Raw genomic sequence first — 57,671 nt, 5'->3', positions numbered from 1 at the left:
AACAGCAAGGGAAACTCTTGATGGGTGCGCGACGCACCACGGGCGTGGTCGCCGGCGTGGTCTCGGCCGGGGCCGTGGTCGCCGCGATCACGGTCGTCACCCTGCCGGACGCCGCCAGCAGCCCCGTCCCGGCCACGACGACGCCGGCGACCACCACCGAGATCACCGAGCAGACGCTCACCGACCGGGAGAACCACGGCGGCACCCTCGGCCACGGCGACACCACGACGGTCTCCTCGCGCGAGGACGGCACCGTGACCGGGCTGCCGGCCGAAGGAGAGACCGTCACCCACGGCGCGGCGCTCTTCCGCCTCGACAACAAGCCGGTCACCCTGCTCTACGGCTCGCTTCCCGCCTATCGCCCGCTTTCGGCGGGTGTCAAGGGCGCCGACGTCAGGCAATTCGAGCAGAACCTCTGGGCACTGGGCTACCGGGGATTCACCGTCGACGAGAAGTACGACGCCTCGACCGCCTCCGCGGTCGAACACTGGCAGAAGGACCTCGGTCTCCCCAAGACCGGCTCGGTCGGCCCCGGCCAGATCGTCTACGCCACCGGCGACGTGCGCGTGGACTCGCTCAGCCTGCAGGTAGGAGCCGTGGTCGGGCCCGGCGCCGCGGTCGAGAAGGTCGCCGACACCACGCCACTGGTCACGGTCGAGCTGGACATGACCTCGGCGCGCCTGGCCAAGCAGGGCGCCCCGGTGCAGGTCACGACGTCTGACGGCAAACCCGTACCGGGCCGGATCACCAAGGTCGTCACGGTCGTGAGCCCCGGCGAGAACGGCGACGGGTACACCACCAAGATCCACGTGACGATCGGCTTCACCTCGCCGGTCCAGAGCCCCAACCCGGCCGCCGTCACCGTGGCGTTCACCGCCGGCGAACGGCCCGCTGTGCTCGCCGTTCCGGTGGTCGCGCTGCTCGCACTCGCCGAAGGCGGGTACGGGGTGCAGGTCGCCGACGGAGGCACGACGCGGATCGTGGCCGTCGAGACCGGACTCTTCGCCGACGGCAAGGTAGAGATCACCGGGGCCGGGTTGCGGGCCGGCCTGAAGGTGACGGTGCCGTCATGAACCCCGTCGCGACCGCCGTGCCTGCCGTCGTGGAGGCCGTCGCCCGCCCGGTGATCGAGCTCGCCGGCGTCACCAAGACCTATCCCGGTGGGGTCACCGCGCTTCGCTGCGTCGATCTCGTCGTCGGCTACGGCGAACTACTGGCGATCGTCGGGCCTTCGGGCTCGGGCAAGTCCACGATGCTGCACCTGATCGGCACCCTGGACCGGCCGTCGCAGGGCACCGTCCGGATCGACGGCCACGACGTCGCGGCCCTGTCCGACCGGCAGCTGTCCGCGCTGCGCGCCGGGCGCATCGGCTTCGTCTTCCAGCAGTTCCACCTCGCACCGGGAGTCGACGCACTCGGCAACGTCGCCGACGGCCTGCTCTACACCGGAGCCGGCAAACGGGCCCGCGAACGGCGCGCCGAGGCCGCGCTGGCGCGGGTCGGCCTGGCCGACCGGCTCACCCACCGTCCGCACCAGCTCTCCGGCGGCGAACGCCAGCGGGTCGCCATCGCCCGCGCCGTCGTCGGCGACCCGCCGCTGCTGCTCGCAGACGAGCCGACCGGAAACCTCGACTCCGCCTCCGGCGCCGGGGTGATGGGGCTGCTGCACGAGTTGCACGAGACCGGCACGACGGTCCTGGTCATCACGCACGACCGCGACATCGCGGACAGCCTGCCACGCCAGGTGTCCATGCGTGACGGGCAGGTGATCTGAGATGTCCCTCAAACCTGCCCGGCTACGCCCCTCGGACCTGGCCCGGCTCGGCGGTTACGGCCTGCGCTCGCGCCCCCTGCGCGCCGTGCTGTCGGCGCTGGGCATCGCGATCGGCATCGCGGCGATGACCGCCGTGGTCGGCATCTCCGCCTCCAGCCGCGCCGGCCTCGACCAGGAACTCGCCGCGCTCGGCACCAACCTGCTGACGGTGTCGCCCGGCACCACGATGTCCGGCGAACAAGCCACGTTGCCCGACGAGTCGATCGCCATGATCAACCGGATCGGGCCGGTGCGGTCGGCCACCGCGACCGGCGCGCTCAGCGGCACCTACGTCTACCGCAACGACCGGATCCCCGCGGCGCAGTCGGGCGGTCTGTCCGTGCAGGCGGCCCGGCTCGACCTGCTCGACGCGGTCGGCGGCGTGCTTGACCACGGCTCCTGGCTCAACGCGGCGACCGACCGGTACCCGGCGGTGGTGCTCGGTGCGACGGCGGCCGAGCGACTCGGGAACGTGCCGGCCGTCTACATCGGCGGCCGGTGGTGGGTCGTGGCCGGAGTGCTGCGGACGCTGCCCCTCGCGCCGGATCTCGACTCCGCGGTGCTCATGGGGTGGCCGGCGGCCACGACCTACCTGGGCTTCGACGGGCATCCGACGAAGGTCTACACGCGGTCGGTGGAGTCGCAGGTCGAGGCGGTACGCGCGGTGCTCGCCCCCACGGCCGACCCGCAGGCGCCGGGTGAGGTGCAGGTGTCGAAGCCGTCCGACGCGTTGGTGGCACGCCGTGCCACGAACGCGACGTTCACCGCGCTGCTGCTCGGACTGGGCGCGGTCGCACTGCTCGTGGGCGGGATCGGCGTCGCCAACACGATGGTGATCTCGGTACTGGAACGACGCCCGGAGATCGGCCTGCGCAGGTCGCTCGGCGCCACCCGAGGCCAGATCCGGACCCAGTTCGTCGCGGAGTCGCTGCTGCTGTCACTGATCGGTGGCGCGTCCGGCGCGCTGCTCGGCTACCTGGTGACCGGGGTGTACGCCAAGACGCAGGAGTGGCCGACCGTGGTGCCGGGGTGGGTCCTCGCGGGCGGCGTCGGCGCGACCGTGCTCATCGGCGCGACAGCGGGCCTCTACCCGGCGATCCGCGCCGCCCGCCTCGCCCCCACCGAGGCCTTGGCGACGACCTGACGGGCGTCGTTCCCGATGCACTTGGCCGTCATCGTGCAACATCCAGACCACCGAGTGGCTCACCGTTCGACATGACAGCGCCGGCTGGAGCCCAGCGATCAACGTCTCGACGTTCACGCCCTGCGTGTGACCGCCTGGTGGGCGCATCTCCGAGAATGGCGTTGCGCCCACCCGGGTTTGTCAAACGAGCGGTGTAACCCGGGCTGAAGGCGCCGTTGCGTGAGTTGCCCGTCCCGCGGCCAGCCGGGTCGCGCTTGTCACAGCCGAGATGGTCGGTGACCTCACCCTCGAGCGCGGACTCCACCAGCCGCTTGGTCAGCTGCGCCACGAGTTGCTCCTCCAGACCGGTCTCGGGCTTCGAATCCTCAGCGCTTTCACGCCGGACATCATGTGGGTCAAAGTCCAGCGCCCGTTGGGCGGCAAGCGGAGCGCTCTTTCCTTCCGGACCGAAGTGATCGAGTCCTTCGATGGTCTCGAGCGTGGCGTTCGGCAGAGTGTCGCGGAGAGGGCCGAATGACCCGGCCCCGATTGTGCGGCCGCCACGCAGCAGCAACACCAGGGGCGGAAACCGTTCCGAACGCGGCAAGGTGCCCGGCTTGGGCGGTTATCTGCTGGTGCTCGACCAGGTTGGTCTCGAGCAGCGGTTGCATCCGTTGCCAGCTCCGCCCTCTGAAAGCGATGCGCAGGTACCAATGCGGCAACTTCGTCAAGATGCGTGGTGCGCCGCCCGCGCCCCGGATGAAGTGGACGAACGCGCCGTAGTCGTCGCCGGCTGCCAGTCGTTGCCGGTAGGGCGCCATCCAGTCGGTGGGAACGGGGCCTATCGAGAGCGAAGAAACCTCGGCACTCGCCATCCGCTCCGAAGACCCGGCCCGCACAGTCGAAGCCGCGTTCGCCATCCTGGAACACGGCTGGCGCGCCTCACCGCGCTGAGCTGCTTCTCAGCTGGCCCCCGCCACTCGTCCCAGGCGGTATGGGTTGTCTTGACAGCATGCCGGGTGAACACCCTCTTCTGCTGCAATGAGGATGTGGGCGGCGGCGCTCGTGTGACCGCTGCGTGGTGTCCCGATGGGATCACCGCCGGGACACCAGCCGGCCGGCCGCGACGAGGAGCCGCCGGAGCTCACGCCGATCGTGTTCGTCCAGCTCTGCCAGAACCCGATCCTCGGCCTCGGCCACCTCGGGGTCGAGGCGCGCAAGCACGGTCACACCCTCGCGCGTCAACGTGGCAGGCAACGACCTCCCGGACGACACCGTGGCGGGTCGCGCCACCAGACCGCGATCCTGCAGCGCGAGAACCACCTTGTTCATCGCCTGCGGCGACACCTGAGCCTCGCGGGCCAACTGGGCGTTGGACTTCGGCGACTGCGACAGCATCCGCAGGCAGAGGTACTCGGGCGCCGCCAGCTCCGACGGCTCGAGCACGGTGGTGGCCACCTCGGCGCGCAAGGCCGCGGTGACCCGATGCAGCAGGTAACCGAGCGGCTCGTCCCGGACGTCTTCCATGTCAACCATGTTGACATATATCAACCTGGTTGACACTCTGGAGGCATGACCAGCTCATCCAGCGACGCGTTGTTCGAATCCGCCTATCGAGGTCAAGCGCCCGAGATGGGACAGGGCTTCCGGCCGCCGTGGAGTATCGGCGAACCGCAACCCGAGATCGCCGCGCTCATCGACACGGGCGCATTCCACGGTGAGGTCCTCGACGCCGGCTGCGGCGAGGGCGCAACGTCGCTCTACCTCGCCGAGCGGGGCTTCACGACCGTCGGCCTGGACCTGTCGCCGACCGCGATCGAGCTCGCACGTGCGGAAGCCGACCGGCGCGGCTTGACCAACGCCGGCTTCGCGCTCGCCGACATCAGCACCTTCACCGGCTACGACGGCCGTTTCGGCACCATTGTCGACAGCACCTTGTTCCACTCGATGCCGGTCGAGCTGCGTCAGGGATACCAGGAATCGATCGTGCGCGCCGCAGCACCCGGCGCATCCTATTTCGTGCTGGTGTTCGACAGCGCGACCGTGCCCTCCGGCAGGGTCAACCCCGTCTCCGCGGCGGAACTGCGGAAGGTCGTGGGCGCGTACTGGACGATCGACGAGATCCGGCCGGCCCGCATCCACGCCAACGTCCCCGAGAACTTTCCCGACTTCGCGGACTTCGCCGGCGGCGATGTCCGGAACGAGGGCAACGGCCGCAAGTCGACACCGGCCTGGCTGCTGTCGGCACACTTGTCCTGAGCACAACGTCGCACCGAGACACTGCCTTCGGTCGAGACCACCGTTGCCGGCGTCACCGTGGCGATGCGCCGGCAGCCGCACCTGACGGGCACCGGGGCGGCAAGAACATGTTCTCTCGGTGTTCAACCCACGAGTGCGCCCCCAAAGGGTGCTGTCGTACCGGGGTTCACGGCGTGTTGCTGTTGCTGAACTTGGACTAGGGCGTGTCTCCTAATTATGTGATCTCTCGGGCCGAGGATGGGCGAATAGTGCGCGCTGAGGTGTTTTCTGATGAGTTGTGGGCGTTGATCGAGCCGGTGCGGCCCAGTCCTGGTGTGCGGGCGGGTCGCCCGTGGAACGATCATCGTTTGACGCTCAAGGGGACCGTGTGGCGGTATCGGGTCGGTGCCCCGGGGGCGGGATGTACCGGACTTCGGGGCCTGGCAGTCCCCATGGATGCGTCCCCGATTAGGGCGTCAACGTGCTGTCAGCCCGATCATGGTGTGGGGTGACGTGGCACGACCGACAGCTCGGGTATTGACGTTGCTCGAGTTATTGCAGTCCGGCGGCACCCGTACCTCTGCTGAGCTGGCCGAGCGGCTGAACGTGGATGGACGCACGGTGCGCCGCTACGTGGAGCACCTGCGCGCCCTCGGCATTCCGGTGGATTCCGTGCGTGGTCGTTACGGCGGTTACCGACTGGCGCGCCACTACCGGATGCCTCCGTTGATGCTCACCGACGAGGAAGCACTGGCGGTCGTCTGGGGGCTTCTGCTGACGGGCCGGCCGGGGTCCGGGCCGGCCACGATCGGTGACGTGGAGGCCGCCACCTCGAAGGTGCGCCGGGTACTGCCCCCGGCCCTGGCACGACAGATCGACGCAGTGGTCGAAACCGTGAATTTCACCGACGGTCGGATCGGCGAGGCCGAGCGCACCGGGGGTGGCGAGGAAGCAAGCGCGAAAGTGCTTCTCGGACTGGCGCAGGCGGCGAGAGACCGGCGTCCGATCGCCTTCGACTACATGCCGCGGCACGGGCGTGCACGGTTACGCACCGTTCATCCGCACGGAATCGTTGCCATGCACGGGCTGCTCTACCTCACCGGCCACGACGTCGGGCGCCAGGCGGAGCGGACGTTCCGCCTGGACCGCATCGCCGGCCTGCGCCTGCTGGAGGGCACGTTCGAGGTGCCGGATGACCTGAACCCGGTGCAGCGGGTTGTGGGACCGCTCGCGGCGGGTCCCGGGCGACATGAGGTGTCAGTGCTCGTCGACGCTGACGCAATGCATGTGCGAGCGTTGTTCCCGGAGACGCTGGCGTCGGTCGAACCGGTAGCCGGCGTCGCCGGAAATGGCCACTGGCTGAGAATCTTCGTACGTGCGGAACGTCTGGAATGGGTCGCGGGAAGATTGGCCGCTCTCGATCGACCGTTCGTCATCGAGCAGCCGAAAGCTCTGCACGGGGTCGTTGCCGCGCTGGGACAGAAGCTGATCGCCGCGGCGACCGTCGATCCCAGCGGTGACTCGGGCTAGGACCGCGTGGCGCTCGCACGGACTCCAACGGCACGAGGAGCACCCGATCGCGAAGCAGGCCTGCGTCTGTGGTCAGTCCGCGTTGTTGGTGGGCGGTGGCATCTTGGGTGTCCGGTTCTGCTGCAGTTGCAGCGCCTGCGGCGTGACCGGCGTGTAGAGGTTGACGAGTGACCCTTCGGGGTCGCGGATCAGAACAGACATGTTGCCCCAGGGCATCATCGTCGGCGCCTGCACGATGTCGAGGTCGTCGCCGAGTTCGGTCTTCATGAGGGCAAGCAGGGATTCGACGTCCTCCACGACGAACTCGACGATGGCGGTGCGGTTGGCGGCCGCTCGCGGTGGGTTGTCCGCGATGAAAGCGACTCGCTCCGGCGTGCTGAGCGCGAATGTCGCGGACGGTGTCACCAGCTCAACGAAGTCGTCAGTCAGGTACTGCGGGGTGGCGCCGGTGAGGACCTCGTAGAAGCGGACGAGTTGCGGCAGGTCGTTGGTGATCACGCGGACGGAGGCCAGTTGGACGGTGTTCGTTGTCATGATCACGACGCTATCCTGAATACTGGACATAACCTGTCCGGATTAGGCGTGTCTGCACGACGTACGACGTCTTCCCCGGCTTGCCGCCCTTGCGCGGGCGCCCGATCTTCACGCGCATGTCCCGGATACAGACATCGAATGTCGTTTCCATCACGCAGTCACCTCCGCGCGCGAGGACAGCCGGCGGTCCAGCTCGGAACGCCGGAACCGCACCTTCCCGTTGGGCAGCTTCAAGCACGTCGGTGCGCACTTCTTCGCGCGCCAGTCGTTGAACGTTGATCGGTTTATTCGCAGTTCGGCGCACACTTCTTCGAGTGTCATCATTGCGCCGGAACCATCTCGCGTAACCATGGAAATGAGACCTGTCGAGTTGGATTTGCACAGAGAGTGCCATTGAGCGGCTTCGTTCGCCCGTGCCAAATTCGTGATTAGCGTGATGCCCGGCTGCAGACACCCATTCTCATCTGCGCCGAGCGTGGTTATGACCACCTAGTGGGGCCTCTACGTCCAGCCCCTCGACCTGGCGTGGGCCCGATCAAGCCTGTCAAGGGGGCCGGTCTCTGGGAGTGGTGAGTGTGCGCGCGGGCTACCCCCTTGACAGGCTTGATAGCCCTTTTGGAGGTCGGCGAGATGGACGACAGGCACGCACTCGGCAGCCAATGCCAGGCCCTTCGGGATGTGCTTCCACACCCGGATCTGCACCGTGCGAAGGACCGGCGGCTGATCCGGTCACACGGCGACCGGCACTGCCCAGTCAGGAACGAGTTGCCGGTCGACAGTCCGCCGACGTCGCGGCCCGGCATGCGTGGCCACCGAACCTGGGTAGCGGATCCGGCCAATGTGGGCAACGATCACCGATCCGGCTCCAGCCGGGACGAGGCATGATTTCCTGACCGGTGATCACTGTGGCCTGCCGGCCGCGAAGTCGCCGAAAACAGCCCGCGATTTCGACATCGTTCCAGGGGGAGAATCATGCGCAGAGCCAACGCGCCACACCGGGCGGAAAGATCATGACGACGATCGAATCGACCGATCGTGCGGTGAACTCGATTTCCGGCAGGCGAATGGTGGAACTGGTCCGCACGCGCTGTGGTGACGACCTGGCCCGCGATGTCGAGGTGGTCGGGCGGGTGTTGCCGTTCAAGGTCAGTGCGCACGTGGTCGAGAACCTGATCGACTGGCACGCCGCGCCGGAAGACCCGTTGTACCGCTTGCTGTTCCCGCATCGGGACATGCTCACCGCGGCGGATTTCGGGCTGGTCGAACGGGCGCTCGGCGAGCCGGCCCGGCTGCGGCAGGTCGTCGCCGACGTGCGGTCGCGGTTGAACCCGCATCCGGGCGGTCAGCTCACCCGCAACGTGCCGCAGGACCAGTCGGGTCTGCAGCACAAGTACGCGGAAACGGTCCTTGTCTTCCCCCGGCAGGGGCAGACCTGTCATTCGTATTGCGCTTACTGCTTTCGCTGGGCGCAATTCATCGGGGAGCCGGGGCTGAAGCTCGCGGTGGACGGCCCCGAGGAGATGTCCGCGTACCTTCGCGATCACCGCGAGGTCACGGACGTCCTGCTGACCGGCGGCGATCCGCTGATCATGAAGACCGATCGGCTCGCCCAGTACGTCAACGCGCTGCTGCGACCGGGACTCGAGCACATCAGGACGATCCGGATCGGCACGAAGGCGCTGTCCTTCCACCCGGCGAGGGTGGCTGGCGGTGCCGATGCCGCGGAACTGCTGCGGCTGGCGGAAAGCGTCGTCGACAGTGGTCGTCAGCTCGCGTTCATGCTGCACTTCTCGCACCCGAGGGAATTGGAGCCGGAGCTGACCCGCACCGCGCTGCGGCTGCTGAGGGACACCGGCGCACAGTTGCGTTCACAGGCTCCGGTCGTGCGGCACGTCAACGACGACGCCGCGATCTGGGCTCGCATGTGGACGAACCAGGTCAACGCCGGAATCCACCCGTACTACATGTTCGTCGAACGGGACACCGGCGCACAGCACTATTTCGGGCTTCCGCTGACCCGGGCCCACGAGATCTACCGGGACGCCATCAGCCAGGTGTCCGGCCTCGCGCGCACGGCCCGTGGGCCCGTCATGTCGGCCACCCCGGGCAAGGTGGTCATCAACGGTGTGGTCGACCTGCCGCACGGCAGGGCGTTCGCGTTGCACTTCCTGCAGGCGCGCGATCCGGCCCTGGTCGGCCGGCCGTTCCACGCGAAGTGGGATCCGGCCGCCCAGTGGTGGGACGAGCTGGTTCCCCTGGGAAGCAACGACAAGACCTTCATCGAAGAGAACTCCTGAACGTCGATGCTGCACACACTGGCACCACCGACAAGGCGGAAGGCCGTGGGCGGCGTGGTCCGGGCCGTGGCCTCCGCGTGCTGTTTCGGCAGCGGGGCGCCCGCCACCAAGGCACTGGCCACGACGGGTCTGTCCGCTCTGCAGATAGCCCAGGCGCGGATGAGCGTCGCCATGGTGCTGCTGCTGGCGTTCGCGGTGGTCACCGTCCCACGGCAACTGGTGGTCCGCGCCGGTGACTGGGCGGCGGTGGCCGCGTTCGGCATCCTCGCGTTCTGCGTGAACCAGACCTTCTACACGGTGGCCGTCGGCCGGTTGCCGGTCGGGATCGCGCTCGTCCTGCTGTACCTGGCACCGGTGATGATCGTGCTCTGGGTGCGGTTCGTGCGTCGCGTGACGATGGCGAGGCGGGCTTGGCTCGGGGTCGGCGCGGTGGTCGCCGGGCTGATGCTGGTCGTCGAGGTGTGGTCGGGCTTCCGGCTCGACGTCATGGGCGTGCTGGCCGGCGTCGGCGCGGCCGGGGCGCTGACCGCGCGGTTCCTGCTTTCCGAACGGGGGTTGCGATCGCGCGGCCCGGTCGCGCTGGCCGCGCTCGGGACCACGGTCGGTGCGGTCGCCCTGGACGTCCTCTCGCCGGTCACGTCCTTCCCGTTCGCCCTCGCGTGGCACGGCCACGCCGAAATCGGCCGGTTTCAGGTGCCGGCCTGGGTGCTGCTGGGCTGGATCGCGGTGGTCTGCACCGTGTTGGCGTACTTGGCCGGCGTGAGCGCCCAGCAGCACCTGGCTCCGGCGGTGGTGAGCCAGTTCGCGACGCTGGAGGTGGTGGTCGCGGCGGTGCTGGCCGCCCTGCTGCTCGGCGAGCGGCTGTCGCTTCCGCAGGTGTCCGGGACGGCGTTGCTCCTCGCCGGGCTGCTCGCAGCCCAGACCGGCATGGCGCGTACCCACCTGGTCGACGTGTCAGCCGCCTACCGCTCCGGTGATCAGCCAGGCCGTGCCGCGGGCGCGCCACACCAGCGTCGTCAGGCGGGCCAGGATCCACACCCCGATCGCGAGCCACAGGGCTACCAGCCCGCCGCCGAGCAGGAATACCAGCAGCGCGCAGGGTAGGAACACCACCGTGGTGAGCACGCCCGCCACCGCGAGGAACCGCATGTCGCCCGCACCGATCAGCACGCCGTCGAGCACGAACAACGGACCGGCGAGCGGTTGCAGCAGGGCCACCACGAGGAGGCTGCCGAGCAACTGCGCCCGCACGGCGGGGTCGGTGGTGAACAGGGCGGGCAGCAGTCCTCGGGTGGCGAGCAGGAGCAGGGCGAACACCACGCCGCAGGCCAGTCCCCACTGGGTCATCCGCCAGGTGGCCGTCCGCGCGCGCCCGACGTCCCCGGCGCCGAGGTAGCGGCCGGTGATCGCCTGCCCGGCCACCGCGATGGCGTCCAGCGCCAGTGCCAGCAGCCACCACACCTGGAAACCCACCTGGTACGCGGCGATCTCGGCGTCGCCCATCCTGGTGGCCACCACGGTGCTCACGACCAGCACGACCCGCAGCGACAAGGTGCGGATCACCAGGTTGAAGCCGGCTTTCGCGGCGAGGCGCAGCCCGGCGAGGTCCGGCCGCACGAGGACGTTCTGCCGTTGTGCCTTGCGCAGCACCGCGAGGCCGTACACCAGGCCGCCCACGGTCTGCGCGGTCACCGTGCCGAGCGCGGAGCCGCCGATCCCCCAGCCGAACCCGAACACGAAGGCGGCGTTGAGCGCCGCGTTGGCCGCGAACATGCCGACCGAGACCACCAGGGGCGTACGGGTGTCCTGGAGACCACGCAACACCCCCGTGCCCGCCAGGGTGACCAGCATGCCGGGCACGCCGAACAGGCTGATCCGCAGGTAGGTCACGGCCGCCGGGGCGACCGCGGACGACGCGCCGAACGCGTGCACGATCCACGGCGTCAGCGGCCAGCCGACCACGAGCACGGCCAGCCCGATGCCGACGGCCAGCCAGATGCCGTCCACGCCCTGGCGGATCGCGGCGGGCAGGTTGCCGGCGCCCACCTGCCGCGCCACGGCCGCGGTGGTGCCGTACGCCAGGAACACGCAGATGTTGAGCAGGGTGCCCAGCGCCTGACCGCCGACGCCGAGTCCGCCCAGCGCGGCGGTGCCCAGGTGCCCGACGATGGCGGAGTCGGTGAGCAGGAACAGCGGTTCGGCGACCAGGGCGCCGAACGCGGGCACCGCCAGCCGGAGGATCTCCCGGTCGTGGGCCCCGCGTGCGGGTTTTCCGTCGGCTTGCCGGCTCATCGTCACCCCTCGGTCGTGCGGTGCCGCCCGAGTTCGCCGGCGACCAGGCCGAGGAACCGCGAACGCGCGGTGTGGAGGAAGAAGTGGTCGCCCGGGATCTGGTGCGCGAGGAACCGGCCCTTCGTGCACTCCCGCCAGGCGAGCAGGGACGGCAGGCTCACAGCCGCGTCGCGGGCGCCGCCGAACGCGGTGATCGGGCAGTTCAGCAGCGGGCCGGGGCGGTAGTGGTAGCGGTCGGACATGCCGAAGTCGGCGCGCAGCACCGGCAGCATGATCTCCATCAGCTCGTCGCTCCGAAGGACTTCCGGGGCCGTCCCGTTCATCGCGGCGAGCCGGTCACGGAGCTCCCGCGTTCCCCGGACCGGACCGGGCGGCTGCCGGGGCGGGCGCACCGCGCCGCGCGCCGAGGCCGTGATCAGGTGCCGCACCGGGACGTCGTGGTCCTGCTCCAGGCTGAGTGCCGGCTCGAAGGCGAGGAAGGCGCCGAAGCTGTAGCCGAGCACGGCCACGGGTTCGCCGGCCTCCGCCAGGACGATCGCGGCGAGGTCCCGCACCAGCGCGGGCAGGTCGGTCGCGGGCGGTTCCCGGTGGCGCACGCCCCGGCCGGGCAGTTCCAGCGGCCGCAGCCGGATCGACGCCGGCAGCTCCTGCGGCCAATCGGCGAAGACGCGCGCGGACCCACCCGCGTAAGGGAGGCAGAACAGCTTCATCCCGGACGCTCACCGGTGCCGTCGCGCAGCCGCGCCGCCAGCCCCGGCAGCAGCGGTGCCGCCAGCTCCGCGATCGCCCGCAGCCCGTGCCCGGCCAGGGCCGGGTCGGTGCCGGCCCGCGCCGCCAGCAGCGCGAGCAGGTTCGCGGTGGACTCGGCGGCCTGGCGCAGGCTGAAGGTTTCCAGTGTGTAGGCGCGCCGCATGCGGTCGCGGTAGCGGGACAGCAACGCGGGTTCCGGGCCCTCGGCCGCCGGCCCGCCCGCGGCCTCGATCGCGGCCAGCGGTTCCCACAGCCGGGTGGCCACGGTCTTGCGGAACTCCGGCTCGGTGAAGTTCGCGCTCTGCTGCTCCGGGTTGTCCAGGGCCAGGTAGAACCGCACGCTGTCGGCCCCGTGCGTGCCGACGAGGTCGCGGGCCCACACCAGGTGCCGCCTGCTGGTGGAGAACTTGGCGCCGTCGAGGTGGTAGAACTCGTTGGTGACGATGGCCGTCGGCGCGAGCAGGTCACCGTGCGCGAAGCTCATGCCGAGGTGCGCCAGGGAGAAGTAGAAAGTGTTGTCGTAGCCGAGGAACTGCACCAGCTCGTAGCCCGAGTCCGGCGCCCACACGCCCGCGCTCGAGTCCGGCGCGCGCCGGACCCGCGCCACCTCGGCCATGTGCATGAGGCCGGGCAGCATCTCCGCCCACACGTTGAACACCTGCCCGGCGAATCCCGCGAACGGCACCGGCACGCCCCAGTCCGCCGGGTAGGTGACCGGGAAGTCGGGCAGCGGCCGCGCCAGCATCTCGTCGACGAACCGCAGCACCCGGGGCCGCATGGTTTCGCGGCGGCGAGCGAAGAACCCGGAGATCTGCTCGCGGTACTGCTCCAGCGGCAGCACCAGGATCTCGACCTCGCGCGGCCGGACCCGGCTCCGCGCGGGAGCGCCGGTGCCGACGCCGAACAGCAACGAGCCGGGATCGTTGGGGTGCCCGCAGCTTTCGCAGATCGCCCCGGAAGTGGTGGCGAAACACTCCGGGCAGTAGCCGTTGACGAACGCCTCCAGCAGGTACCGCCCGGTCCGCTCGCAGTAGGGGAAGGTCCACTTGCGACGGACCAGCTTTCCGCGATCGCGCAGCCTCGTGAAGAACGCCCGCACGCGGGCCAGGTACACCTCGTCCACGGTGGTGAACGCGTCGATGTCGATGCCGGCCAGGCACAGCGTCTCCCGGATGTCCCGGCCGCACCGGGCGGCCAGCTCGGCCGGGGCCAGGTTCAGCGCCTGCGCGGTGGTCACCACGTAGGTCTGGTGGTCGTCGCCGCCGCTGGCGTAGAGCGCCTCGTGCCCCAGCAGCCGCTGGGCGCGGCAGAACACGTCGGCCCCGAGGTAGGGTCCGGACAGGTGACCGACGTGCAGGTCCCCGTTGGTGGTCGGCGGGGTCGCGGTGACCAGGAAGCGTCTCACGGCCGCGACCCGAACGGTCCCGCGGACCACACCGACACCAGTTCGAGCTCGTCGGTCGCCGAGTGGTTCTCGAAGTAGTGCACCTGCCGGGAGGCCACGACCAAGGCGTCTCCGGGCGCGATCGCGGTCACCTCGTCGTCGACGTGCACCAGCCCCGCACCGCGCACCACGTAGAACTGCTCGTGGTCGACGTGCGAGTGCGGGGTGGACACCGCGCCCGGCCCGACGACACACACACCGAGGCCGGTGTCCGACGGGCCGGTGTGCCCCCACGGCAGGATCCGGCGGAACACGCAGCCGTACTCCTCGCGGGTCACTGCCTCCGCGCGACGCTGGATCTGGATGCTGGTCATTTGTCGGCTCCTTCGAGGTGGATCGGGAGGGGAGTCGGCTCGCCGGCGGGGTCGCCGAAGGTGGCGGCCAGGATGTCCGCGGCGCGGTGCGCTTGCACCGACAGCAGAGTGCTGGACAGGCCGTGCGTGTGCTCCGCGGCGCCGTGCAGGAACACCTTCGGCCGGAAGCGCTCGGTGGTCTCCACCGAGTAGTCCCGGCGGATCCGCAGCGCCCCGCCGGCGTCCCTCACCAGGTGGGGCTCGATGCCGGTCAGCAGGTCCCGGGCCTCCCGGAAGTCGTACCCGGTGGCCAGCACGACCCCGTCGTAGCGGTCGTGCGCGGTACCGCCGGTGAGCAGGTCGCGCAGAACGACCCGGACCAGGCCGGTGTCGTCCGTCGACGCGCCGGCGAGGTCGGTGAGCCGGCGGAGCCGCAGCCGGTCGCCGCCGTGCACCCGCTGGTCGTAGAGCAGCCCGGCGATGGAGCGGATGTCTTCGTCGTCGACGGCCCCGTAGTTGGTCATCCGCAGCTCGCCGAGGATCGCGCGGCGCCGAGCGGGTTCGGCGCCGTGGAACAGGTCCACTGACTCGGGGTTGAAGATCTCGTTGGCCAGCGGGCTGCTGTTCGCGGGCTGCAGGGCGAAACCGTGGTGGGCCAGGGTGACCCGGGCGGAAGGGAACTCGCCCGCCAGGTGCCGGAAGATCTCCGCGGCGCTCTGGCCCGCGCCCACGACGAGGAAGCGGTACGGCATCGCGGGGTCCCGCCGGCGGAACCGCGCGATGCCGTCGAGGAACCGGCTGCTGTGGAACACCGCGCCGCTCGCCAACGCGGCCGGTGCCACCCCGGACGGGATCTTCGGCCGCCCGCCAGGCGCCAGGGACAGGTGCTCGGCGAGCACCGTGCGCGGCGCACCCCGCCGGTCGAGGTGCTCGACCTCCAGATGCGTGACCACGCCGTCGCGGCCGGCGGCCGGGCGCACCCGGCGGGCCGCGCAGCCGTAGGAGACGTAGTGCGCAAGCCGTTCGGCGGCCCACCGGAAGTAGTCGGCGTACTCCCGCCGGGTCGGGTGCAGCGTGCCGAGGTTGAGGAACTGTTCCAGCCTTCCCTTGTGCACCAGGTAGTTGGCGAAGGTGTACGAGCTGGTGGGATCGTGCGGGGTGACCAGGTCCTTCAGGAAGGCCACCTGCATCCGGGCGCCGTCGAGGAGCATGTCCGGATGCCAGGCGAACTCCGGCTTCGCCTCGAGGAAGTGCACGCGCGCACCCACGGCCGGGTCGCGGGTGGACTCGCACACCGCGCTCAGTGACAGGTGCGAGGGGCCGAACCCGACGCCGAGCAGGCGGTAGCGCCGAACCGGTGACGTGGTCATCTGTCCTCCCCCGTCGACGTGCCGGCTAACCGGTCGCCAAGCGGCGTACCGTGCCCTCGCTGCCGAACAGGTCCCGCAGCGCGATGGTGAAGCCCTTCTCCTTCGCCAGGGCCACCACTTTCAGTGCCGCGAGCGAACTGCCGCCCAGCTCGAGGAAGGGCGTCCGCGCGTCGACCCGGTCCAGCCCGAGCACCTGGGCCACGACGCCGGCCAGTTCGGCCTCCCGGGCCGTCTCCGGCACCGCCGCCTCGACGCCGTCCCGTACCAGGGCGGGCGCGGGGGCGGGTGCCGCCCAGCCCGGGGTGCGGTCGACCGAGCCGACGAGTTTGCCGACCGAATCGGTGCCGGTGGCCAGGCTGATCGCGCCGAGGACCTCGCTCAGCGCGGTCATCACCCGGTTCACCGATTCGGCGTCGAAGTAGGCCAGGTCGTACTCGACTTGGAAGGACAGCCGGCCGACCGCCGTCACCCCCGCGGTGAACGGGTAGTTGGTCCAGCCGAAGTTCTCCTCGTGCCGCACCCGCACGCCGCCGAGTTCGTCCCAGCCGATGCCGTGCGGGATGTTCTCGAAGATCAGCAGTGACTCGAACAGCGGGTGGCCGCTGGGCAGTCCGGGGTTCTGCTGGATGAGCGGCAGCGGGTAGTTGTCGTTGGCGCGCGCGGTGATCTGGGTCCGCTGCACCCGCCGCAGCCAGTGCTCCAATGGCTGGTCGGCGTCCAGCGACAAGCGCATCGGCAGGATGTTCACGAGGATGCCGACCATCTCCTCGACCCCGGCCAGCGCCACCGGGCGGTGCGTGACGGTCATGCCGAAGCAGACGTCGTTCCGGCCGCTGATCCCGCCGATCACCGCGGCCCACGCGGCCTGCACCAGCGAATTGAGCGTCAGCTGGTGGGCGCGGCCGTAGGCGATCAGCCGTTCGGTCAGATCCTCGCTCATCGGGAAGGTGGCCGCGGCGTGCAGGTCGTGCCCGCTCGCGGACAACCCCCGTTGCACCGCCCGGCCGATGGCGGTCGGGCCGTTGAACCCGCTGAGCTGGTCGAGCCAGTACTCGCGCGCCGGGGCGGTGTCCTGCTGGCCGACGAAGGACACGTAGTCGCCGAACGGACGGGTCGGCGGCAGCGCGGGTGCTTCTCCGGCGCGCTCGGCGCGGTAGAACTCCAGGGAGTCACGCAGCATCAGGAACAACGACCACACGTCGAGGATGAGGTGGTGGTAGCTCAGCACGAGCCGGTGGCGCGCTTCGCCGACCCGGACCAGGGTCAGCCGGAACAGCGGAGCCCGCTCGAACGCGAAGCCACGCTGCCGGTCGTCGGACAGGTAGGCCACGAGCTCGGCGCGCTGGTCGTCCGAGGTGTCACCGGCCCAGTCCAGTACGGTCCACTCCACTTCGGCGTGCCGCTGCACCACCTGCACCGGCTCGGCCGGCCCCTCGGTGGCGATCCGGACGCGCAGGATCTCGTGCCGGTCCACCACCCGCTGCCAGGCCCGCCCGTAGGCCTCCGGGTCGAGCTCACCGTCGAGGGCGAAGAGGAACTGCTCCACGTAGACCGCGGACTCCGGATCGAGCAGGGAGTGGAACATCATGCCCGTCTGCATCTCGGTCAGCGGGTACACCTTCTGGACGCCGCGCAGGTCGTGCGCGCCGCCGTCCAGCGCGGCTTGGTCCCCGGGCGCGACGGCGAAGGCGGCCGGTACGAAAGCGGGTCGCCCGGCACCCGTGCGACGCAGCTCCTCGATGCGCGACGCCAGCTCCGCGACGGTCGGGGTGGCGAAGACCTGCGTCGCGGTCAGCCCGAGCCCGTCCCGGTCGGCGCGCGCGCTGATCATGAAGCCCTGGATGGAGTCGCCGCCGAGGGCCAGGAAGTTGTCGTGCACCCCGACTCCGGGCAGCGAAAGGACCTCGGCCCACAACCGGCACAGCTCGGCTTCCAGCTCGGTGCGGGGTGGGGTGTGGTCCTCGGCGAGTTCGAGGCGGGCTCCCGCCAGCTCTCCGATGGCCCGCCGGTCCACCTTGCCGTTGTGGGTCAGCGGCAGTGCGTCGAGCACCGAGAACGATGCCGGGATCATGTACTCGGGCAGGTTCCCGGCCAGGTGCCCGCGGATGCCGGCGGCGCTGGGCGGCGGGTCCGCGCAGGTGAGGTGGGCGACGAGCCGCTGGTGCCCGCCGACCCCGCGGCGACCGGACACGACCGCGCCGGTAATGCCCGGCACCTCCTTGAGCCGGGCCTCCACCTCGCCCAGTTCCACCCGGTAGCCCGCGATCTTGACCTGGTCGTCGATCCGGCCGAGCAGCTCGAACGAGCCGTCGCCGGCGCGCCGGCTCAGATCACCGGTGCGGAACACCCGGCCCGCGGCGGTGTCGGCGAACTTCGCCGCGGTCAGCTCGGGCAACCGGTCGTAGCCCTCGGCGATGCCGGCACCGGACAGGCACAGCTCGCCGGTCCGTCCGTCGGCGACGGGGCGCAGGTCCGCATCGAGCACCACCGGGTCGAGCTCGGCCGGGAAGCCGATCGGGACGAAGCCCTCGTACGCCGCACCGGGCAGGCATTCCCAGCAGGCCCCGTAGAGCGCTTCGGTGAGCCCGTAGATGTTGTAGAGCCGAGCGGGCAAGCCGGTGGCGAAGTACTTTTCCGGAAGCTCGCCCGGCATCGCGTCACTGCTGCAGAACACGTGCCGGAGCGAGGTGTTCGCCGCGAAGCCCGGACTGTCCAGCATTCCGGACAGCAACGCCGGCACCACCATCACCGTGGTCACCGCGGCGCCGGTGATCAGCTCGACCAGCCGGTCCGGGTCCTTGTGCTCGCCGGGCGGCACGATGACCGTGGTCCCGCCGGACAGCATCGGCCAGAACACTTCGCGAACCAGGTTGGTGACACTGAGCGTCGTGCGCAGCAGGTGCCGGTCGCCGGGCGGCAGCGGGAACCTTCGCTGGAGCCACTGCTGGCCGCTGAGCAGCGCCCGGTGCGTGAGCATCACGCCCTTGGGCACGCCGGTGGAACCGGAGGTGTAGAAGACGAAGGCGAGCGCGTCCGCCGGCAGGTCCACCCGGTCGTGACCGGTGTCGTCGTCGAGCAGGTCCTCCACCGCCACCGTGCGCGTGCCCGCCGGGTAGGGAGCGCCGAGCAGCGCGCGTTCGGTCAGTACCAGGCCGACCTGGGAGAACTCCAGGATCGCGGACCGCCGCGCGGGAGGGTCGTCCGGGTCGACGGGCACACAGACCGCGCCGGCCCGGAGCAACCCGAAGAGTGCGGGCAGCAGGTTCAGCGAGCGGTCCAGGTGCAGGCCGACGCGCTCGCCCGGGCGCACCCCCCGAGCGGCCAGCCCCGCGGCGACCCGGGTCGCCGCGGTGTCGACCTGGCCGAACGTGCTCGAGTCGCCGTGGTGGACCGCCGCTGTCCCGTGCGGCCTTTCCTGTGCCTGGACAGTGAGCAGATCGTGGAGGAACCGCATTCGGGGACACCCATCTTCCGGTTCTTCTTCATTGGTCGCCGAAACCGAAGTGTTTCGCGGGTCGCCGGACGCGGGATCGGTGAACACTGCCCGGTTTGGCCGCCTGGTTGCCCATCTTGAGCGGACGGACCCGCCGATGCGGGAAGGCTGTCGACGAGTTGTCGACGGACCGGGGAAAGGTGGAGGTGCGCCGAGGAGGGGTTTCCGGCGCGAGTTGCCGCACGAACCTAGGGGGCTTCGTGAGCGAACTGCTGGAGCGCGGCACGCTGCTGGCCGAGCTTGATCACGCGGTGGCTGAAGATCCGCCGAGGGGACGGGTCGCGCTGGTGACCGGCGAGGCCGGGAGCGGGAAGTCGGCTTTGGTGCGCTCGTTCGCCCGGCGGCAGGAGGGCCGGGCGGAGGTCCTCGTCGGGCTGTGCGATCCGCTGGCACTGTCACGCCCTCTGGGGCCGCTTCACGATATCAACGCCCAGATCGGTGCCGGGCTCGTGGCCATGCCGGCCTTCGACGACCGAGCCGAGGTGTTCGCCGCGTTCCTGGGCGTTCTCGAGCGTGCTCACCGGCGGATCGTCGTCGTGTTCGAAGACGTCCATTGGGCCGACGACGCCACCCTTGACCTGCTGGCGTTCCTCGGCCGGCGGCTCGATCGCACGTCGGCGCTGATCGTGTTGACCTACCGCGACGACGAGCTGGGGGTGCCCCATCCGCTGCACGCGGTGCTGGCCAGCCTGCCCTCGGAGCGCGTGTCCTACCTGCGGTTGCCGCCGCTGTCCCGGTGCGCGGTCAGCGCGCTGAGCCACCCGGCCGGCTACGACGGCGCCGAGTTGTACCGGCTCACCGGCGGGAATCCGCTGCTGATCACCGAACTGCTCGCCGCCGGGAGCGCGATGGACGCGCCGCCCGGGGTCCGCGCGCTGATCCGGGCGAGGCTGGCCGGCCTGAGCGCGGCGGCCCGGGATGCCGTCCGTCTCGTGGCGATCAGCCCGGACGGGGCCGAACCATGGCTGCTCGAAGGCGCGGGGCCGGCCGGCCCCGCGGTACTCGAGGAGTGCCTGTGCGCCGGTTTGCTGTCGAGCATCGGCGGCCGGATCCGGTTCCGGCACGAACTGCTGCGCCGCACGGTGCACGACGCGCTGCCCGCCTTCGCCCGGCGCGAGCTCAACCGCCGAGTTCTCGGCGTGCTCACGTCCCGGCCGTCCGGCCGGGAGGTGAACCCGGCGCGGCTGGTACACCACGCCGGGGAGTGCGGCGACACGGCCGCGGTCCTGCGGTATGCGCGGGCGGCGGTCCGGATGCCCGAGCAGCACCGTGCCGAACTGTTCGAGTCGTTCGCGCTGCACCTGTTGCTCGCCGGTGAGGCCGAACAGGCCGTGGCAGCACGGCAAACGGCGCTAGCCATGCGGGAAACGGCCGGCCAGCAGGAGAAAGTGGGAGAGAACCTGCGCCTGCTGTCCCGCCTGTACTGGTGGACCGGCCGCCGCGAGCGGGCGGAGGCGGCCGCGAGCCGCGCAGTCGAGACACTGGAACCCGGCGGCGACGGCCCGCAACTCGCGCTGGCGTACGGCAATCTTGCGCAGCTCGACGTGCTCGCGCACGCCCCGGCGACCGCGATCGCGTTCGGCCGGAAAGCGATGCGGATGGCGACCCGGCTCGACGATCCGGTGAGTCTGGCTCCCGCGCTGATCGACCTCGGTACCGCACGGCTCGCGGCCGGTGACGCCGCCGGACGTCGTGATCTGAACCAGGGCCACGCGCTCGCGCAGGAGCACGGGCTGATCGAGGACGCCGCGCGCGCGTGGGTGAACCTCGCGGCCGACGGCGTCGCGCGCCACGACCCCCGGCAGGGACCGGCGGACCTCGACCGGGCGTTCGGCTTCGCCACCGGCCACGAACTGCCGGGCATCGTGGCACAGTTGCTCTCGCTTCGCTCGTGGCAGCGGCTGGGCCACGGTGACTGGACCGGCGCGGAAGAAGACGCGCTTGCCGTACTGGTAACGCCTCGGCCGTCCGGCCCGATCGTGCTTCCGGCGTTGTGCGCGCTGGGGCGGCTGCAAGCACGGCGCGGCCAGGCGTCCGCGACCGGACTGCTGCGGGAGGCGGCCGTCCCGGCCTGGAAGATGGGCGAGGTGCAGGGGATCGCGCTGGTCGCCGCCGCCCAGGCCGAACACGCGTGGCTGGGGCGCGGAGGGAACCCGGACACGGCCGAGCTGACCGCCGCTTTCGAGCTGGCGCACCGGGTCGGCCATCCCTGGTACGCGGGCGAGCTGGCGTGGTGGCTGCGCCGCGCCGGCGCGACACCCCCGGTCTCCGATTGGTACGCGGAGCCCTACCGGCTGCTGCTCACCGGGAATTGGCGCGACGCCGCGGAAGTCTGGAGGGAGCTGAGCTGTCCGTACGAGGAGGCCGAGGCCTTGGCCTGCGGCGGAGACGGCGCCGCGACCTTGCGCGCACTGGAGACGTTCGACCGGCTCGGTGCCAAAGCGGCCGCCCGCCGGTTGCGGCACCGGTTGCGGCGGCTCGGCGGTCTGCGAGTACCCCGTGGGCCCCGCCCGGCCACGGTGGCCAACCCGGCCAACCTGACCGCGCGGCAGCTGGAGGTGCTCGCTCTTCTCGCCGAAGGCCTGCGCAACGTCGACATAGCGGCACGGCTGATGCTGTCGGTACGCACGGTCGACCACCACGTAGCCGCGATCCTGGCCAAACTCGCCGTCGATTCCCGCCGCCAAGCCGCAGCCGCCGCCCGCCGGCTCGGCATCGTCGCCGACCACCGGGAGCCGTGCCCCGCCGGGAGAGAGAATTGAGCGGCCCGGCGTCGCTCAAAGTTCATGATCAGCAGCTGAGCGCGCGTACGGCGCTTTGGACCGAAGCGGAGAACACCCTCGACGGCCCTGATCGCATCGGTCGGCGAGCCGCTCGGTAGGGACCACAGCACGATCATCGATAACTCCTCTCCCAGCCGACCCCCGCCTGACGAAGTGACCATTCGAAGCTGCAGTTTCTTGTGCTGTCGGGAAGTCCGCCCAGTTCGTCTGGGTGTAGTTGGCCCACGCGTTGGCGGTGGTGGTGCTGATGCCGAACAGGTCGCTGAGCACGATTGGGCGGGAGCGTGGTGGCCGCTTCGAGCATGGCGGTGTTCCGGGCTGGTGCGACGGGCAGATGGTGTCTGCGCAGGAGGTGGCAGATGCTGCTTGCGCTGCGCGGCAGGTGAGGCGGGTGACCGGGAAACAGGTACCTGGTGCCGGACTCGGTCGATCGCTCCAGCACGAAGTATCGGCGTGGTCGTGCGATCTGTTCCTCGATGAGAAGCCAACATCCTCTGCCAAGGCCGCGGATCCGCCGCCAACTCCGCCGTCTGCTACGCCCTCGGCATCTGCCACGCCGACCCGGTCAAGTGGAACCTGCTGTTCGAACGCTTCCTGGCGCCGGAGCGGGACGGACCGCCGGACATCGACATCGAGTCCGACCGCCGCGAAGAAGCCATCCAGTACGTCTACGCCAAGCACGGCCGGTTTCACGCCGCCCAGGTCGCCAACGTCATCACCTACCGCGCCCCATCCGCGGTCCGCGACGCCGCGAAAGCCCTCGGACACAGCCCCGGCCAGCAGGACGCCTACGGCAAGCTCGTCGACCGCTGGGGCGGCGTCGCCGCAACGAAGCAACAGACGGCCGGCGAGATCCCCGCCGACATCCTCGACCTGGCCGGCCGGATCGAAGACTTCCCCCGCCACCTCGGCATCCACTCCGGCGGCATGGTGATCTCCAAGCAGCCGGTGTCGGAAATCGTCCCAGTCGAATGGGCGACCATGGCCGACCGGTCGATCCTGCAGTGGGACAAGGACGACTGCGCCACCGTCGGACTGGTCAAGTTCGACCTGCTCGGCCTCGGCATGCTCTCGGCACTGCATTACATGATCGACCTCGTCACCGAACACCACGACACCGTCGTGGACATCGGCAAACTCGACCCAGCCGACCCGGCCGTCTACGACATGCTCTGCGCAGCCGACGCGGTCGGCGTGTCCCAGGTCGAGTCCCGAGCCCAGCTTGCCACTCTGCCCCGCCTGCGGCCGCGGACGTTCTACGACCTCGTCGTCGAAGTCGCGCTCATCCGCCCCGGCCTGATCCAGGGCGGGTCGGTACACCCCTACATCCGGCGCCGACGCGGAGAGGAGCAGTGGCAGCACGCCCACCCGCTGCTCGCCGGCTCCCTGGACCGGACACTCGGGGTGCCGCTGTTCCAGGAGCAGGTCATGCAGATGACCGTCGACGTCGCCCCCTTCACCGGCGCCGAAGCCGACCAGCCGCGCCATGGGCGCCAAACGCTCGAGCGCGAAGATGAAGGCCCTGATGGCGCGGTTCTTCGACGGCTGCGCCGCCAACGGCCTCGACCGGGAGTTAGCGACGCGGATCTTCGAACAGATCCACGCCTTCTCCGGCTACGGCTTCCCTGAGGCCCACTCCATGAGCTTCGCGCTGCTGGTCTACACGTCGGCGTGGTTCAAGCGCTACTACCCGGCCGCGTTCTGCGCCGGCCTACTACGCGCCCAGCCGATGGGGTTCTACAGCCCGCAGTCACTGGTCGCCGACGCCCGCCGCCACGGCGTCCTGGTGCGGGAACCCGACATCAACGCCAGCCTCGCCCACGCCACCCTCGAACCCGAACCGGACAGCACCGGCGGCGTCGCGATCCGCTTGGGGTTGGCCGCGGTCCGCCACGTCGGTGCCGACGTCGCTGACGCGATCGTCTCCGAGCGCCAGGCGCACGGTCCGTACACCAGCATCGGCGACCTGACCGGCCGGATCCAGCTGAAGAAAACCGCCGCCGTAGCACTCGCCACCGCCGGCACCTTCACCCGATTCGGCCCCGACCGCCGCCAGGCCCTGTGGGCCGCCGGTGCCGCGGCGACAACCCGGCCCGCACACCTGCCCGGCCTCGCACCAGGCCTGGACGCACCCGCCCTGCCCGGGATGACCCGGTTCGAGGTCACCGCAGCCGACCTGTGGGCCACCAGCGTCTCGCCGGACAGCAACCCGGTCGAGTACTTGCGCGAATACCTCAACAAGCGGGGCGCGCTGACCGCCGCCCAGCTGGCACACGCCGAGGACGGGACACGGGTCTGGGTCGGGGGCGCTGTCACCCACCGCCAGCGGCCCGCCACCGCTGGCGGCATCACCTTCCTCAACCTCGAGGATGAGACCGGTATGGCCAACATCCTCGTCTCGCCCGGGCTTTGGCAACGGCAGCGCCTCATCGCCCGTACCAGCTCAGCGCTGCTGATCCGCGGCCGCGTCCAAACCGCCGAAGGCGTCGTGACCCTCCTGGCCGACCGCCTCGAGGCCATCGACTTATCCATGGTCACCGCGCCATCCCGAGACTTCCGATGACCGCAATACCCGCCGCATGGCTGGCTGCTAACTGTGCGCTGACGGGCGTGACGGCGCGCGGCCAGCGGCATGAGCGGACGTCGGTGTAGCGGTTCGAGTAGATAGTCAAGCTACTGAAAGTAGTACGTCGGCGAGGTTGTTGAGCGGCTATTCTTTGGCCCCGCCGCTTCCCAGAACAGTCGCGAGTGTAGAAGCTGCGTTTTCGCCGATAGCTCCTCGCACTGCCTCGTCAAATCGTTGTGCTCCCACAACATCGCGCAGGGACTGAAGTCGCCACAGATCAAAAACCTTCTCGTGCAGCTGCAGTTGAACGCGCAAGTAGGCGGCGTGCGCGTGACGTGCGACAGCACCAACATGGTCGTTCATCGCTTCAAGGAGAGTTCCAAGCTGACTGACTGTGCGCGCCGTGCTGGCGCGGTTGCCGAGTTCTTCGTTGATGGTGAGGGAGTCGGTGTAGCGGCGTTCGGCTTCGGTGTAGTCACCCCGGTCCTGGGCGATCATGCCGAGCCGATGTTGCCACGGTGCTTGTTGTGCTGGTGTGCTTGCCAGGACAGCGAGTGTGTGCTGGATGAGCGTCAGCTCGTGGTCCCAGGCGCCCACGACATGAAGTCGGCTGGCGATCGCACGACTGATCGCTTCTGCGTCGTCGAGTTGGTTGCCTGCGATGAGGTGGTGGCGCGCTTCCAGCGCGTCGTGCAGGTTCGCGTCGTGGCCTTGAGGCCAGACCTTGATGCGCCAGTTCCAATATTCGGCGGCCTGGCGGTGTCCTTGCTGCAGCTCGTCGTCGTGGGAGCGGCGGTCGAGGGCGGAGGCGGTCCAGCGATGCACGAACACCGTTCCGGCCTCGGAGTCCACGGCCAGCAGACTGGTCGCTACCAGCTCCGCGACGAGGTCGCCAAGGTCGTATGAGGTTGACCGTGGCGGCGTCGGCACAGCTGAGAGCTCTTCAAGGTCGGATTGAATCTGAACCAGGACCTGAGCTGGCAGCTCGCCGATATCGATGTTGGTCGGCGGGATGTGGTGTTGTTCGAGCACGGCCAGGATGCGTTGCTGCGCGTCTTGGCGATCCGGCATGTGTGCGGCGCTCTCGTCGACGTCGCCGATCTGGAACAGCAGCGCATCAAGGCCCACCGGTTCCCGGTAGACGGCCGCGCCGAGCAGCAGTTCGCGTGCACCGGGGTGCTGCTCGAGAGTGCTCACGAGAGCGTCGAGCAGGACGTCATCAGCAATCAGCGTCACCGTCTGCGCCAGTGCAGCGTCGAGAGTGTCAGCAGTCTCGACAGCCTGCGCATCAGGATGGGCTTGGATCGCTTCGGAGAGGCGTGCGGTGACGTCGTGGTAGCGGGCGTGCCCGTGGTCGAGGAGGGCATCGAGGTATTCGAGGCTGCGGGGATGCCCGCCGACCAGCCGCCACACCTTCCCGAGGTCTTCATCGTCCAGCTGGTCCAGCGCCGGCAGCGACCAGATCAGCTTGAACGTCTCGGCCATCGACATCGGCCCGACCAGCGAAGACCGCAGATGCCGGTGTGCGTCGCCCGGCAGGGTGAACTCGTAACGGGAAGTGATCAGCAACCGGCTCCCACCCGGATCCGTTGCCCAGCGCGCCAGCAGCTCCGCGAGCGCGTCGTCGCCGAGCCGGCGGTCGGTGAGGTTGTCCTCGAAGTTGTCGAGCACCAGCAACACCGGCAGCCGGATGAGAACCTGCTCACGCAAGACGGCGAACCGATCCCACCACGGCTCGCTGACCTGGCTGGCGTAGCCGACAGCCCGCAGCAGCTTGTCATAGCCGCCCTGTTGCATGGCCAGGTGACGGCGGAGCGCACTCGTCACCTCGGTGAGTACGACATCCACCGACAGTTCGCGTAGGCAGACCGCTTTCACAGGGAACCGCAGGTGCTGCAGCAGCTCGGCGGCCAAGGTCGTCTTCCCCACGCCGCCGATGCCGTGCAGGACAACCCCGCTGACCGACGGTCCGGCCAGTGCGGCCGGTAAGGCTCGCTGCTCGTGGCGGCGGCCGACGAAGTTGCCGTGCCCACACCACGACAACCCCGCCACCGACGTGCTCTCCCGCTCGCGCAGGGGCTCGCGCTGTGCCGGGTCGAACACGGGCGTCGAGCCGGAGCCGGCCAGGACGGTGACGACGCTCCATTCGTCCAGCTCCGCCAGCTTGCTCTCTCGCGGATGGTCCGAAGCTGCGAGCTGCAGCTGCACGATCCGGCGGGCGTCGGCGACGGCGGCGATCACGTCCGGGATCGAGGACTGGGCGAGTTCTTGGTAGACGCGTGCGAACAGGGCGGTGGCGTACCAGTCGGCCACCGAGGTTTCGGTCCCGATCGCCACGCTCGCCCCGTGCCCCACCAGGCTCGCCGCCAGCGACGGCGCCCCCTCCTCGCCGGGAACGTCGGTGTAGCAGGCTGCCAGGCAGATCACCGGTGGCATCATCCCCGGCGGGATGGCTTCCTCCACCAGCTGTTCCGCGGTCACAGCCCGTGCCGAACCGTCCTCGTCTTCCAGATCGAGCACCCCGGGACCACCATGGCACGACAGGTGCAGAACGTGCGCCGGCGCCTCGTCCAGCGCGGCGCGGATCGCGGCCGTCGTCGCGAACGGCACCACCCGCACGTCTGCATCCCCGGCGCGGGCACCGCGGACCGCAGCGACCACGTTGCGAAGTTCGCGTTCATAATCGAGCTCCGGGCCACCGCCGCGTTCCGGGGCGGAAATCGCGACGAGGATCCGCAATGGCGCCGGAATCTTGCGAACTTTCGGTGCCTGCACCAGACGGAACACGATGACCAGCGGGCACAAGGCCAGCGGCCGCAACGACACAGGGTCCGGCAGCGCCTCCCACGGCAGTCCCGGCCAGCCCGGCGCATCGACACCGATGCGTACAGGGACGTGTTCTGCCGTGGCGCGCCGCAGCATTCGCGCCAGCGCGTCCGCGACCGACGCAGGCAGGAACGACTCCGCCAGCAACCGCCCGGCTCGGCGCAGCGACACCGCTCCGGCCGATGTGGCTCGTTCTGTATCGGGCGCGATCGTGCGGCCCGCGGCACCGACGCGGGCCCGGGCCCGGCGCACGTCCCCCAGCGCCGCAGCCAGCCCGAGGTTGATTCCGCGATGCGGTGCGGCGACTTTGGTACCAGGGCCCGTCAGCTGTACCTCGGTTTCCGTCACCGACAGGATCAAGTCCACAGCTTCGCCCAGATCCGGCGCACCCTCCGCCGACACGGCAGCAATGCCGGCGAGAAGGTTCTCGACATCTTCGGTGCGGGCCGCCCACACCGAATGCTGCAACCAGCCATCCGCCGCGTTGTAGCGCGCCGACACGACCCCGACCACCCGGTCGTCGGAGATCCGGCGGACCGGGGCGCCGCTCATGCCCTTCATGACGTCCTTCGCCGACAACCGCCCCAGCGGCACCTGCCGGTCCCGGGTCGTCCCACCCGCCCAGCGCCCGGGTGCGTCGAGGTGCCCGTACTCGTGTCCTGGGTCGTTCACCTCGACGACCCCAGTGACCACGACCGGATCGTTTAGCGGCGCCCAGTCGGTCGCGAACCACCCGGCCGCCGACCCGGACAACGGCTGCGCCAGCCGCAGCACGGCCAGATCGTGCAGCGGATCGATCCGGATGACTTCTGCCGCAGTGGGCTCGCTCACGCCGTTGAGCGGGTCGACGCTGACGCTGTCGTGTTCAGCACTGCGGCCGAGACCGTCCAGGACGTGCCACGCCGTAACCACGACACCCGGCGACACCTGGAAGCACGTGCCGAACGCTTCGCCCGCGTCCGTGAGCACCCGGCCCAGATAGGCGGGAATGCGGGGGTTCCTTCGGCACCGGACTACTCCGCGTCCTGGGGCTCGTAGGTCAGTTTCACCTTCAACGTCGCATCCACCGACCCGCCCGCGACGATCACATTGCCTTTGGCCGAAAACCCCAGGCCGAACTCGACTTCCAGCTTCGCCGGACGTGTCGCCTCCGCCGCCAGCTTGCCCAGCACCTCAACCGTGGAAGCCGCCGCGCCCACGATCACCTCATGTGCTCGAGTGAACGCGTCCAACGCCTTTGCGCCGGCATTGCTCGACTTCGACGTCGGCTCCGTCCCCGCCACCGACACCGCCGCCACCAGCACGTCGACCCCACCGAAACGCATCGGCACCACCTGACCAGCCACGACGGCTCCTCCTTCCGGCTACCGCACACAGTCGCTTCCCCCACCCGAACTGTTACGCAACGTGCCCATCACCGCTCGCCGCTATGACCGACCCGCATCCGCTCTTCGGCATGACAGGGCGTTGGCAGCGCGCGCGTAACGGGTGCACGTGAGCTGGCGACTTTCCGCGGAGCGGTCATGTTGGGTGACGCAGGATTTGAGGGTTTGCTGGCGTGGATGCTGTGGTGGTGTTTGAGCCTGAACTTGGGATGAATCCTGCGGCGTTTGTGTCGGCATGGAGTGCTGACGTGGAGGCTGCGAAGTTGGGGGAAGCGGTGGTGCGGCCAGCAGGCCGAGGTGAGTTCGGATTCGAGTGGGTGGAATGGGTGGCCATTCCACTGGCGGTGAACTTGGCGAGCAGCGCGGTGTATGACGTGGTGAAGCGAGTGGTGTCGAAGCTGCGGACCCGCGACGGAGTGACAGCCAGGCCGCCTGATGCCCTGCCCTCTGCTGCTCCAGCAACGATTGGCCTGGAGTGGGAAGTGGTGGCGACAGTGACGGCTGAGGGTGCGCCGTTGGTGATTGTCCGGGCGTCGACCGGGTCGCGATGACGGTTCCGGTGGCGGATGCGAGGGACCGCGCGGCGATGATCCAACTGCGGGAGCAACAGGCTCGGGCTGATGGGTCGCTGGTAGTACGGGTGGTCTACCCGGACGGCTCAGAGTATGAAGTCGAGGTCGTTGACCCCGCGTCAGAGGCAGATGAGCAGCTGCTGGCGTGGTACTTCGAGCGGCATCTGCGGTTCCCGTTCCTGGATTGGGACAAGCGCGCCGCGGCAGTGAAGCTACTCGACCGGTACGGCCGCGAGCTGTTTGAACAAGTGTTTGCCGGTGAGCCGGGCGAGGGGTACCGGACATTCCGGAAGGGGGGGTTCGACGGGTGCCGGATCGAGGTGACCGGTGGCACCAGGATGCACCGGTTGCATTGGGAAGCGTTGGTCGACCCCGCGTTGGAGTCCCCGGTGGCGCTGCGGGTCCCGATGACCCGAAGAGTAGACAGCAACCCCGTGCGGTTCACGCTGCCCGGTGCGCAGCCGACATTGAACATCCTGGTGGTGACGGCGCGTCCGGATGGTGCGCACGATGTGGGGTACCGGACGGTCTCGCGGCCGTTGGTGAACGCGATACACCAGTCTTCGTTACCGGTCAGGATCGACCTTGTACGACCCGGCACCTGGCAGGCGATACGTGAGTACCTGGCCGTGACGCGGGATCGGCATGGCACGGGCTGGTATCAGCTAATCCACTTCGATCTGCACGGCGCCTTCGCCGACCACGCAGCGATTGCCGCCGGACACGCGAACGGCCAATACCTGTTCGCCGGCCGCGAGGAGTTTGAGGGTAAGCGCGGGTTCTTGTTCTTCGAGACAGGTGCCACGGGTACTGCGGACCCGCGGTCGGCGGAGGAGATCGCGAGTCTGCTGGCCGAGCATCGGGTGCCGATGGCAGTGCTGAACGCGTGCCAGTCGGCGATGTCAACGGCAACCGAGGCCGCGCTGGCCCAGCAATTGGTGCACGCCGGCGTGCCGGTCGTGGTCGGCATGGCGTACTCAGTGACGGTGACGGCTGCGGAGCTGGCGATGCCGCAGCTGTATCGGCGGCTGGTCGAGCACGAAGACCCGGATGTGGCGCTGCAGGCCATGCGCCGTGCCCTGCGCGACAGCCCGGATCGGCGTGGGTATTTCGATCAGACGCTGCCGCTGCAGGACTGGGTGCTGCCCGTAGTGTTCCAGCAACAACCTGTACGGATGAAGTTAAGGGAGATGACCGGTCCGGAAACCGAAGCGTTCTATTCTCGCCAGGACCGGGTCGATCGGGAACCGGAGCCGGAGTACGGGTTCCTCGGCCGTGACCTCGACATCCAGGCGATCGAACATGCCCTGCTCGTTGACGACGCCCGCAACCATCTGCTTGTGCGGGGTATGGCCGGTGCTGGGAAATCCACGTTGTTGCGTCATGTGGGCTGGTGGTGGCAGCGCACCGGACTTGTCGATCAGGTCTACACGTTCAGCTTCGAGGAGCGGGCCTGGACGGCGAACCAGATCGTCCGCGCTATCGCCCAGCAGTTATGGGGTCCGGTCGAGTTCGCGCGGTGGAACACGCTATCGGAAACCGCTGGCCGCGCCCAGGTCGCGCAAGCGTTGCGGGCGTCGCGGCATCTGCTGGTGATCGACAACGCCGAGTCCATCACCGCCGGCCCCGCCGCCATCCCGCACGCCCTCAACCAGGACGAGCGCGACCAGTTGCGCGCCTGGATCCGGCGGCTGCGGGGCGGCCGCACCCTGGTCATCTGGGGATCCCGGGAAGCCGAAACCTGGGTCGCTGCGGACAGCTTCGCCGACAACATCCACCAGCTGGGCGGACTGGATCCCCAAGCGGCGTCCGCGCTAACTGACCGCATCCTGAACCGCTACAACGTCACCCACTACCGCGACGACGACCAGCACCGCGACGCTCTGAGCCGGATCATCAAACTTCTCGAGGGCTACCCCCTCCCGCTGGAAGTCGTCCTCCCCGCCCTGGCCACTACGCCACCAGCCACGGTACTGGAGGAACTCACTGCCGGCGGTCACACGGCGGATCCCACCGGGTTGATCCAGGCCGCCATCGAATACAGCCACGGCAAACTCGACCCCGCCCTCCAACATTCCCTGCTCCTCCTCGCCCCCTTCACCACCACCATCCCCAGCGGGAACATCATCAACGACTATCAGGGTCTGCTCGCCGATCTCGAACCCGACGACGATCCCTGGGGACCGCTCGACCTGCCCGCCGCACTCGCCGCCACGACCGATCTCGGCCTAGCCATCCCTCACCCTGATATCCGGCCCTTCGCTCAGATCGTCCCCGTTTGCCGTACTTCTTACGGCAACGAGTCCGCGATCACCCTCGCTGGAAAGACGCCACCGATCTCGCGCACTACCGACTGTATGCCCAGCTCGGACCCGCTTTGCTCAGCATGCTCACCGGCACCGAACCCGAGCAACGACGCACTGGACAAGCGGCCACCGCCGCCAGCTACGCCAATCTGACCGCTGCGAGCGCCTACGCCGCCGGCCACGGTCTCCCCGCGCTCCCCGCGCTCAGAGCCGTCGAGGAACTGCTCGACCAGACGCAGCAGCACAGAGCCCGCCTGAAGTCGATGAACGACATCATCACGACCATCACCAAGACCACACCCGATTCCACCGAACTCGCCGAACTCGAACACCTCGCCGGTATGGCAGCACAGCACCTGCGACGGTTTGCCGATGCCGAACGGCACCTCCAGCAGGCCCTCAGCCAAAGGCTGAAGTTCAACGACCGGCACGGCGCCGTGAGCACTTACCACCATCTCGGCGTGGTGGCACAGGAACAGAGGCGGTTCGAGGAGGCCGAACGCCACTACCAGCAGGCCCTCGACCTGTCCCTGGAGTTCAACGACCGGCACAGCGCCGCGATGACCTACGGTCAGCTCGGCTTGCTGGCGCAGAAGCAGAGGCGGTTCGAGGAGGCCGAACGCCACTACCAGCAGTCTCTCGACCTGAAGCTGGAGTTTAAGGACCGGCACGGCGCCGCGGGCACTTACCATCAGCTCGGCGTAGTGGCGCAGGAGCAGGGGAGGCGCGAGGAGGCCGAACGCCACTACCAGCAGGCCCTCGACTTGTTCCTGGAGTTCAACGACCGGCACGGCGCCGCAGACACCTACCATAATCTCGGCATGGTGGCACAGGAGCAGGGGCAGTTCGAGGAGGCCGAACGCCACTACCAGCAGGCCCTCGACCTGTCCCTGGAGTTCAACGACCGGCACAGCGCCGCGATAACCTACGGTCAGCTCGGCGTGGTAGCGCAGAAGCAGGGGCGGTTCGAGGAGGCCGAACGCCACTACCAGCAGTCTCTCGACCTGAAGCTGGAGTTCAACGACCGGCACGCCGCCGCAGACGCCTACCATAATCTCGGCGTAGTGGCGCAGGAGCAGGGGAGGCGCGAGGAGGCCGAACGCCACTACCAGCAGGCCCTCGACCTGTTCCTGGAGTTCAACGACCGGCACGCCGCCGCGATAACCTACGGTCAGCTCGGCGTGGTAGCGCAGGAGCAGGGGCGGTTCGAGGAGGCCGAACGCCACTACCAGCAGTCTCTCGACCTGAAGCTGGAGTTCAAGGACCGGCACGGCGCCGCAGACGCCTACCATAATCTCGGCGTAGTGGCGCAGGAGCAGGGGCGGTTCGAGGAGGCCGAACGCCACTACCAGCAGGCCCTCGAAGCCTACTGCAACGCCGGAGATCATCAGCGTGCGTCCGCGGTTACGACATCGTTGAGCAAACTATTGGCGGAGACCGAACGCCATGACGATGCCTTCGCCATGGCCATCGACGCCGCCGCAAGCTGGCACCACCTGACCGGCCAGTTCGATCCCGCCGACCTAGCGCTCATTGCCGCAGAGCGGGAACACGTCAGCGACCACACCGTCCAACAAGCCCTCAACAGACTAGACAAGCCGATTCCAGATCAACTAGCTGAGGCAATCTCTCCCGGGAGATGATCTAGCAAACTAGCGCCACCTTCCGAATGAGCATGAGCGATGCGCTACGTCCTCAATTCGGCATGTGAGGACGTCGCGACGCTCGATCAGCGGCATGAGCGGGTGTTGCGCCGCGCGAGACCCGGAGTCATGGGCTGTATCCGCTGGGCAATTGATAGAGTCTGCGTAAGTCCTAGATGTAGCCCAAGTTAAGCGGCACGTTTCGGTTCGTCGGTACTCGATAGAGCGCTACGACGAGCTTGTTCATCAATCGGCCGCCCTGATCAATTGGGGGCACCGAAGACGGTTCGGTCACCATTTGCGGCCTGTCACATCTTTCCATGCTGCAACAACCCAGTGGCGGAGATCCCCGTGCGGGTCGAGCGGTTCGATTCGGGCCGGCTCCCCAAGTCGCCCCAAGGCCACTCAATCGCTAAGCAGCACCGTTTATGGACGCCTGAGTAAACGGGAAACGCGAGGCCACAACTCGTCGAAATCGGAGTCCCACATCAGGATCTCGACGTTGACTATGTCGGGTAGTATCAGTTCGCGCTCCTCAAACGCTCTCAGCCTGTCCCCTAGGAGGATAAGTAGTACCATGCTTTGCGCTGGCAGGCTGTAGAGCCATTTCGTCAAGGGTGTAATATGGCGGTACTCGCCAATGCGCACTTGTGCACGCGTCTCGACAATAACTCTTTTCTCGCCATACTCTACGAGGGCGTCGACACGTGGAGATGGTGATTGCGTTTCGGAAAGATCGGACGCGTAGCCTCGATTTCCGTTGGAGAGCACAGCATCGAGCACCACTCGGACGTCGGGTTTAGTTGAGGCTTCCTGCGTCAGCAACTCCAAAACATGCGACTCGAATGCCGCAAACGCAGTGCGCCGCAAGGCTGACAGCTGTCTCAGTACGGCGAGCCCCGAGTTGCGCACCGCAGCCGTGTCCTCCGTCGACAGTTCCGCGCCACCCGCCACCCGCTGCGCAGAGGTCAGTAGGTCTGTCAGCGAACGTGCTGTAGCTTGATCGAGAACGCCGCGCCGCAGCAGTATCTCTATGAGATTGTCGGGAGTGCGCCCTCGAGGCGAGAGCGGGAAAATGAGTTCACCCAACAGTTCCTCGATATGCGTTTCCAGTTCAACAATATCCTCAATTCGAGCGACGTCAAGATTTGGAACAGGAACGAACGGTTCACGATTATGCTGGACGGTCATGGCCGTCGGATCAGCCTCGGCGTCAGTGTCGCGATACTTGGCCACGATGTCGCTATTCAAGCCGGTCAGGTTCGAGCGAAGTTCCCTTAGTGACTCGGCAACCTTCCCTGTTGTCAAGCGGTCAAAGTACTGAAATGTTGTCATCAGGGAAGTGCGGGTGATGACGTGGCCCAACAAGAAGCCGAGAGGGCCGAAAAAAGCAATCAGCACACCCGCGACCGCATTGCTCGACGAATGGCCACCAAGGCCAGCTGCCAGTTGATCGGTGAGCTTTCCGTAATTTGACACGATTGCCCCGAACTGGACCAGGCCGATACCGACGATGATCTTAGTGAGCCAGTCTGAGATCTGTTCAAGATTTGTGTTTACGGAGTAGCTGCCGCGACTTGTCTTGTTGTCCCCTTGGGTAGACCTCGGCACGCCAAATATGAAGCCCATGAGGAGCCCAATCGTCAGTGCGGCGAGCGCTACGAGTACGCCGAAGGTGGCGATCCCGGCGGATCCGTCAACTGCGATTCCGTACCCGATAGTCGCGAGAAGGCCGAGCCCCAGCAGCGCAAATGCGCTTTGGACGAGCCGCTGGTACCGCCGAACCTCGGGATCCTCGGAGCGGGGCTGACGCGATCGACGCTCGCGACCTAACACAGGGCCTCCTACATGCGTACTTCGTCTACGTCGCCAGCAGCACACTTGCCGTTACGATCGGCACCTTGGATGCCGGGGATAAGTCTCTCGATGTACACCATGTCGAGCTTGAGTGATCGCTGCAACGGACAATGCCCCCACCGCAGAGCTGTCGTCCAGTAGCTTCGCCGCGTCGGCAAAGGTCAAACCCGTGGCCATGGACCCTCCGCTCTACCGCGAGTGGCCGAGTCACCCGTCGACCTGTGATAGCAGGTCTGCGGGGGACCGACGAAAACTTGTCACTCGTCCGCACTCACATCGGCATGTATGCGCGTCGCGGCAGCGCGATCAGCGGCATTGCAGATGCCGGCGAGGGTTGCTGGCAAAGTGTCGACCAGCGAACGAAGGAAGCAGGCAGCCACGCGCCGAGCCGCGGTCGAGGGGGTAGCGGCCTAACTAGCCGATGAGGACGCGGATGTCTACAACATTGCCGATGCCGCCGTCCGAGAGGACGTGGAGATGGCTACTCTAAGCCTAACCGCGCTGGCGGCAGCAGCTGTCACGACCCTCGCCGAGGCGACGGGCCGTACGCCGTTGGAGGCTTTGCGCTCGATCGACCGCGAACGACGTTGACGAACTCCGGGCAGAGCATCAGTCCAGGCGCTGGCGTACCTGCCGGAAGTCACCCGACTCAGGCCTCGGAACATTCGACTCGCCGCCGTCATCGCGAATTGGACTCGGTCGACGTGCCGCCAGATCGTGTCGGAGCTATCAACCGTGGCCACGTCTGCCCGCTACGTCACCTTGGGCTATCTGCTCGTCGGCAGAAGCGGACGTTCATGTCCGCGGGCAAGTTCATGCCAGACGATGACTGCTCGGGGTCGCCCAGCGGTGGGCAAGGAAACCCCGCCAGATGCCGGCCAGCCGCGCTTCACGGCGCTGGAGGTCAAGGTCGAAACGCGAGATTCGGCCGTCGTCAGTACCAGGAGACGGGCATACCGATGTTGACAGGGCCGCCGTGGCGGGTGCACATGATCGTGCTGTCGAAGGTCCCTACTGGTGATTACGGTACGGGGCGGAGTTACAGACCTGCTTCATGGCCTCGATCACGGATGACGGGGGAAGCTTGCTCTGCCGACAGGATCCAGACGTCGATCCGGTCGGGTGAGCACCTGATCGCTTCGATCAGCGCTTCGACGGCGTTCAGCTTGCCCGCGCTCACGTGCGCCTGAAGTTCACGTGCCGACACCTCTTGGTAGGTCATGGTCAGTTGCCACCAGAACCTCATGAGGTATCGGCATTCGTCCTGTTCTCGGTCATCCGCGAGCCGTTCCTCTATCACGGCTTGCACGCGCCGACGCTGTGCCCCGTCACGGAAGCCACTACTGAGGTCGGTCAGGTTCACGCTCGGAAGTTACCAAGAGAACACGTTGATGGCTGACATATTTAGTGGTCAGGCGGCGCCGCCTGCGGCGTTCGTTTCGCTGCCCTCCGAGCGTTCTCAGCTCGTGTCGCACGCCCCGCTCTGTCGGTCACCACGCGGTGTCGACGGCTGCAAGCGCGTCAGCGAAGTCCACCAACCTCAGCCGCAGTTCAGCGACGTGGACGTAGCTCAGCTCAACCGTGCGGTCACGGACCCTGGTGGCGGCGTCGACGACTGGGCCGTCGATCGTGATCCAGCCGCCCTCGGCGTGCGGGCGTGCCCATCGGCCGAGGTCGACGTTCACTCGGCCGATGTGGTCGAGGTACGGGGGGGGCGTCGAGTACTTGGCCGAGGGCGGCGATCACCGGTTCGAGGTCGGTGATCTCGAACCCGAAGCCTCGCTCTGACGGCGCCGCATCGACGTCCAGCTCCGGCAGCGTGACCTCGTCCTGCCCGGGTCCAGCAGACCTGGCTGCGCCTGCGCCGGCAGCCGCACTATCGGCGGGCGCTGGTCGGCGAAGGCAAGTCCGGTCGGTGAACATCTCGACGACCCGGTCCCCCATGTCCGGGGTCGGCCTCAGCAATACGCCCACGATGTCCCCCGTTCGCCTCCGGCTCGGCCTGTTCTGACGTTCAGTGTCAGGAAGACCAGCCACACAACGGAGCAAACCTCCGGCAACCACCCGAACGGGTGCAGCCCATCGGACAGGTTTTCGGGACGGGTCAGTCGTAAATCCCCTCGACCGTCCATTGTGGCTTCTGGTCCAGTGTGACGGCCAAGATCAGTGCTCTGTCGCGGTCGGCGGTCGCGTCGGCGAGGACTACCTGCACCCGGGCCACCCCCCGTCGGATCCCCGGCTTGCGGTGTGGGGCGGTACAGCCAGGGACCAGACCAGCTGATCACCGGCAACGAAGCCTCATCGCCGACCGCGACCGCGGCTGGCGGCCCGGTCAGCTCGCCTCGAGCCGTGCACCCGACAGTGCACCCGGCGGCGTCCCGGACCGCGGCCTGGATCGTGCGTCGAGGGGTGGTCGCCGGAGACGGCACCGGGAGACGTCCCGGCCATGGCGCGTCCGCGGTCAGGGTGGCCCGGGGATCGCCCTAGGGAATGAGCCGTGCGCGGTCGGCTGGTGTGCGGCCACCGTCCAGCAGCGGGGTGAGGACGGCTTCGGGGCCGAGCAGGCCCTGGATCCGGACCATCGCCCGGCTGGCCCGCTCTGCGGCGTCGGCGTCGCGGCCCATCGCGCCCAGCTGCAGCTGCAGCTGCAGGGCCTCTCCCCCGACCAGCTCCTCGGGCGCCAGCCGCAGCCGGATGATGCCGGAATTGGGCCGGTCCCCGGGTGCTGCGGTGAGCCAGCCTTCGCACTGCCACCGGACCCGATCCGCGGTCGCCCGCGCGGTCAGCGGTTCTGCGCAGCGCCAGACCCGCACCCGCTCCTCCCCTGACTCGGCCATCGCCACGATCGCCAGCCGCGTGCACGCCATGCCGTGGCGGGCCAGGCCGGAGAAGAACCGTTCCCCGAGCGTTTTCGCGATGAACGCCGCCTCGTCGATCCGCTCCAGCGGTGTCTCGAACTGCTCCAGAACTTCCAGCTCCGGTGGCAGGGCGCGCCGCAACGGCGGTCGCTGTGACAACCCCCGGGCCAGCCGGTGCGCCAGGATCGCGTCACGCCCGAACCGACCGGCGACGTCCCGCTCCGCGACCGCAGCGAACGCGCCCAGCGTCCGCAACCCGAGCCGGCCCAGCAAGCCGACCAGCTCGCCGCGCTCCTCCCCCGGCTGGTCCAGCTCCGCGACCGGCAACGGCGCCAAGAACGCCGCCGAGCCGCCCGGTGCAATGAAGGTGGCGCGGCGGGCGGCGAGGGTCGCGGCGAACAGGCCGTCGGCGATCCCGACCTGGCATTCCACCCCGGCGTTCGCCGACACCTCGTCCAGCAGCCGCTCCGCCAGCGCTTCCTCGCCGCCGAAGTAGCCGGCTGCCCCGCCGACCGGGACGGCGACGATGCCGGGGCGCACGACCTCGACGCCGACTGCGTGCTGCTCGACCGCGGCCGCGACCGGTTCGAACACCCGGGCGTCCCGGTCCGGGTCGTGCTGGTGCACAACGAGCCCTGGGCATCGGGATTGCGCGTCGCGGGGCCGCAGCCCACGCCCGACACCACTGTGACGGGCCGCGGCGGAGCAGGCCACGACCCGGTTCGCCGAGAACACCGCCGCCGGGACCAACGGTGGCGTTCCCGTAGCGGCGCCGGCGGCGACGACCGGCCAGTCGGGACACCACAGCACCAGCAGCCGCGGCGCGTCGTTCACCCCGCCACCTCCACCAAGGACCGGGAGGCGCGGGGGTTCGCTCGCGGCGACCACTCCGCCGGCGCCCGGCAGCTGCAAAGGCGTCGAGTGCGGGCGCGTGGCGGCGCCGCGGCCGCGGCTACTGGCCACGACATCGCACGTCTGCAGGTAGCCATGACCGTCCGGGGCGGTGCCGCGCCAGGTGTGGCCGGACAGGCGCAGTTCGACGTCGGCGCCGGGCCATGGCCCGGCGATGACCAGCACGGTGCCGCGGGTGCGCAGGCGTCCGGCCAGCCGCCGCGCCAGCTGCGGCTGTGCCCCGCGGCACACCGTCGGACCCAGCACGACCAGGTCGAAGCCGTCGACCAGCGCCGAGAGCACCGCCACCAGCTCCGCACCCGCCTCGGGGACCAGCGCGATCCGGTCCAGATCGACGCCAAGCTCGGCGGCCGCGGCCACTCCGAGGTAGGGCATGCCGGCGATCGCGGCCCACGAGCCCTTTTGGGTCGCTTCGTCCAGCAAGGCCAGGACCAGCGACGTCGACCCGAGCACCGAGACCGTGCTCCCCCGCCGCAGCCCACCGCCGGGCAGCAAGCCGGCCACGGTCGGCAGGACCGGAAAGGCCTCGGCCGGCCCCGTCTGGTCGGGGCTGGGTTGTCGTAGCTGGGAGGCCGTGCGGACACCGGCGATCGCGGTCAGCTCCGCAAGCGCTTCCGGCACTGCCACTGCCGCTCACCTCCAGCACCACGAGCCCGCACCGGAGACACCCGCGCACCACACCCGCGGGCGAACCCGACCACTCTCATCGAACACCTGTTCGGAGGATGCGAGAGTGACGCCGGTCTGTCAAGCCACGCCGCCCGACGTCACTCACTCAGGCGAGAAAGATCGGCGCAGCGCGGTCGAGGCGACACCGACGGTCGCCGATCAGGTCATTGACCAGCGTAAACACAGCGGGACTGGGCTGATCGGGTTGCCGTCGGAGCACACCGTTGGCGTCGGGACGGAGGCTCCGTATGGTCGGTCAGGACGGCGCATCGCGGGTCCCGGCGTGAGTGGAGCCGATGCTGGCTAAGGCCGACGGCGGCCGCCTGCGCAGCGGCCCCGAGTGGGCGTATGAGTACAAGCTCGACGGCTACCGCGCGGCCATGCGCATCGGCGTCGACGGCACCACCGTGCTCACCAGCCGCAACAACATCGACTTCACCGCCGAGTTCGCCGACCTCGCCGGCGTCCTCGCCCCGGCGCTCGACGGGCAGGCCGCTTACCTGGACGGGGAAGTCGTCGTCTACGGCGAGGACGGCCGGATCGATTTCGAGCTCATGCAGGAACGCCGCGGCCGCTACATCAAGCACCACAGCTCCCTGCGCCGAGACGAGCCCTTCGACGACATCGCCGTACGCTTCCTGGCCTTCGACCTGCTCCGCCTCGGCGACCGCGACCTGCTCAAGCAGCCGTATGACGAACGCCGCCGGCTCCTGGAGAGCTTGCCGATGCCCGACCCGTACCGCGTCTCCGTGGTCCGCGCGGTCACGTTCGACGAGCTGGCCGCCGACCGCCGCAGCCCGGCCGACTTCCTGGCGCACGCCGCGGCCGCCGGTTACGAAGGCGTCGTCGCGAAGCTACGCAACTCCACCTACGTCCCCGGGCGGCGACCGGACTCCTGACTCAAGCACCCGTTCATCCAGACCCAGGAAGTAATCATCTGCGGGTGGCGGACCCGGGCAGCGCAGCTTCGCCGGCATCCTCGGCGGGCTGCTGCTCGGCGCGCACGACCCCGAGTCCGGCGAGCTGATCTACATCGGTGCCGTCGGCACCGGCTTCAGCCAGGCCGCCCGCGCCGACCTCCTGGCCCAGCTGGAACCCCATGAGCGCCGCACGCACCCGTTCGTCGTGGCGCCGCCACGGGAGGATGTCCGCGGCGCCCACTGGGTCGAACCTGAGCTGGTCGGGGAGATCGTCTTCCTGCTGGAACTCGGCGAGGTTGAACAGCACCCCTTCTGGCGGGTCGGCGCCGGGACCAACTACGTCCAGCCACGCGCGTCGCGCCGCGGCGGCGCTGTGCCCGAAGACCCAGATCCCGTGCTCACCCCTGGTTAAGAACACCAGGTGATAGACCGGTTGATGGTGCATTTGCCTACGCACTGGGACCACGACATGTTCCATGTTCGTGGCGGCGCCGAGCCGGCGCGCGTATTCGGTGACGACGGCTTCTGCCGCAGACTCCCAGTCTCCGCGCCGTGAGCTGTTGTGCGCCTCAAACGCGACTTTCCGCCACCACGGGCCGCCGCAGACGGCGTCCATCGCCTGGATCGCAGCATGGTCGAGCAAGTTTTTGTGTAGGACGCCCGCGGCGCGTCGGGTGAAGTCGGCGCTGAAGTTCAGGAGCGCTTCGGTTCGCGGCCAGCTGCTACCGCGTGCCCGCCGAAGCAGACGGTGCAGCTCGACGAACGGCAGGATCGCGCCACAGGGGTCGAGGAACAAGAACAGCGGCACTCCGCCAGCGCGGGACACGATCTCGGGCAGGTGATCCTGGACTTGGCCGTGAAACGCCTCGACCTGTAAGCCTTGGTCGCGGTACTCGGCCGCGACCGTCGACAGCCTTCGATAGTCCTGTCTGCTGCGTTCGACCAGCAGCACCTCAACTTGGGTGGATGTACGCGCGCGGTGGGCGGCCTGCAGCAACAGCTCCGCAGATGCCGGTCGTCCATCGTCGTAACGGCCGCGACCTGCGTAGCCGTCCACCACCACCGCCCGCCGACCTGGGATTTTCGACGCGGTCATCACGACGAACGGGAGGGCGTAGCCCCGTAGCAGCTCGTGCTTGAACACCGATTGAGCCTGCTGGTTGTCCAGGAGGCCAGCGCTGGTGCCTTTCGCCATAGGGAGGCCCTCCCCGCAGCCGATCTTCCGATCGTCACATGACCACGGGTAAGAACGAAGTGACGCTCCGGAATATCGCCCGCGCGGCCGAATCCACCACCTGCGAACACGTGAACGACGACGCACTCCAGGCCGTAGTTCTGAAGGAGACACGTCGGATCGCCCCGAATGGCCAGCATCAACCGGTCAGTTACTCACTGTCAGATCCTATCAACTCGCAGCCACGGTCCAGCCGTCGAGCAGGTGGAGTACTGGCGCAAAAAGACGACCGGTGCGAAGCAGGATCCTTGGCGCGCCGGACGGCAAAACTCGGCAGCCTGCCGGACTTGTTGCTCGCCCGAAAATCGCGTAGTCGACTACGTCACCTGCCGGGGCGGAGTGGTTCACTCCGTCGGTTCGGGAACCGCGAGGCCGTCGAGAAGCAGCTGCGAGATCAGGCGGGCGTGTTCCTGCGGCGGCGCGTCGCGCCTGGTGAACCAGTGGAGGAACAAGGCGTTGGTCAGCATGGCTGCGGCGTCGTAGGCCGGGATGTCCGCTCGGAACGCTCCAGCTTTCTGGGCTCGTTCGATCGTCGGTACGAGCATCTGGGGAAGATCAAGCTCCCGTTTCACCACGACGTTCATATCCGGCGACGCGGCGGTCTCGTGGGCGGCGAGCATCAGCAGCGCCTGGACGAATTCCGGGTTTTGGGTCGCCAGGTTCTCCAACCTGCCCAGGTGGCGGGTGATGGTTTCCTGCGGCGGATAGCTGAGCTTGACGTCGTCGTCGACCTGCTGGGCGAGCCGTTCGCACGGGCCGTCCAGCGCGTCGATGATGATCGCCGCTTTGGACGGGAACAACTGCCTCAGCACCGGTGACGGCACGTGAGCCCGTGCAGCGATCAAGGAGAAGGTGGTGAGGAAGTAGCCGCGTACGCCGAATTCGGTACGGGCCGCGTCGAGGATCGCCGCGCGCGGATCCTCGGGGAGCCCGTCCGGTTTCGCCGACGCGAATTTCAGCTGGACCTGTTCGGATATGGGAGCCACCACGTCGTTGATGTGTTCGTGGTTGTGGTCGGGATCGACGATCGCCGCGATGAGCGCGATGGTCAGATCGCCGAACAGGTCGTCGGGCACCGCCTCGGGGTCGAAGATCGAGCGCAGCGCCAGGCCTTCCACCAGCGCGGTCAACGCCACCGCGACGAGCTTCGAGGAGAAGGGCTTCCGCATCGAGGCGCCCCAGCTGGCCAGGATCCTTTCGTACGCCAGCATGGTGGTGTTGTCGTACCTCGCGTAGACCTCGCGCAGGCCCCTCATCGCTTCCGGGTGCTTCCGCCCCAGCAGGAAGACCGCCAATTGCGCGAGAGTGCCCGGGTCGTGCTTGACCGTCTGGAAATCCCAGTCGCACACGGCGCGCACCGTGCTGTGCAGGTCGCCTTGGGAGTCGAGCAGCACGCGGTCGATCATCGTGGAAAGCTCCGACGTCACGTCCTCCTGGACGGCGCTCAAGGACACGATGAGTTCGTCGAGGTACTTCTCCTTGCTTTGGAACACATTGAAGAAGGTGTTCTTGCTCAAACCCGCCCGCGCGGCAACGTCCTCAACCGGAATCCCACGTTCGAGGATCTTCATCCCGTCACGGAGCAGGATTTCCGCGCCCGCGTCCAACATCCGCTGACGGTTGGTGTTCGGGGAAGCCATGGAGGTACCTCCGGCGCCGGAGCGCCCATGTCGGGTGGGGAGACCTGACCTACATCGCTCTGCGCGCAAAGACTGTTGCACTGTTTGCACAATTCGCGAAGACCGTTCACACCAGCGGGTGACCTCCCGGACCAGAGGCCAGGGTTAGGCCATTGGGTCGAGGGCTGTTCGGTCAATCGGGTCTTCGTTGCTGACTGTGAGTCACCGAGGGCATGGTTGAGCGACGGGCTGTGCTCGTCGATCGACGGATCCTGTGAAGGGGTGGGCACTAATGAAGTTGTTCTCCGGGCTCTTGCTGCAGGCTCGAAAACCCCGTGTGCGCCGGACGGCAGTCTATTTCGGAGTGCTCCTGGTGACGAGTCACCTCCTCGGCGGATGTGCCGAGGATTCCGCCCCACCGCCGTCCGGTGACACCTTCGCGGACGCGCCGCAGTCAAGGTTCGTGATCGGCGCGACTGCCACCGCGAACGAGCCGGCGGTCACCCTGGGGTCGGCGGAGACCGGGCAGATCCGGGATGCGGTGAGCCAGGGCAAGGTACAGCTGACGGCCTTCGTCGGGTCTGCGACCGACCACGCGGTGCTGAACCGTGACATGTCCGTCTACTACGACGTCGACACCAAGGAGCTCGATAAGGATCCGGGCCGGCTGCAGCAGGGCTTCGACGACAACTTGAAGCCGGTGACCGCGAAGCTGAGGACCGCGGCCGGGAACCAGTCGAATCTCGATTTGCTGGGGCTGCTTGGAGTACTGGCGCACACGCCGTCACCTGCGACGCTGTTTGTGCACAGCAGCGGTCTGCAGACCGCCAGCTTGCTCGACCTGCGCGGTCCGGGGTCCGACCTGGATGTGGCGGCGACCGTCGCCGCGCTGCCGCAGGACCAGCTTCCGGACCTGACCGGCAAGCGGGTTGTCTTCGTGGGTCTGGGCCAGGTCGCGGGCCCCCAGCAACGGCTCACCGAGCTGATGCGCGCTGATGTCCGGGACCTGTGGCTCTCCGTATGCCGCAAGGCGCACGGCACCTGCGATCCGACGGTTCTCCCGACCGACGGCGGTGCGCCGGGTTCGAAGGTCGTCGTGCCGACAATTCCCGTACCCGCTTTGGTTCCGGTTACAAAGTCTGGGGACTTGAAGACCGGCCAGGTCACCACCATCGCGCTGCCGAATGGAGTCCTCTTCCGCCGGGAGAGTGCCGATTTCCTGCCCGATGCGGAACGACAGCTGCGCGCGATGGTCGGTTACTTCCAACCGGACGCCACCACCGTGCCCATCGCCGCCACGGCGATCGGTCACACCGCGCACTACGGCAAGGCGCCCGGCGCGCGAACGCTCTCCAAGCAACGAGCGAGGCGTGTCGTGGACGTCTTGGTCGCGGCCGGCGTGCGCGGTTCGTTGTTCGACGGCGCCGACCGCGTCGACGGTGTCGGCTTCGACCGGCCGGTCGTGCCCGACCTGGATGCCGCGGGGCACTTGATTGCCGAGGCCGCCGAGCAGAACCGCACCGTCATTCTCACCGTCACCCGAACCTGGAGTACCGGATGACCCTGCACGCGGAAACCCCCTCCGACTCATCGCCGATGCCCGGTGAGCCGGGTCTGCCGGCCCTGATCCTGCGCCGGAACAAGCCACCACGGGTGTCACTGTGGTACTGGCTGCGGTACCCCAGGCGCGCTTGGTGGATCACCCAGTTGATTCGTGAGGCGTTTCGCTGGCGCGGCGAGTCCAACACCCGTCCCGAAGCCCTAACCCTCGCCGAGCGTGCGGTATGCAAGCACGCCCACCAGGCGCAACGGGCCGAGATCGCCCGCATCGTGAAGCGCATCGACGGTTTGGCCGACCGTTATCAGGCGCTCCGCGCCGACGCTGCTCGTGAGCGGAGGCTGGCGCGGATCGAGCGGGACCGCCGACTGGCTCCGGCCGTGCCGGTCCCGGTATACGTCGCTGGACCGGTGTCAGTTAAACGGGCGAAGAAAGTGATCGTCCAGTGCCAGCGGAAGATTGAAGAGGACACGGGACGGGGGTACACCCGTCATCAGGACCGGCCGTCCACAGCTCGAGACGTCGCCACCTCGTCGCCGCTCGTTGTCGACATCCTCGCGTTGATGGCTGTGATCGCGAAGATCCTGAACGTCAACTTGGAGACCGCTTCCATCAAAATCCCCGAGACAGTGACCACGGTGGGCTTTTCGCTGCTCGGCGCGCTTGTGCTCGCCTTGCTGGCGCACTCGACCGGTAACGCTGCCTGGCACCTGCGCTCCGTCTCTGGCCGACTGACCGCGGAAGACGAGGAGGAGGATCCCCCGGAGGTTCGGCGAGAACCGGAGTTCCCGAACCCGAAGAATCTCTTGTACGTTAAGGCGGGCAGCCTGTTCGCGGTAAGTCTGACGACGGCAATCTCCATCGCCACGCGGATCATCCACCCCACTTCGACCTTCCACGCGGGGCCGGTCGAGTGGATGGTCGGCATCGGGCTGGGCATTTTCGCATTTCTCGCACCGTGGTTGATCGTGTGGAACCGCATGCGCTCCGGTTCGTTGGAGGTCCGCACGATCGAATCGCTCACCAAGCTGGTGCGCGACGCGGAGGCGGTCGTCACTGGTCACGAGAAGGCGGCCGTCGAGGCGGACGAGCGGGCCGCGAAGGTCCGGCAGTCGGCGGACAGGTCTCGTCTTGACGAACTGCAGGCCGCGATGGCCCCGTCCGGAGCCGCCATGCAGATCATCGATCTCGCTCGGAGCTACCACGGTCAAGCCGGCCTCCACGCGATCGATGAGAACACGCCAGTCGAACCGCCCTTCGTCTCCACGCGAAGCGTGCTGGCCACCGACACATCGGCCATCGACGAAGCGATGAAGCGGTTCGACCTCCCCGATGATGAGGAAGCGCCCGACGAGGTCGAAGGCGAGGAAGGAACTGACTGATCGTGCCGCCGAGGGAGAGCTCACCCATGAGGCTCCGCCAGGCTTGGCGTCGAGGCCCTGATAGTCAGGGCGATCCGTCCAGAGCTGAGGAGGGGTCACTCGGGCCGTATCACCCCTCCTCGGTTTACATCAGCGTCAGCATGGCGATTAGGAACACCGCCGCCACCACGTCCGTTCTGGCCAGCACGACGCTCTGAACCGCACGGAGCGCCAGCCGGACCGGGGCGAGCTGGCTCGCGGACATTTACGTGTTCGTGAGGCACGACGAGGTCGGAACGGGTTTGTCTCTGACGGCGGCGCAGTCACGGTGCCAACGGCGTCCGGTACCGCGCCCCTCGACCTGCGATGGCCGGACCACGCCAGGTAACCCTTCGAAATCGAGTTCGCTGCGCTCAGATTGCGATCAGCCGACTTTTCGTAACAGGTGATCGACGCGCGGCGACTGAAGCTGCACCCGGTTTTCGCGGGTGAGCCCAAGGTTACGGAGGTGCGATGGCAACGAAATCGCCTGCCGAGCGCCTCGGGGTGCTGCTGTTCGTCCTGGTGAGCGGTTCCTCGTGGCTTTGGTTGGCATCGAGTCCAGCAGCCGCGGCGGGTATATCGATCAGTGCTTCGCCGGAACAGGTGAACCTCGTGCCAAGCTCGACTGCTGCTGGCACTGTGTCTGTCACCAACAGCGACGCTGCTCAAGCGGTAGTCGCCATCCGTTGGGTTCCCTCGGATCAGTCGGTCCAGGTGGACATGCCCAAGACTGCCGCGAGGCTTACCGCTGGTTCCTCCGCCGTTTTCGACTTCCAGGTCACCCGGGTTGCAGAAGGGAGCGGCCTGGACTCCGCGGTGTCGTTCATCGCGACCTCCCCACGTGGTGCCGCGACCACCACGGTGACCATCAAGGTGGCCGCACACCCAGTTCTGCTTGAAGCAAAGGTCGATTCCGCAGTGGAACGGATCGACGAGAATAGGCCCGGTGCCGCTTCCCTGGCTGTGAACAACCCACGGGATACGCCAGTCAAAGTGGAATCGGTCGCGGTGAGTGCTCCTTCATCGACCACAGTCACGGTGCGGTGCCCTTCCGGACCCGATATCAGAGCCGAAGGCGGTACCACGACAAGGGCCGCGACCTGCGCATTCACTGTTCCACCGAGGGAGCAACAACTGCTCCCGATCACGTTTTCCGCTACCGAATTGGTGACACCGGGCGCACGCTCCCTCAGTTTTGTCGTGCACGCATCCGACGGGCATGGGTCCGCGGCCAGCGTCATCGCCTCCACATCATTCTCTTTGGAGGTGTTCGGGGAGTCCGAAATTCTCCAAGCGGTCGGCGTGCCGGTGTTCCTCGTTCTACCTGGCGTCGTCGCCGTGCTGGCCGCTTACGTTCTCGTTCGACGCTTTTCACCATGGCGAAGCGCGTTCACCGCTCAGGAGAGCCACGTCGGCGTCGTAAGTCAGACCGCCGTCACGGGGATTCTCGGAGTCGTGATCTCGCTCTTGCTGGCCGCGCTCTACCCTTGGCTCACCGGCAATCTCTTCCCCGGCCGTCAGCGCGACTACCGACACGCATACGGGTTCCTCGACTTCTACTACGTCCTAGCGTACGGATTCCTGCTTGGCGCTACGGCATGGCTGCTCACGCTGCTCGCGTATGCCAGCAGATTCTGCTGGCGCGCGCTCTTATTGCCTCAGCCTGGCGATCCGCCCCGGGCGTTGCTGCGCAAGCTGGGAACCCAAGGCTTCTTCACTGGTCGCTCAGCGGTGTTCCTGCGTGTTGAATTCGCGGGCATGGGTGCCGTTCTGCTGAGTGAGCAACGCAACGGGACCGTGCTGGTCGCGCCGAGGATCGTCGTCGATGCGCGGCCGTCAGGAGGTGCCCCGGACAAGGCGTGCATCGAACAGATCTCAGGGAATGGCGCGTGGGAGCTATGGCAGGAACTGCGTCTGCACCGGCGGGAAGATCTCCTGCGATACAAGCCCGGTGACGTTGTGACAGTCGCTGAAGTTCCGAAAGAGGGCACCACGCCGTCCGCCTCGAAGGTCCCACTCATCGAAGCTGCGCCCGGCAGTTGAACCACAACATAGAACGAGCGGCCGGCGAACCGGCCGCCCCCTCACCGTAGTGAGTAGTCGACGACATTGTACAGGAGAACGATGACCACCGTCCAACACGCGATGTTCACGGTGAGCTGGACATCGACTTTTCCGTCGGTACTCGCGGAGCAAACCGGCCGACTGGCGACTCGTTCCGGCTACGCGAACGTCTTCGCGGATCGCGGAAGGCTGCTCGGCATGCCCTGGGACTCGGCACTCGACCGTCCGAGCTGGAGCAGGTTCTGGTCCTCCTATCTCGGCAGCCCCCGCGCCCTGCGGAAGCTGGGTACCGACCCGAGTTGGGAACACGACTCGGCCTGGGAGCACGTGATCCCATTCCAAATGTGGCATCAGCCCGCGCTGCTCGGGCCGGTCGACGCCGTCGCGCGCTCCCGCGTGCTGCTCTACCCTGCCGCCATCTCGGTGACCATCGCCGTCAACGCAACGGGGAGTTGGCGGGTCGACGAGCTCGCTGACGGGATCGCGGCGTTGTACTCGGGTCGCCATTGGGGTGCGCCAGGGTCAGCGGAGACCACCCGCACGCTGCAAGGAATCGCCACCGACCTACGCGATGATGCTGCGACGTTCTTAGCCGGTACCGGGGACCCAGCTCCCGAAGCCAGGCCGGACGTCGTACACACTGTCGCCGCGCCGGTCGCCGGCGTCGGGTCAGCCGACTCGCTTAGTCTGAACGACCCGCACGTGCAAGCATGCGTCGCGGGCTTGGCGAGCCTTGGGCCGCCTGGTGAGTTCGACAGCGTGAAGTTACTTGGTGTCAACAGCAACGCGAACCGCGGTGCACGCGCGTACGTGCTGAAAGACGGGCACGCGCTCTGGCATCCCGCACGCATCCTCCATCCGGGCGATGCTCTCGTCTGTCTCGTCCGCAACCACACCGACCTTGCGGTACAGATCGAAGCCCTCGCTGGCATCGTCGATTGGTCCGCTGACTGGATATCCCAGGGCAAGGCGGTCCCGCTGGCGATCCAGCCCTTGATCCGGGTGATCCTGAACCGGTTGCGTGTCCTGCATCTGGGGAACGGCAAGAGGACTTACCGCAGCGAGATCGCGCGGCTACGGATCGACCCGTTGCTCCCGGCGGTGGAAGCCGTCGAGCGCGCCATTTAGCCGTGCGACGGCGTGCTTGTTGCACGCATCACTTGGTCGACTACCTCACGTGCCGCGTCGGGATCTTCGTCGCACAACTGCCGAAACCGTCGGGCGCATGCGGCGTGCGGACTCCTAGAGGAACACAGCCGATCGAGCATTTGCTTCGCGAGCGGGTCAGGCCTCCCGTTCGTGGTCTGAAGATGGCCCACCCAGACACCGAACACCACGAGATGCCGCTCCCTGATGAGGTCTTCGTTCGCCAACCCGAGGACATCGATCGTGACGAGCGCTCGTTCCCGCTCGAGTTCGGTTATCCCCGCCGGAACGGGGATCACGCCGTCCCAGCCGATCAGCTCCTCCGGATCGGGCTCGTGCGGATCAGCCGGGTTGACCAGGTACGGCTGTTCCTCCGCCAACGCCTGTTCGTCGGTCGTCGTGAGCTGACGCGCGCGGCGCGTGGGGAACATGCTTTTCTTCTGCCGGTTATTGCACCGCCGGCAGGCGACCACGTAGTTACGCGGGTCGTAGGCAAGTAGGTAGTAGCCCACTCTAGACGAGCCACCGCCGTCCTGGAGCTCGCCTGTGCCCTGCCACGCGTCGACCCGGCCCTTTGGCCGAAAGTGGTCCACCGTGGAGTCGTCGCCGGATGACCCGAGAGGACGTTCGCAGTACCCGCACTTGCCGAGCTGGATGCGCACCAGCACGTGCGTTATCTTCTGCCAGAACTTATCGGCATCTTTATGGTATCCGGCTTGCTCGTTCTGAGTCTTCAGCAAAGCGGCGCGGGTCAGCCAGTCTGATACGGCTTCATCGATGCGAGCCAGCAGCTCAGAGCACGGGATTGCCACACGGATCATCGTCCGGAGTCCTCTAGCGGGAGACTCTCGGCCAGAGCCCTAAGGTAACGGTTCCGGTCTTCGGGTCCACCCTTAACTGCACGCCGCGCCAAGTCTTCAAGCGATCGCGCGACGTCGGGAGAACGCGTCGTCGTGAGTTCGAAGTAGGAGCTGAGGAGAACTTGCTCGGCGTTGAGCCCGTGCACTTCTGCGGGAATGCGCTCCAGGGTCGAGGCAGATGATGCGTCAGCAACCTTCGCCACACAGATGTTCGCAGCTTCGAGTGTTCCGGCGACCAAGGGACTGTGGGACGTGAAGATGAACTGGACCTTCGGGAACATCCGGCTGATGGTCGGTACCACCACGCGCTGCCAGGCCGGATGCAGCAGAAGGTCGATCTCGTCGACCAGCACGATGCCACCGGTCTCCCGCAACGACAGGGGTTCCGGCGTCACGGCGCTGAGGTGGAACATCAGGTCGCCGAGCCATCCGAGGTAGGAACGGAAGCCGTCTGAAAGTGCTCGGAACGGTATCTCCACCCCACGGTGGGCGAAGACCGGCTCGTCACCTGCGTACGACCCGAGGAACTTCGCGTTTCGAGGGAGGAGCCGGTCGAGAAGCTCCCGGACTTCCCGCTGCCGGATGCTGCCGCTCGCAGGCAGCCATCCACCGAACGGGACGAGTGAGATGCTCTCGTCGAAGAGGCTCGATACCCGCTGATAGCGCCGCCGGCGACGACCGCGCTCCATCGAAGGATCAGAGCGGGACTCGTCCGCCACTCGCCGATTCACGCCGTAACCGACGACGAAAAACGACGTGGAAGACTCGTCGAACAAGTCCTGCCAGTACGGGCCGTCGGTCTCGCTGTGCAACTCCTCGAGGTCCCCCCGTCGCTGGACGGCAACTTCGCTCAGAAGCACTTCGGGCCGCCGGGGGCCGCCGAAAGCAAGCGCCCCGGTCGCGACTGCGGCCTTCTGCCCCTCGCGCACCATGCGATATGGAACTAGCCCGGAACTCGCGAGGACCGGGCCCAAGGCGACCATCGCCGCGGCACGTAGCACGGTGGACTTCCCAGATCCGTTGTCGCCTAACAGCAAGTTCACGTTCTGCATCCGGACATTGCGCCCTTCGCCCGGGAAGCGGAGGGAGAGACTGACCTCCGGAAAGCATCGCATGTTGGAAATATGCAAATCAGTCAAGTAGAGGAACGGCGCAGGCGATCGCTCCTCAGGCAGACGTGGCTTGACCTTGCTCAGTGACTTCCCGGGAGGGTGAACCGGTTCAGCTGCCTGCAAGTCCTCCAGCCGCGTTCTCGACCGATTTCTGGCTCGCTGCCGGCGGAGGATGGGAATCAGGCGAGCCGAGACGACCGACATCGCGGCGACCCCGCTCAGGAAGAACGTGACGTATCGCCCCACTTCCGCCCAATTGAAGCTCATCTCGCTCGCCAAGGATCGACCATGGTGACAAGTGTAAGTCCGACCGTATCGATCCCGGCTAACTACCGGCGCGGCCGCCAGTGGATTCGGGCGCCGACGGCGAGAAGTGCGATCCCTGACGCCGCCGAGCACGAAGGCGAACGCGAAGCGGGTTCGGCTTTCACCGTCTGGAAGCGACTGGTCCACCCTTTGCCGCCACGACGGTTGCGGCCGCTGGACCACGCCCCCACCTAAGGTCCCAAGCGGTCGTCGAACACGACGTCGCCCGCGTTCGGGCTCCAGCGGCAGATCGCATGCAGGTTGCTGACGAGCAGGTAAACGTGGGTGGGAGCGGAGTCAGCCCACACTTGGCGAGGTGGGGATGAGTTAGGTCAGGTCGATGTCGTTCATGACCGATCCGAGCGGCTGCCGTGCGGACGGACCACTCCCCGGCTCTGCATATCGCCAGTTGGGACAAGTGAGGCGCCCAGGCGAGGCACGTACTCGGATCCATGAACCACGTCGCACTGCTCGGAGAGTTTCTCAGAATGCGGCGCTCGCAGCTTCACCCCGAGGACGTCGGCGTGCGGTCCCGCCGGCTGGTCTGCGCGGCCAACCGGCGCTGTCGGTACAGCGTTCCGGCCAAGTTACGAGATCTTGTGACGATCGGGCGCTGATCGGCGACATACAAGCTGTAGCCGGAGGAGCTCGGGCATGGCGGCACCGAGAGGAGCTTGCTCATGGGGCCGGAAATTGTAGCTGCGGTCGGCTTTCTGATCGCTTGGGCGGTCGGAAAAGCACGCCGGGTTGGCAAGCAGGTCGACGATGTTGCCGATCAGGTCGTCGACGCGGCATCGACGCGCCTGCGCGAGGTCCTACTGCGAAAACTGAGCGCGGATTCCGCACTACGGCAGCTGGAGTTGGAAGCCGAGTCGGGCGACGTCCGCGACCGGACTACACAGCGGGTGACGCTGTCGCTGACGGACGCGGTCGAACAGGACACCGTGTTCGCCACCAAGCTGCGATCCGCGCTGGCCGACGCACGCGGCAGCGGTGTCACGTTCACCACGTCGGACCGGATTGTGGTAAACGGACCGGTCACCGCGAGCGGACACGGCCACGGTATCGCGTTTGGCGTAGTCGGAGGCGACGCGCACATCAGGCAGGCCCCGAACCCTCACCAGCCGGACCGGGCCTAGTGCACCCCGGCACCGGAGCCATCGACGCTCCTTCCCCGTCTTGGCAGATCGAAGCCTCCTACGGCGCCTTCGCCACGGGCATAGTCAATGGGAACGTGACCGTCAACCAGGCCACAGCACCGCGCACCGCAGCCATGGTCACCGCGATCACCGCCGGTACCCGGGATCCAGGTGAGCTGTTCATCGGCCGTGACACGCAGATCGGGCAACTACCGGTGCTGCTGGCCTCTGTTCCACGGGATTCTCGGTGGCCGGTGGTGTCGGCGGTGGCAGGGATGGGCGGTGTCGGCAAAACGGCCCTGGCTCGCCGCATCGCGTCGATCGCCGCCCACAAAGAATGGTTCGCCGGCGGCATTGCGTGGGTAAATCTGCGCGGTTACGACCTTGAGGACGACCACGTCCACCCCGAGCAGGTGTTTGGGCCGGTGTTGCGACTGCTCGGTGTGCGCGGAGAGGACATCCCGACCTCGCCCGATGACCAGGCGACGGTCTACCACCATGTCCTCAACAAGCTCGGTGATGCAGGCCGACGAGTGCTGCTGGTCCTGGACAACGCCGCCGCCGGACAGCAAGTGCTGCGCTGCTCCCGCGACACCGGGCCCACCGAGTCCTGGTCACCACCCGAGACTCGCTGAGCCTTGCGTCCTCTCACCGTCTCGAACTCGAGGTTCTGCACACCGACGACGCCAGACAGATGCTGTACGACATTCTCACCCTGCGCCAGCCCGACGACCCACGGATCACTGAGGTCCACCAGGAGGCAGCGCTGCAACTGGTGGCGATATGCGGAGCGCTTCCGCTTGCCGTGGAAGTTACGGCGTCGATCCTGGCTAACGATCTCGCCTTGACGATCGGCAAGCTACTCTCGGAATTGATTGCAGCGGAGGGGGAAGGCGTACATCACGCCCACCACGCCGAGAAGTCTTTGACAACGGTGTTCGATGTGTCGTGGCGGCGGCTGCAAGCACGGGCGCCGGAGGCGGCGACGCTCCTGCCGTTGCTGACTCTCAACCCCGGCCCCGACTTCCATAACTACACTGTGGCGGCTATCGCCGGCGTTCCAGAACCAAGGGTTGCCCCCAGCTTCGCGTGCTACGCGAGGCGAGCCTGCTGCGGCAGGTGGGGGCACGGGGTGGTCGCTGCATGACCTGATCCGCCTGCACGCGCGCGAGCTGCTCGACGATGCTCGCCGAGGCCCGGCGCTGGACCGGATGCTGGAGCACTATTCCCGGGCAGCCCAAGCTGCGGACAGTCAAACCTATGCCCTGATGGGCGGCGAGGAGACCGGCCGCTTCGGCAGCCGCGACGAGGCACTGCGCTGGTTCCAGGCTGAACGCGTCAATTTGACCGCCGCGGTCCCGCTCGCCCTCAGCACCGGCCACTACGAGCACACCTTCGCCATCGCAGGAAGCCTGAGCCCATACCTTCAGCAGTGTCGGTACCTCAATGATTGGGCGTCGATCAGCGTAGACGCTCGCCACGCGGCTGATCGCATCAGCAACGATGCCGCGCGCGCATCGGCGTGGAGGAGCCTCGGACTCGTCTGGGCCGAGTTGCGGAGATTCGACGACGCGATCATTGCCCACCAGGAGTGCATCTCCGGCTGCCAGGAGATCGGCCACCGCCAGGGCGAAGGTGCAGCCTGGCACAACCTCGGGCGTGCTCTGCTGGAACTACGGCGATTCAATGACGCGATCGCCGCCCAGCAGCAGGCCCTGGCCATCTTCGGGGAACTTGGCAACCGCCACAACGAAAGCTCAGCACTGAGCAATATCGGGCTCGCCTTGAGGCTGTCAGGCAGAGCAGACGAGGCAGTGACTGCTTATCGACAGCACTTGGCCATCTGCCGAGACCTCGGCGACCGTGAAGGCGAAGTTCAAGCACTAGTCGAACTCGGGATCGCGTTCGTCCAGCTGAGACAGGCAGAAAACGCGATCACCGTCCGCCAAGAAGCTATCACCATCTTGGAAGAACTCGGCGACGCCTGCGACGCAGGCGAAGCGTTGAATAACTTGGGGTTGGCACAGATGGGACGGGGAAGGTTCGATGACGCGGTGACATCCTTTCAGAAATCTGCCGTCATCTTCAAAGAACTCGGCGAACGTCATGCCGAAGGCTTGATACTGGATCATCTCGGGGCCGCATATTATCAGTCTGAACAATTCGCTAATGCGATCTTTGCCCACCGCAAAGCTACAGTTATCCTCGACGAGGTTGCCGACCACCACAATGCGGGCGAGGCAGTTGAAAATACCGGGGTCGCCCTACAGGGATTAGAAATGTTTGAGGACACAATCGCTTACCACGAGCTCTCAGCCGATATCTTCAGGAAGCTCGGCGACCGCTCCAACGAAGCCCGAGCACTGGACAACCTCGGATACTCCCTGCGCAAAGTTGAGTTATTCGACGACGCGGTCACAGTCTCAGGCCGAGCTGTCGCTATCTTCCAAAAAATCGGCGATCACCACACGGAAGGCTTGACGCTGAACCGGCTCGGATTGATGTTTCTTGCCGCGGGGCGAAAAGATGAGGCGAGGAAAGCTACCGAAAATGCGATTGCCGCATTCCAGGAGACCGGAGACGTCGAGGATGAACGCATGGTCGGGCGGTGGCGGCGCCGGTTGCTGTAGTTCGGCAACACCGGCCACGGTCGAACCTGAGGTTCGCCGGACATACGGCGTACTGGTGTTCTTTGACAAACAATCTCCGGCGTGTCAGACCACCCACGGACACTACCTCGATTGAGTCCCACGCTACACACGCTCAGCATAATCTCGCGGCTTGCTTGCTGCAGCCCGCGACAACTGCCGAAGGACTCAAGTCGAGCGGCGAACTCTCGGCTTGCAACCTTCCGGCGCCGATGGAGCACCTGCCGGTCGCCAGACCATCGTCCGACCAACGGTTAGCCTCAGACGAGGAGACCTGATCGAACAGTGGCGAAAGAGTCACCCGCGCCTCCTCGCCACACGTGGCCACCCCGTCCACGCCACGTGGGCCCACACCCACGGACTTCAGCCGCAGGCAGGCGACACACGCGACTCAGATGTGTTCTACGCCACTTCACGCGGCTCCCCCGCGATTCATTTCGTGACCCGAAACTGTGTAGAACAGCGTTACTTCTGGGGTCACATGAGGCAACCGTGAGGCTATAGTGGCTGGTAGAGACCTTGGACGACACCGTCACCCACTCTCCTAAGGCGGTCGTCAGAGGGTCGAATCCCTGCGCAGGACATTGTCGACCTTGAATTTGTGCGGCCTCCTCAGAGAGGCCCTCCCACGCCGAGAACACGTGGATGCAGGATGTCGAGAACATGGAGTGGCGCCGAGGCCGATACGCCTGAATGCACTGCAGAATCTGAGCCAGCGATTGGTAGCTTCTCAGTTGGTGTTCCCCAGTCAGCGGATCGGATCGTCTCCGCACTAGCTCTACCCGCTCGAAAGCGAAGCCTGGACGCTGTCGTTCCCTTGCCAATAGCAGATCTCGGACCTTTGGTGGACGGCAGCTCTGTCATCTTCAGTTTGGCTCGAGTCGGCGGAAACGGCGTGGTGGCGGCGCGGGTGGCTCTGGAACAGCTGGGCTGGGCCGTCGGCTTGCCGATTCAACTCGCAGTGTCTTAGGGCCTGCTCGTCGTAACACCGTGCGCCACGCGAGGGCTGGGGTCCGTACCTCCGAAGATGAGCCTAACTCTGCCCGCCCGGTTACGTGCACAGTGCCGGATACGCCCTGGCGACCAGGTCCTGCTCGCGGCCCTGCCGGAGCACGATCTCCTGGTCGTCTACCCACAACATGTCCTGCATGAGATGGTCACCACCTATCACGCCGACCTGGCGAGCACACCACATCGGACAGCCGACTGAAGGCGGGCGCGGCGGCTTGCCGCCGCGCCCACCGACCATCACTACGCCTCGTCCCGCGCAGTCCTCGCGGGTGCAAGCGGGTGCGATCCCCCCGTCAGCGCTGCGAGAGCCTCGGCCACCTCGCTGATGTCAGCCTTCACGTAGCTGGTGGTGGTCAGGTCACCGCCTGACTCGGCGTGCCCGGCATAGGCGCGAGCGACGCCATGCCGAAGTTGCGCTCCACCCACGTCAGAGTGGTATGGCGGAGCCAGTGGGCACTGACCTGCAGAGCCCTGGCCCAGTCCAGCTCGTTCTGAACCCGGCCAAAGATGTAGTCGTAGCGACGGTAGGTAATCGGCTTTCCGCTGCTGTAGCGCAGCAACTGGCCTTGCGGGTCGCCGTTACCGCGTTCCTCGTTGTGGGCGATGAGGTGACGCATCAGGGTGGGCGAGACGGGCTGCCAGCGCTCGGTCTCGCCTTTCTCCCGCAACAGGACCGTGCATTGCCTGCGGTCCAGATCACGGGGCCGCAGGGCGAGGGCACCGCCGCGGCGGCAGGCGCTCTCCTCGTGCAGGCGGCAGATCAGCGAGTCGAGTTCCGGGTCATCGCCGGTGCTGGCCACGACGTCGTTCAGCTCGCTCAGCCGGTTGCCTGCCAGGGCACGGCGGGTCGATGCATTGCGGCGTGGTTTGGTGACGCGCATGGCGGGGTTGCGGCGTTCGTCGAGCCGTCCGTCGTTGACGAGGTGTTTGTAGAGGCAGCGCATGGCCGCGATGAAGTTCTCCGCCGCGTTGCGTCCGCCGCGGGAGTTCCGCCGGACCCGTGCGGTGCTGCGGACCGTTTCGGCCATGGTCTTGATTTCGCTGGCGATGATGGTGTCCATGCGCCGGTCACCCCATTGAGCTTCGGCCTTGTTCCA

At 67.5% G+C, this 57,671-nt stretch carries 41 protein-coding genes and 4 pseudogenes (1 of these 45 running past the window's edge); 23 read left to right on the top strand and 22 right to left on the bottom strand.

Annotation, left to right across the window (positions count from 1 at the left end; translation table 11 throughout):
* The 4 genes in view from ACIOD2_RS49670 to ACIOD2_RS49655 are tightly spaced (at most 1 nt apart) and all read left to right on the top strand, a layout consistent with a single transcriptional unit that may run on beyond the window.
* A protein-coding gene (locus tag ACIOD2_RS49670) for a hypothetical protein (protein WP_400553109.1) crosses the window boundary here: on the top strand, window positions 1–21 show its end. The gene continues 462 nt to the left of window position 1, outside the view; the window shows 21 of its 483 coding nt (coding positions 463–483); the start codon falls outside the window, past its left edge; its stop codon occupies window positions 19–21.
* Complete coding sequence (locus tag ACIOD2_RS49665) at window positions 21–1,073, top strand: efflux RND transporter periplasmic adaptor subunit (protein WP_400553108.1); 1,053 nt, start codon at window positions 21–23, stop codon at window positions 1,071–1,073. The genes ACIOD2_RS49670 and ACIOD2_RS49665 overlap by 1 nt, the downstream gene beginning before the upstream one ends.
* On the top strand, window positions 1,070–1,774 hold the full coding sequence (locus ACIOD2_RS49660; protein ID WP_400553106.1) for an ABC transporter ATP-binding protein: 705 nt from the start codon (window positions 1,070–1,072) through the stop codon (window positions 1,772–1,774). Before ACIOD2_RS49665 ends, ACIOD2_RS49660 begins: the two co-directional genes overlap by 4 nt.
* A 1-nt stretch (window position 1,775) precedes the next feature.
* The gene (locus ACIOD2_RS49655) at window positions 1,776–2,957 is read left to right on the top strand and encodes an ABC transporter permease (protein ID WP_400553105.1); all 1,182 of its coding nucleotides are present in this window, start codon (window positions 1,776–1,778) and stop codon (window positions 2,955–2,957) included.
* A gap of 28 nt (window positions 2,958–2,985) precedes the next feature.
* Here ACIOD2_RS49655 and ACIOD2_RS49650 read toward each other — a convergent pair whose 3' ends face one another.
* A complete protein-coding gene (locus ACIOD2_RS49650) occupies window positions 2,986–3,513 on the bottom strand; it encodes a hypothetical protein (RefSeq protein ID WP_400553104.1) in 528 nt (175 codons plus the stop codon).
* 518 nt (window positions 3,514–4,031) lie between these two features.
* Window positions 4,032–4,463 carry a MarR family winged helix-turn-helix transcriptional regulator gene (locus ACIOD2_RS49645; RefSeq protein ID WP_400553103.1) on the bottom strand — a complete coding sequence of 144 codons (432 nt, stop codon included), beginning with the start codon at window positions 4,461–4,463 and terminating at the stop codon, window positions 4,032–4,034.
* Between the two features lie 45 nt (window positions 4,464–4,508).
* On the opposite strand from ACIOD2_RS49645, the gene ACIOD2_RS49640 reads away from it, so the two are divergent.
* The gene (locus ACIOD2_RS49640) at window positions 4,509–5,195 is read left to right on the top strand and encodes a class I SAM-dependent methyltransferase (protein ID WP_400553102.1); all 687 of its coding nucleotides are present in this window, start codon (window positions 4,509–4,511) and stop codon (window positions 5,193–5,195) included.
* A 516-nt stretch (window positions 5,196–5,711) separates the two neighbouring features.
* On the top strand, window positions 5,712–6,704 hold the full coding sequence (locus tag ACIOD2_RS49635) for a helix-turn-helix transcriptional regulator (RefSeq protein ID WP_400553101.1): 993 nt from the start codon (window positions 5,712–5,714) through the stop codon (window positions 6,702–6,704).
* 72 nt (window positions 6,705–6,776) lie between these two features.
* Here the strand turns inward: ACIOD2_RS49635 and ACIOD2_RS49630 are convergent, their stop codons facing one another.
* Together ACIOD2_RS49630 and ACIOD2_RS49625 are read right to left on the bottom strand one after the other, a co-directional pair.
* Entirely contained in the window at window positions 6,777–7,238 is a 462-nt protein-coding gene (locus tag ACIOD2_RS49630) for a VOC family protein (RefSeq protein ID WP_400553099.1), read from the bottom strand.
* 150 nt (window positions 7,239–7,388) lie between these two features.
* The gene (locus tag ACIOD2_RS49625; RefSeq protein ID WP_400553171.1) at window positions 7,389–7,559 is read right to left on the bottom strand and encodes a helix-turn-helix transcriptional regulator; all 171 of its coding nucleotides are present in this window, start codon (window positions 7,557–7,559) and stop codon (window positions 7,389–7,391) included.
* Window positions 7,560–8,248: 689 nt separating this feature from the next.
* On the opposite strand from ACIOD2_RS49625, the gene ACIOD2_RS49620 reads away from it, so the two are divergent.
* Window positions 8,249–9,535 carry a KamA family radical SAM protein gene (locus tag ACIOD2_RS49620; protein WP_400553098.1) on the top strand — a complete coding sequence of 429 codons (1,287 nt, stop codon included), beginning with the start codon at window positions 8,249–8,251 and terminating at the stop codon, window positions 9,533–9,535.
* 6 nt (window positions 9,536–9,541) lie between these two features.
* Window positions 9,542–10,435 (top strand): annotated as a pseudogene (locus ACIOD2_RS49615) (EamA family transporter); the annotation flags it as partial.
* A 54-nt stretch (window positions 10,436–10,489) separates the two neighbouring features.
* Here ACIOD2_RS49615 and ACIOD2_RS49610 read toward each other — a convergent pair.
* The 6 genes from ACIOD2_RS49610 to ACIOD2_RS49585 are packed head-to-tail and all read right to left on the bottom strand — an operon-like array spanning window position 10,490 to window position 19,138.
* On the bottom strand, window positions 10,490–11,827 hold the full coding sequence (locus ACIOD2_RS49610) for an MATE family efflux transporter (RefSeq protein WP_400553096.1): 1,338 nt from the start codon (window positions 11,825–11,827) through the stop codon (window positions 10,490–10,492).
* A 2-nt stretch (window positions 11,828–11,829) separates the two neighbouring features.
* Entirely contained in the window at window positions 11,830–12,537 is a 708-nt protein-coding gene (locus ACIOD2_RS49605; RefSeq protein ID WP_400553095.1) for a thioesterase II family protein, read from the bottom strand.
* On the bottom strand, window positions 12,534–13,982 hold the full coding sequence (locus tag ACIOD2_RS49600) for a class I tRNA ligase family protein (protein ID WP_400553094.1): 1,449 nt from the start codon (window positions 13,980–13,982) through the stop codon (window positions 12,534–12,536). Before ACIOD2_RS49600 ends, ACIOD2_RS49605 begins: the two co-directional genes overlap by 4 nt.
* Window positions 13,979–14,335 carry a cupin domain-containing protein gene (locus tag ACIOD2_RS49595; protein ID WP_400553092.1) on the bottom strand — a complete coding sequence of 119 codons (357 nt, stop codon included), beginning with the start codon at window positions 14,333–14,335 and terminating at the stop codon, window positions 13,979–13,981. Before ACIOD2_RS49595 ends, ACIOD2_RS49600 begins: the two co-directional genes overlap by 4 nt.
* The gene (locus ACIOD2_RS49590) at window positions 14,332–15,684 is read right to left on the bottom strand and encodes a lysine N(6)-hydroxylase/L-ornithine N(5)-oxygenase family protein (RefSeq protein WP_400553091.1); all 1,353 of its coding nucleotides are present in this window, start codon (window positions 15,682–15,684) and stop codon (window positions 14,332–14,334) included. Before ACIOD2_RS49590 ends, ACIOD2_RS49595 begins: the two co-directional genes overlap by 4 nt.
* A 25-nt stretch (window positions 15,685–15,709) precedes the next feature.
* Window positions 15,710–19,138 (bottom strand): amino acid adenylation domain-containing protein, encoded by a 3,429-nt coding sequence (locus tag ACIOD2_RS49585; RefSeq protein ID WP_400553090.1) that lies wholly within the window; start codon window positions 19,136–19,138, stop codon window positions 15,710–15,712.
* 239 nt (window positions 19,139–19,377) lie between these two features.
* Here ACIOD2_RS49585 and ACIOD2_RS49580 point away from each other — a divergent pair, with 239 nt between their 5' ends.
* Together ACIOD2_RS49580 and ACIOD2_RS49575 are read left to right on the top strand one after the other, a co-directional pair.
* A complete protein-coding gene (locus tag ACIOD2_RS49580; RefSeq protein ID WP_400553089.1) occupies window positions 19,378–21,939 on the top strand; it encodes an ATP-binding protein in 2,562 nt (853 codons plus the stop codon).
* Between the two features lie 501 nt (window positions 21,940–22,440).
* Window positions 22,441–24,523, top strand: a pseudogene (locus ACIOD2_RS49575) (error-prone DNA polymerase); the annotation flags it as partial.
* Between the two features lie 147 nt (window positions 24,524–24,670).
* Here the strand turns inward: ACIOD2_RS49575 and ACIOD2_RS49570 are convergent.
* Complete coding sequence (locus ACIOD2_RS49570) at window positions 24,671–28,321, bottom strand: CHAT domain-containing protein (protein WP_400553088.1); 3,651 nt, start codon at window positions 28,319–28,321, stop codon at window positions 24,671–24,673.
* Between the two features lie 44 nt (window positions 28,322–28,365).
* Window positions 28,366–28,698, bottom strand: a complete 333-nt coding sequence (locus ACIOD2_RS49565; RefSeq protein ID WP_400553087.1) for a CU044_2847 family protein — start codon at window positions 28,696–28,698, stop codon at window positions 28,366–28,368.
* A gap of 212 nt (window positions 28,699–28,910) precedes the next feature.
* Here ACIOD2_RS49565 and ACIOD2_RS49560 point away from each other — a divergent pair, with 212 nt between their 5' ends.
* Genes ACIOD2_RS49560 through ACIOD2_RS49550 form a run of 3 tightly spaced genes read left to right on the top strand, consistent with a single transcriptional unit; the run spans window position 28,911 to window position 33,258 of the window.
* Window positions 28,911–29,288 (top strand): hypothetical protein, encoded by a 378-nt coding sequence (locus ACIOD2_RS49560; RefSeq protein ID WP_400553086.1) that lies wholly within the window; start codon window positions 28,911–28,913, stop codon window positions 29,286–29,288.
* The gene (locus ACIOD2_RS49555) at window positions 29,285–31,768 is read left to right on the top strand and encodes a CHAT domain-containing protein (protein WP_400553085.1); all 2,484 of its coding nucleotides are present in this window, start codon (window positions 29,285–29,287) and stop codon (window positions 31,766–31,768) included. Before ACIOD2_RS49560 ends, ACIOD2_RS49555 begins: the two co-directional genes overlap by 4 nt.
* Complete coding sequence (locus ACIOD2_RS49550; protein WP_400553084.1) at window positions 31,696–33,258, top strand: tetratricopeptide repeat protein; 1,563 nt, start codon at window positions 31,696–31,698, stop codon at window positions 33,256–33,258. Before ACIOD2_RS49555 ends, ACIOD2_RS49550 begins: the two co-directional genes overlap by 73 nt.
* Window positions 33,259–33,684: 426 nt before the next feature.
* Here the strand turns inward: ACIOD2_RS49550 and ACIOD2_RS49545 are convergent, their stop codons facing one another.
* The 5 genes and pseudogenes from ACIOD2_RS49545 to ACIOD2_RS49525 all read right to left on the bottom strand — a co-directional run.
* Complete coding sequence (locus ACIOD2_RS49545; RefSeq protein WP_400553083.1) at window positions 33,685–35,094, bottom strand: hypothetical protein; 1,410 nt, start codon at window positions 35,092–35,094, stop codon at window positions 33,685–33,687.
* A gap of 1,060 nt (window positions 35,095–36,154) precedes the next feature.
* Window positions 36,155–36,478, bottom strand: a complete 324-nt coding sequence (locus ACIOD2_RS49540) for a hypothetical protein (RefSeq protein ID WP_400553082.1) — start codon at window positions 36,476–36,478, stop codon at window positions 36,155–36,157.
* Between the two features lie 127 nt (window positions 36,479–36,605).
* A complete protein-coding gene (locus ACIOD2_RS49535) occupies window positions 36,606–36,800 on the bottom strand; it encodes a hypothetical protein (protein WP_400553081.1) in 195 nt (64 codons plus the stop codon).
* Between the two features lie 798 nt (window positions 36,801–37,598).
* Entirely contained in the window at window positions 37,599–38,687 is a 1,089-nt protein-coding gene (locus ACIOD2_RS49530) for a hypothetical protein (RefSeq protein ID WP_400553169.1), read from the bottom strand.
* A 150-nt stretch (window positions 38,688–38,837) separates the two neighbouring features.
* A pseudogene (locus tag ACIOD2_RS49525) lies at window positions 38,838–39,512 on the bottom strand (hypothetical protein); the annotation flags it as partial.
* A gap of 338 nt (window positions 39,513–39,850) precedes the next feature.
* Between ACIOD2_RS49525 and ACIOD2_RS49520 the strand changes: the two are divergent.
* A complete protein-coding gene (locus tag ACIOD2_RS49520) occupies window positions 39,851–40,453 on the top strand; it encodes a hypothetical protein (RefSeq protein WP_400553080.1) in 603 nt (200 codons plus the stop codon).
* A gap of 76 nt (window positions 40,454–40,529) precedes the next feature.
* Complete coding sequence (locus ACIOD2_RS49515) at window positions 40,530–40,886, top strand: hypothetical protein (RefSeq protein ID WP_400553168.1); 357 nt, start codon at window positions 40,530–40,532, stop codon at window positions 40,884–40,886.
* 12 nt (window positions 40,887–40,898) lie between these two features.
* On the opposite strand, the pseudogene tcmP reads toward ACIOD2_RS49515, so the two are convergent.
* Window positions 40,899–41,570, bottom strand: a pseudogene (gene tcmP / locus ACIOD2_RS49510) (three-Cys-motif partner protein TcmP); the annotation flags it as partial.
* Window positions 41,571–42,052: 482 nt separating this feature from the next.
* A complete protein-coding gene (locus ACIOD2_RS49505; protein WP_400553079.1) occupies window positions 42,053–43,348 on the bottom strand; it encodes a TetR family transcriptional regulator in 1,296 nt (431 codons plus the stop codon).
* A 271-nt stretch (window positions 43,349–43,619) separates the two neighbouring features.
* On the opposite strand from ACIOD2_RS49505, the gene ACIOD2_RS49500 reads away from it, so the two are divergent.
* The 4 genes from ACIOD2_RS49500 (at window position 43,620) to ACIOD2_RS49485 (ending at window position 49,480) form a co-directional block, all read left to right on the top strand.
* Window positions 43,620–44,888, top strand: coding sequence for an OmpA family protein (locus ACIOD2_RS49500; protein ID WP_400553078.1), 1,269 nt, complete (start codon window positions 43,620–43,622; stop codon window positions 44,886–44,888).
* A complete protein-coding gene (locus ACIOD2_RS49495; RefSeq protein WP_400553077.1) occupies window positions 44,885–46,267 on the top strand; it encodes a hypothetical protein in 1,383 nt (460 codons plus the stop codon). Before ACIOD2_RS49500 ends, ACIOD2_RS49495 begins: the two co-directional genes overlap by 4 nt.
* A 492-nt stretch (window positions 46,268–46,759) precedes the next feature.
* Window positions 46,760–48,331, top strand: a complete 1,572-nt coding sequence (locus ACIOD2_RS49490) for a hypothetical protein (RefSeq protein WP_400553076.1) — start codon at window positions 46,760–46,762, stop codon at window positions 48,329–48,331.
* 81 nt (window positions 48,332–48,412) lie between these two features.
* Window positions 48,413–49,480, top strand: coding sequence for a hypothetical protein (locus ACIOD2_RS49485; RefSeq protein WP_400553075.1), 1,068 nt, complete (start codon window positions 48,413–48,415; stop codon window positions 49,478–49,480).
* On the opposite strand, the gene ACIOD2_RS49480 is transcribed toward ACIOD2_RS49485, so the two are convergent.
* Window positions 49,477–50,319, bottom strand: a complete 843-nt coding sequence (locus ACIOD2_RS49480; protein WP_400553074.1) for a hypothetical protein — start codon at window positions 50,317–50,319, stop codon at window positions 49,477–49,479. The genes ACIOD2_RS49485 and ACIOD2_RS49480 overlap by 4 nt on opposite strands.
* Window positions 50,316–51,749: an AAA family ATPase gene (locus ACIOD2_RS49475; RefSeq protein WP_400553073.1), complete on the bottom strand. Its 1,434-nt coding sequence runs from the start codon at window positions 51,747–51,749 to the stop codon at window positions 50,316–50,318. Before ACIOD2_RS49475 ends, ACIOD2_RS49480 begins: the two co-directional genes overlap by 4 nt.
* A gap of 707 nt (window positions 51,750–52,456) precedes the next feature.
* On the opposite strand from ACIOD2_RS49475, the gene ACIOD2_RS49470 reads away from it, so the two are divergent.
* The 4 genes from ACIOD2_RS49470 (at window position 52,457) to ACIOD2_RS49455 (ending at window position 55,545) form a co-directional block, all read left to right on the top strand.
* On the top strand, window positions 52,457–52,915 hold the full coding sequence (locus ACIOD2_RS49470) for a hypothetical protein (protein ID WP_400553072.1): 459 nt from the start codon (window positions 52,457–52,459) through the stop codon (window positions 52,913–52,915).
* A 95-nt stretch (window positions 52,916–53,010) separates the two neighbouring features.
* Window positions 53,011–53,550: an NB-ARC domain-containing protein gene (locus ACIOD2_RS49465; RefSeq protein ID WP_400553071.1), complete on the top strand. Its 540-nt coding sequence runs from the start codon at window positions 53,011–53,013 to the stop codon at window positions 53,548–53,550.
* 59 nt (window positions 53,551–53,609) lie between these two features.
* Window positions 53,610–54,062, top strand: coding sequence for a hypothetical protein (locus ACIOD2_RS49460; protein ID WP_400553070.1), 453 nt, complete (start codon window positions 53,610–53,612; stop codon window positions 54,060–54,062).
* A 64-nt stretch (window positions 54,063–54,126) separates the two neighbouring features.
* Window positions 54,127–55,545, top strand: coding sequence for a tetratricopeptide repeat protein (locus ACIOD2_RS49455; RefSeq protein ID WP_400553069.1), 1,419 nt, complete (start codon window positions 54,127–54,129; stop codon window positions 55,543–55,545).
* Window positions 55,546–56,927: 1,382 nt separating this feature from the next.
* Here ACIOD2_RS49455 and ACIOD2_RS49450 read toward each other — a convergent pair.
* Window positions 56,928–57,671, bottom strand: a 744-nt coding sequence (locus tag ACIOD2_RS49450) for a tyrosine-type recombinase/integrase (RefSeq protein WP_400553068.1), incomplete at its 5' end; no start/stop codon positions are given.

Source organism: Amycolatopsis sp. NPDC088138, from assembly GCF_044741685.1.
In the GTDB taxonomy this organism is placed as follows: Bacteria; Actinomycetota; Actinomycetes; order Mycobacteriales; family Pseudonocardiaceae; genus Amycolatopsis.
The sequence above is the reverse complement of the archived record's forward strand: the minus strand, read 5'-3'. Positions and strand labels throughout refer to the sequence as shown.

Bases quoted from the DNA above. Each gene is read 5' to 3' on its own strand.
- ACIOD2_RS49665 (WP_400553108.1), top strand. From the start codon at position 21: ATGGGTGCGCGACGCACCACGGGCGTGGTCGCCGGCGTGGTCTCGGCC.
- ACIOD2_RS49660 (WP_400553106.1), top strand. From the start codon at position 1,070: ATGAACCCCGTCGCGACCGCCGTGCCTGCCGTCGTGGAGGCCGTCGCC.
- ACIOD2_RS49655 (WP_400553105.1), top strand. From the start codon at position 1,776: ATGTCCCTCAAACCTGCCCGGCTACGCCCCTCGGACCTGGCCCGGCTC.
- ACIOD2_RS49645 (WP_400553103.1), bottom strand. From the start codon at position 4,463: ATGGAAGACGTCCGGGACGAGCCGCTCGGTTACCTGCTGCATCGGGTC.
- ACIOD2_RS49640 (WP_400553102.1), top strand. From the start codon at position 4,509: ATGACCAGCTCATCCAGCGACGCGTTGTTCGAATCCGCCTATCGAGGT.
- ACIOD2_RS49630 (WP_400553099.1), bottom strand. From the start codon at position 7,238: ATGACAACGAACACCGTCCAACTGGCCTCCGTCCGCGTGATCACCAAC.
- ACIOD2_RS49625 (WP_400553171.1), bottom strand. From the start codon at position 7,559: ATGACACTCGAAGAAGTGTGCGCCGAACTGCGAATAAACCGATCAACG.
- ACIOD2_RS49620 (WP_400553098.1), top strand. From the start codon at position 8,249: ATGACGACGATCGAATCGACCGATCGTGCGGTGAACTCGATTTCCGGC.
- ACIOD2_RS49610 (WP_400553096.1), bottom strand. From the start codon at position 11,827: ATGAGCCGGCAAGCCGACGGAAAACCCGCACGCGGGGCCCACGACCGG.
- ACIOD2_RS49605 (WP_400553095.1), bottom strand. From the start codon at position 12,537: ATGAAGCTGTTCTGCCTCCCTTACGCGGGTGGGTCCGCGCGCGTCTTC.
- ACIOD2_RS49595 (WP_400553092.1), bottom strand. From the start codon at position 14,335: ATGACCAGCATCCAGATCCAGCGTCGCGCGGAGGCAGTGACCCGCGAG.
- ACIOD2_RS49590 (WP_400553091.1), bottom strand. From the start codon at position 15,684: ATGACCACGTCACCGGTTCGGCGCTACCGCCTGCTCGGCGTCGGGTTC.
- ACIOD2_RS49585 (WP_400553090.1), bottom strand. From the start codon at position 19,138: ATGCGGTTCCTCCACGATCTGCTCACTGTCCAGGCACAGGAAAGGCCG.
- ACIOD2_RS49555 (WP_400553085.1), top strand. From the start codon at position 29,285: ATGACGGTTCCGGTGGCGGATGCGAGGGACCGCGCGGCGATGATCCAA.
- ACIOD2_RS49550 (WP_400553084.1), top strand. From the start codon at position 31,696: ATGCTCACCGGCACCGAACCCGAGCAACGACGCACTGGACAAGCGGCC.
- ACIOD2_RS49520 (WP_400553080.1), top strand. From the start codon at position 39,851: ATGCTGGCTAAGGCCGACGGCGGCCGCCTGCGCAGCGGCCCCGAGTGG.
- ACIOD2_RS49505 (WP_400553079.1), bottom strand. From the start codon at position 43,348: ATGGCTTCCCCGAACACCAACCGTCAGCGGATGTTGGACGCGGGCGCG.
- ACIOD2_RS49500 (WP_400553078.1), top strand. From the start codon at position 43,620: ATGAAGTTGTTCTCCGGGCTCTTGCTGCAGGCTCGAAAACCCCGTGTG.
- ACIOD2_RS49495 (WP_400553077.1), top strand. From the start codon at position 44,885: ATGACCCTGCACGCGGAAACCCCCTCCGACTCATCGCCGATGCCCGGT.
- ACIOD2_RS49490 (WP_400553076.1), top strand. From the start codon at position 46,760: ATGGCAACGAAATCGCCTGCCGAGCGCCTCGGGGTGCTGCTGTTCGTC.
- ACIOD2_RS49485 (WP_400553075.1), top strand. From the start codon at position 48,413: ATGACCACCGTCCAACACGCGATGTTCACGGTGAGCTGGACATCGACT.
- ACIOD2_RS49480 (WP_400553074.1), bottom strand. From the start codon at position 50,319: ATGATCCGTGTGGCAATCCCGTGCTCTGAGCTGCTGGCTCGCATCGAT.
- ACIOD2_RS49470 (WP_400553072.1), top strand. From the start codon at position 52,457: ATGGGGCCGGAAATTGTAGCTGCGGTCGGCTTTCTGATCGCTTGGGCG.
- ACIOD2_RS49460 (WP_400553070.1), top strand. From the start codon at position 53,610: ATGCTGTACGACATTCTCACCCTGCGCCAGCCCGACGACCCACGGATC.
- ACIOD2_RS49455 (WP_400553069.1), top strand. From the start codon at position 54,127: ATGCTGGAGCACTATTCCCGGGCAGCCCAAGCTGCGGACAGTCAAACC.